Annotated in this window: 42 protein-coding genes and 1 tRNA gene (1 of these 43 running past the window's edge); 21 read left to right on the top strand and 22 right to left on the bottom strand. The window is 73.8% G+C overall.

Translation table 11 applies throughout. The annotated features are described in order from the left end of the window. Positions 1-2,178: the 5' portion of a DEAD/DEAH box helicase gene (locus FRAQA3DRAFT_RS15170; RefSeq protein WP_009739915.1), read on the bottom strand. The gene continues 903 nt to the left of window position 1, outside the view; 2,178 of the gene's 3,081 nt are visible here — the first part of the coding sequence; the start codon lies at positions 2,176-2,178; its stop codon lies off the left edge, out of view. Next, positions 2,178-3,779 carry a serine/threonine protein kinase gene (locus FRAQA3DRAFT_RS15165; protein ID WP_009739914.1) on the bottom strand — a complete coding sequence of 534 codons (1,602 nt, stop codon included), beginning with the start codon at positions 3,777-3,779 and terminating at the stop codon, positions 2,178-2,180. The genes FRAQA3DRAFT_RS15170 and FRAQA3DRAFT_RS15165 overlap by 1 nt, the downstream gene beginning before the upstream one ends. Before the next feature lie 304 nt (positions 3,780-4,083). Between FRAQA3DRAFT_RS15165 and FRAQA3DRAFT_RS15160 the strand changes: the two genes are divergently transcribed. Then, positions 4,084-4,818 (top strand): class I SAM-dependent methyltransferase, encoded by a 735-nt coding sequence (locus FRAQA3DRAFT_RS15160; RefSeq protein ID WP_009739913.1) that lies wholly within the window; start codon positions 4,084-4,086, stop codon positions 4,816-4,818. Positions 4,819-4,941: 123 nt separating this feature from the next. On the opposite strand, the gene recQ is transcribed toward FRAQA3DRAFT_RS15160, so the two are convergent. Then, positions 4,942-6,879: a DNA helicase RecQ gene (recQ, locus tag FRAQA3DRAFT_RS15155; RefSeq protein ID WP_009739912.1), complete on the bottom strand. Its 1,938-nt coding sequence runs from the start codon at positions 6,877-6,879 to the stop codon at positions 4,942-4,944. 237 nt (positions 6,880-7,116) lie between these two features. On the opposite strand from recQ, the gene FRAQA3DRAFT_RS36070 reads away from it, so the two are divergent. Beyond that, positions 7,117-8,415 carry a serine/threonine-protein kinase gene (locus tag FRAQA3DRAFT_RS36070; protein ID WP_009739911.1) on the top strand — a complete coding sequence of 433 codons (1,299 nt, stop codon included), beginning with the start codon at positions 7,117-7,119 and terminating at the stop codon, positions 8,413-8,415. Next, on the top strand, positions 8,379-8,939 hold the full coding sequence (locus FRAQA3DRAFT_RS15145; RefSeq protein WP_009739910.1) for a hypothetical protein: 561 nt from the start codon (positions 8,379-8,381) through the stop codon (positions 8,937-8,939). Before FRAQA3DRAFT_RS36070 ends, FRAQA3DRAFT_RS15145 begins: the two co-directional genes overlap by 37 nt. A gap of 573 nt (positions 8,940-9,512) precedes the next feature. Here the strand turns inward: FRAQA3DRAFT_RS15145 and hypE are convergent. From hypE to FRAQA3DRAFT_RS15100, 9 genes are all read right to left on the bottom strand, one after another. Next, positions 9,513-10,646, bottom strand: a complete 1,134-nt coding sequence (hypE, locus tag FRAQA3DRAFT_RS15140) for a hydrogenase expression/formation protein HypE (protein WP_009739909.1) — start codon at positions 10,644-10,646, stop codon at positions 9,513-9,515. Then, complete coding sequence (gene hypD / locus FRAQA3DRAFT_RS15135) at positions 10,643-11,785, bottom strand: hydrogenase formation protein HypD (RefSeq protein ID WP_009739908.1); 1,143 nt, start codon at positions 11,783-11,785, stop codon at positions 10,643-10,645. The genes hypE and hypD overlap by 4 nt, the downstream gene beginning before the upstream one ends. Beyond that, entirely contained in the window at positions 11,782-12,048 is a 267-nt protein-coding gene (locus tag FRAQA3DRAFT_RS15130) for a HypC/HybG/HupF family hydrogenase formation chaperone (protein WP_009739907.1), read from the bottom strand. Before FRAQA3DRAFT_RS15130 ends, hypD begins: the two co-directional genes overlap by 4 nt. A 4-nt stretch (positions 12,049-12,052) precedes the next feature. Beyond that, positions 12,053-14,650 carry a carbamoyltransferase HypF gene (hypF, locus tag FRAQA3DRAFT_RS15125; RefSeq protein ID WP_009739906.1) on the bottom strand — a complete coding sequence of 866 codons (2,598 nt, stop codon included), beginning with the start codon at positions 14,648-14,650 and terminating at the stop codon, positions 12,053-12,055. Then, positions 14,647-15,738, bottom strand: a complete 1,092-nt coding sequence (locus FRAQA3DRAFT_RS15120) for an NHL repeat-containing protein (RefSeq protein WP_035922957.1) — start codon at positions 15,736-15,738, stop codon at positions 14,647-14,649. Before FRAQA3DRAFT_RS15120 ends, hypF begins: the two co-directional genes overlap by 4 nt. A 155-nt stretch (positions 15,739-15,893) precedes the next feature. Continuing rightward, positions 15,894-17,240, bottom strand: coding sequence for a hypothetical protein (locus tag FRAQA3DRAFT_RS15115; RefSeq protein ID WP_083873612.1), 1,347 nt, complete (start codon positions 17,238-17,240; stop codon positions 15,894-15,896). Further along, the gene (locus tag FRAQA3DRAFT_RS15110) at positions 17,233-17,805 is read right to left on the bottom strand and encodes a hydrogenase maturation protease (RefSeq protein WP_009739904.1); all 573 of its coding nucleotides are present in this window, start codon (positions 17,803-17,805) and stop codon (positions 17,233-17,235) included. The genes FRAQA3DRAFT_RS15115 and FRAQA3DRAFT_RS15110 overlap by 8 nt, the downstream gene beginning before the upstream one ends. Then, positions 17,802-19,409: a nickel-dependent hydrogenase large subunit gene (locus FRAQA3DRAFT_RS15105; protein WP_009739903.1), complete on the bottom strand. Its 1,608-nt coding sequence runs from the start codon at positions 19,407-19,409 to the stop codon at positions 17,802-17,804. Before FRAQA3DRAFT_RS15105 ends, FRAQA3DRAFT_RS15110 begins: the two co-directional genes overlap by 4 nt. A gap of 69 nt (positions 19,410-19,478) precedes the next feature. Beyond that, positions 19,479-20,450: a hydrogenase gene (locus FRAQA3DRAFT_RS15100; protein ID WP_009739902.1), complete on the bottom strand. Its 972-nt coding sequence runs from the start codon at positions 20,448-20,450 to the stop codon at positions 19,479-19,481. Positions 20,451-20,755: 305 nt separating this feature from the next. On the opposite strand from FRAQA3DRAFT_RS15100, the gene FRAQA3DRAFT_RS15095 reads away from it, so the two are divergent. The 4 genes from FRAQA3DRAFT_RS15095 (at position 20,756) to FRAQA3DRAFT_RS15075 (ending at position 25,648) form a co-directional block, all read left to right on the top strand. Continuing rightward, the gene (locus FRAQA3DRAFT_RS15095; protein WP_009739901.1) at positions 20,756-21,118 is read left to right on the top strand and encodes a hydrogenase maturation nickel metallochaperone HypA; all 363 of its coding nucleotides are present in this window, start codon (positions 20,756-20,758) and stop codon (positions 21,116-21,118) included. A gap of 6 nt (positions 21,119-21,124) precedes the next feature. Further along, positions 21,125-22,051: a hydrogenase nickel incorporation protein HypB gene (hypB, locus tag FRAQA3DRAFT_RS15090; protein ID WP_009739900.1), complete on the top strand. Its 927-nt coding sequence runs from the start codon at positions 21,125-21,127 to the stop codon at positions 22,049-22,051. A gap of 532 nt (positions 22,052-22,583) precedes the next feature. Further along, positions 22,584-23,627, top strand: coding sequence for a hypothetical protein (locus tag FRAQA3DRAFT_RS15085; protein ID WP_009739898.1), 1,044 nt, complete (start codon positions 22,584-22,586; stop codon positions 23,625-23,627). Positions 23,628-25,165: 1,538 nt separating this feature from the next. Beyond that, the gene (locus tag FRAQA3DRAFT_RS15075) at positions 25,166-25,648 is read left to right on the top strand and encodes a DUF2550 family protein (RefSeq protein WP_232292063.1); all 483 of its coding nucleotides are present in this window, start codon (positions 25,166-25,168) and stop codon (positions 25,646-25,648) included. A gap of 110 nt (positions 25,649-25,758) precedes the next feature. On the opposite strand, the gene FRAQA3DRAFT_RS15070 is transcribed toward FRAQA3DRAFT_RS15075, so the two are convergent. The 3 genes from FRAQA3DRAFT_RS15070 to FRAQA3DRAFT_RS15060 all read right to left on the bottom strand — a co-directional run bounded on the left by FRAQA3DRAFT_RS15070 (position 25,759) and on the right by FRAQA3DRAFT_RS15060 (position 27,628). After that, complete coding sequence (locus FRAQA3DRAFT_RS15070; protein WP_009739894.1) at positions 25,759-26,211, bottom strand: hypothetical protein; 453 nt, start codon at positions 26,209-26,211, stop codon at positions 25,759-25,761. Positions 26,212-26,419: 208 nt separating this feature from the next. Next, positions 26,420-26,492, bottom strand: a tRNA-Arg gene (locus FRAQA3DRAFT_RS15065). A 224-nt stretch (positions 26,493-26,716) separates the two neighbouring features. Further along, positions 26,717-27,628: an aldo/keto reductase gene (locus FRAQA3DRAFT_RS15060; RefSeq protein ID WP_009739893.1), complete on the bottom strand. Its 912-nt coding sequence runs from the start codon at positions 27,626-27,628 to the stop codon at positions 26,717-26,719. Positions 27,629-28,006: 378 nt separating this feature from the next. Here FRAQA3DRAFT_RS15060 and FRAQA3DRAFT_RS15055 point away from each other — a divergent pair, with 378 nt between their 5' ends. Continuing rightward, positions 28,007-28,741: a single-stranded DNA-binding protein gene (locus FRAQA3DRAFT_RS15055; protein ID WP_009739892.1), complete on the top strand. Its 735-nt coding sequence runs from the start codon at positions 28,007-28,009 to the stop codon at positions 28,739-28,741. A gap of 155 nt (positions 28,742-28,896) precedes the next feature. Further along, positions 28,897-31,041: a glycosyltransferase family 39 protein gene (locus FRAQA3DRAFT_RS15050; RefSeq protein WP_232292062.1), complete on the top strand. Its 2,145-nt coding sequence runs from the start codon at positions 28,897-28,899 to the stop codon at positions 31,039-31,041. On the opposite strand, the gene FRAQA3DRAFT_RS15045 is transcribed toward FRAQA3DRAFT_RS15050, so the two are convergent. Continuing rightward, positions 31,042-32,376: a DUF1254 domain-containing protein gene (locus tag FRAQA3DRAFT_RS15045; RefSeq protein ID WP_009739890.1), complete on the bottom strand. Its 1,335-nt coding sequence runs from the start codon at positions 32,374-32,376 to the stop codon at positions 31,042-31,044. Between the two features lie 186 nt (positions 32,377-32,562). Here FRAQA3DRAFT_RS15045 and ettA point away from each other — a divergent pair, with 186 nt between their 5' ends. Continuing rightward, positions 32,563-34,245 carry an energy-dependent translational throttle protein EttA gene (ettA, locus tag FRAQA3DRAFT_RS15040; RefSeq protein ID WP_009739889.1) on the top strand — a complete coding sequence of 561 codons (1,683 nt, stop codon included), beginning with the start codon at positions 32,563-32,565 and terminating at the stop codon, positions 34,243-34,245. Between the two features lie 96 nt (positions 34,246-34,341). Here the strand turns inward: ettA and FRAQA3DRAFT_RS15035 are convergent, their stop codons facing one another. Next, the gene (locus tag FRAQA3DRAFT_RS15035; protein WP_009739888.1) at positions 34,342-34,776 is read right to left on the bottom strand and encodes a globin; all 435 of its coding nucleotides are present in this window, start codon (positions 34,774-34,776) and stop codon (positions 34,342-34,344) included. 19 nt (positions 34,777-34,795) lie between these two features. Then, complete coding sequence (locus FRAQA3DRAFT_RS15030) at positions 34,796-36,679, bottom strand: alpha-amylase family glycosyl hydrolase (RefSeq protein ID WP_009739887.1); 1,884 nt, start codon at positions 36,677-36,679, stop codon at positions 34,796-34,798. A gap of 512 nt (positions 36,680-37,191) precedes the next feature. Between FRAQA3DRAFT_RS15030 and FRAQA3DRAFT_RS15025 the strand changes: the two genes are divergently transcribed. After that, positions 37,192-39,384 carry a SpoIIE family protein phosphatase gene (locus FRAQA3DRAFT_RS15025; protein WP_009739886.1) on the top strand — a complete coding sequence of 731 codons (2,193 nt, stop codon included), beginning with the start codon at positions 37,192-37,194 and terminating at the stop codon, positions 39,382-39,384. Here FRAQA3DRAFT_RS15025 and FRAQA3DRAFT_RS15020 read toward each other — a convergent pair. Both FRAQA3DRAFT_RS15020 and FRAQA3DRAFT_RS15015 read right to left on the bottom strand, forming a co-directional pair. Then, complete coding sequence (locus FRAQA3DRAFT_RS15020; protein WP_009739885.1) at positions 39,381-41,075, bottom strand: SDR family oxidoreductase; 1,695 nt, start codon at positions 41,073-41,075, stop codon at positions 39,381-39,383. The genes FRAQA3DRAFT_RS15025 and FRAQA3DRAFT_RS15020 overlap by 4 nt on opposite strands. 73 nt (positions 41,076-41,148) lie before the next feature. Next, positions 41,149-41,664 (bottom strand): HNH endonuclease, encoded by a 516-nt coding sequence (locus FRAQA3DRAFT_RS15015; RefSeq protein ID WP_009739884.1) that lies wholly within the window; start codon positions 41,662-41,664, stop codon positions 41,149-41,151. A gap of 455 nt (positions 41,665-42,119) precedes the next feature. Between FRAQA3DRAFT_RS15015 and FRAQA3DRAFT_RS15010 the strand changes: the two genes are divergently transcribed. From FRAQA3DRAFT_RS15010 to FRAQA3DRAFT_RS14985, 6 genes are all read left to right on the top strand, one after another. Beyond that, positions 42,120-43,433, top strand: a complete 1,314-nt coding sequence (locus FRAQA3DRAFT_RS15010) for a mechanosensitive ion channel family protein (protein WP_009739883.1) — start codon at positions 42,120-42,122, stop codon at positions 43,431-43,433. 178 nt (positions 43,434-43,611) lie between these two features. After that, positions 43,612-44,343 carry a response regulator transcription factor gene (locus FRAQA3DRAFT_RS15005; protein WP_009739882.1) on the top strand — a complete coding sequence of 244 codons (732 nt, stop codon included), beginning with the start codon at positions 43,612-43,614 and terminating at the stop codon, positions 44,341-44,343. A gap of 74 nt (positions 44,344-44,417) precedes the next feature. Next, entirely contained in the window at positions 44,418-46,166 is a 1,749-nt protein-coding gene (locus tag FRAQA3DRAFT_RS15000) for a HAMP domain-containing sensor histidine kinase (RefSeq protein WP_009739881.1), read from the top strand. Then, on the top strand, positions 46,163-48,664 hold the full coding sequence (gene malQ / locus FRAQA3DRAFT_RS14995) for a 4-alpha-glucanotransferase (protein ID WP_009739880.1): 2,502 nt from the start codon (positions 46,163-46,165) through the stop codon (positions 48,662-48,664). Before FRAQA3DRAFT_RS15000 ends, malQ begins: the two co-directional genes overlap by 4 nt. A gap of 10 nt (positions 48,665-48,674) precedes the next feature. Further along, positions 48,675-49,115, top strand: a complete 441-nt coding sequence (locus FRAQA3DRAFT_RS14990) for a hypothetical protein (protein ID WP_232292061.1) — start codon at positions 48,675-48,677, stop codon at positions 49,113-49,115. Further along, positions 49,102-49,533, top strand: a complete 432-nt coding sequence (locus FRAQA3DRAFT_RS14985; protein ID WP_009739878.1) for a DUF5130 family protein — start codon at positions 49,102-49,104, stop codon at positions 49,531-49,533. Before FRAQA3DRAFT_RS14990 ends, FRAQA3DRAFT_RS14985 begins: the two co-directional genes overlap by 14 nt. Positions 49,534-49,678: 145 nt before the next feature. Here the strand turns inward: FRAQA3DRAFT_RS14985 and FRAQA3DRAFT_RS14980 are convergent, their stop codons facing one another. Then, positions 49,679-50,032, bottom strand: a complete 354-nt coding sequence (locus FRAQA3DRAFT_RS14980; RefSeq protein WP_009739877.1) for a helix-turn-helix transcriptional regulator — start codon at positions 50,030-50,032, stop codon at positions 49,679-49,681. 205 nt (positions 50,033-50,237) lie between these two features. Here FRAQA3DRAFT_RS14980 and FRAQA3DRAFT_RS14975 point away from each other — a divergent pair, with 205 nt between their 5' ends. Then, positions 50,238-51,722, top strand: coding sequence for an MFS transporter (locus FRAQA3DRAFT_RS14975; RefSeq protein ID WP_009739876.1), 1,485 nt, complete (start codon positions 50,238-50,240; stop codon positions 51,720-51,722). A 69-nt stretch (positions 51,723-51,791) separates the two neighbouring features. Here FRAQA3DRAFT_RS14975 and pepN read toward each other — a convergent pair whose 3' ends face one another. Continuing rightward, positions 51,792-54,344, bottom strand: coding sequence for an aminopeptidase N (gene pepN, locus FRAQA3DRAFT_RS14970; protein WP_009739875.1), 2,553 nt, complete (start codon positions 54,342-54,344; stop codon positions 51,792-51,794). 633 nt (positions 54,345-54,977) lie between these two features. Here pepN and FRAQA3DRAFT_RS14965 point away from each other — a divergent pair. Genes FRAQA3DRAFT_RS14965 through FRAQA3DRAFT_RS14955 form a run of 3 tightly spaced genes read left to right on the top strand, consistent with a single transcriptional unit; the run spans position 54,978 to position 57,631 of the window. Further along, positions 54,978-56,414, top strand: a complete 1,437-nt coding sequence (locus tag FRAQA3DRAFT_RS14965; RefSeq protein WP_009739874.1) for an AI-2E family transporter — start codon at positions 54,978-54,980, stop codon at positions 56,412-56,414. 46 nt (positions 56,415-56,460) lie between these two features. Next, entirely contained in the window at positions 56,461-57,123 is a 663-nt protein-coding gene (locus FRAQA3DRAFT_RS14960) for a DsbA family protein (protein ID WP_009739873.1), read from the top strand. Positions 57,124-57,142: 19 nt separating this feature from the next. Continuing rightward, the gene (locus tag FRAQA3DRAFT_RS14955; RefSeq protein WP_009739872.1) at positions 57,143-57,631 is read left to right on the top strand and encodes a ribose-5-phosphate isomerase; all 489 of its coding nucleotides are present in this window, start codon (positions 57,143-57,145) and stop codon (positions 57,629-57,631) included. The last annotated feature ends 40 nt before the right edge of the window (positions 57,632-57,671 follow it).

Here is a 57,671-nt window from a genome sequence, read left to right as displayed (position 1 = left end):
GATGGCGAGGTCGAACTCGACGCCGCTCAGCAGCGGCTTCGTCCCCACGCTGATGCAGGTCGCGGCGACCACGTCGGCGTAGGTGACGAGCTCACGGCATAGTTCTCCGTCCGCGGTCGGCACCCGGTCCCGCCAGAGGGCCAGCAGCTGCGCGCGTGTCCGGGCGAGCGCGATCGCCTCGGCCAGGAGCCGCTCGCGCCGCTCCCACTGGGCGAGCGCCGCACCCCACTCGTCCTCCTCTGAGTCGTCACCGGTGACATCACCGGTGATGTCACCGGTCGGGCCGCCCGGCGCACCGGCATCCCGGCCGGCGTCGGCCGCCGCTTCCAGCGGCGGCAGGCAGCCGGCCAGTTGGAGATCCGCCTGCAGGTCGGCGGCGATCCCGGCCGCGGCGGACAGCGCACCGGCGCGGGCGGTCCAGGCGGTCTCCCGTTCGCGCAGCAGCCGGGCCCCCTCGGGATGCTGCGCGACGAGCCGGGCGGCGCGCTCCCACAGCTCGGCGAGCGTCCCCTGGGCCGCGGCGAGGCGCTGCTCCGCCTCGGTGAGCTGGTCCCGCGCCTCGTGCAGGTCCCCCAGACGGCGGGCCACCGAGCGCCGCCGGGCCCATGCCCACCAGCGCGGCACCCGCCGAGCGGCGAGGCGGTCGTGGCGGTCCAGCGCCAGATCGTGCGCCCGGCGGCAGTCGGCCACGGCGCCGGCGAGGCGTTCGGCCTCCTCGCGGGCGGCCGCGATCAGCGGCTCCAGCGGCGCGCGCAGGGACCGGCCGAGGGCGTCCAGCACGGCGTCCTGCACCCGGACGGAGCGGTCGGCGTCCCCCGCCGCCGCGAGCTGCCCCTGCAGGAGCGCCAGCCACGCCTCGCCGGTGCCCGACGGATCCGCGAACGGGTCGAGCGCCGCCGCGACCGGCTCGGTGTCCCGGATGATGGCGCCCACCAGATGTTCGACCTGGGCTTCGGGGGTCAGTTCGCGGGCGGCCGCGGTCATCGACTCGGCGTTGCCGATCCGCACGCAGCGCAGCTGGTCGGCCAGGCCCCGCAGGACGTTGTCGACGGCCTGGTTGCTGTGCGAGGTGACCAGCGTCCGGCTCGGGGCGCCGCCCGCGCCCGCCCGGCCCGCCTCGGCGGTGGCGATCTCGGTGATCGTCCACGTCTTGCCGGTTCCGGGCGGGCCGAGGACGAGCAGCAGATCGGGGTCGCCGAGGGCCCGCTGGTAGGCGTCGAGCTGGCCGGCGTCGAGGGGGCGCTCGGGTCGAGCGGACCGGTCGGGCTGCCCGGCCCGCTCGACCCGGTACTGCGCCAGCGCGCCGAGCAGCCGCGGGTTGGCCGCCTGTCCCTCGCGCAGCGCGGCGACGGCGTCGAGCTGGGCCCGGCGGATCACCTCGCTGGGCAGCAGGCGCAACGCGCCCTGGGCGGGGATGCGGGCGAAGTCGGGCATGCCGTCGAAGCGGATGACGACCTCGGCGCGGGCGCTGCGCAGGATCCGGCCACGCAACGTCCGGTCGTCGGCCACCTCGACCAGCGCCCCCTCGGGGAGCTGCGTGGGCCCGGCGAGGCGGAAGGTGTAGATCCCGCGGGCGGAGAACCGCTGCTCGCGGGTGGCCTCGCGGGCCCGGTACAGCACCGTCTCGGCGCGCAGCCGTTCCTCCTCCAGGACCCGGGTCTGCTCGACGATGCGGGTGACCGTGGCGAGGTAGTCGCGCTGGGCGGGCGGCAGCTCGCCGGCCGGGCCGTCCGCGGCGGCGTCCAACCGCGCCCAGGCCTCGCGCAGCACGTCGAGGTGGTTGCGCTGACCGGGTGGGACGTACCGCGCCTCCGGGTGGAGAACCCAGCCGGGGCAGCGGATCCGCAGCACGCCGCGGGCCACGTTCGCGTGGTCGGCGAAGCCCCACCGGCCGAGGAAGGTGAGCTGGTACCCGTCGTCGCGTCTCGTCGGCCGCAGCAGGGCGACGTGCGTGTCGGTGTAGAGCCGCAGCGTCGTCCCCGCCGGCGAGACGTTGAGCCGGGCGGGCACGCCGACCTCGGACAGCAGCCGTAGCTGGTCGACGAAGAGTTCCGGATCCAGCTCGTCCGTGCCCTGCGTGCGCCTGCTCGCGAGCTGCTGCTGCAGGCGCGGTGCCGGGACGACGGCGATGACGCTCGGCAGCCAGACCCCGTCGGAGGCCGTCGGTGCCGCCGCCATCAGTAGCCGGTGCGGGCAAGATGGTCGGCGCCGACCCGGAAGGCGTCGGCGAGGACGCGGATCCGGGCGGGCCGCCGCGCCGGGTCCGAGTCGAGCGCCCGCACCAGCACCTCGTCCAGGGTGTCCGGCACCGGGAACGGCAGCGGGAGCCCCCGCAGCGGCGCCGGCCCACCGCGGGCCGGCGTGACGCCGGCCAGGCAGTGGTAGGCCATGGCCGCCAGCCGGAAGACGTCCGTGCGCACCCCGACCCGCGGTTCGTGCAACCCGAGGCGCTCCTGTTCGGGGGCTCGGTACTCGGCCGGCCCTTCTCCGGCGTGGCGGGCCACCGTGGCGAGCCCCAGGTCGCGCAACGCCGGCGGCGCCGCGTGCGCGACGGGCCCCGGCAGGATCACGCCGTCGGGGGTCAGGGCCCGGTGGCTGTGCCCCGCCTCGTGCAGGGCCGAGAGGACCTCACCCGTGCCCGCGGCGGTGCGCAGCAGGGCGACGGCGGTCGACAGGTTCGGCGCCCACGTGCGGGCCGGCGCCGCCCGCCCCTCGCCCGGCGGCGCTCCCCAGGGCCTCGGGCCTGCCGCCGAGCGAAGGGACGGGTAGCCCGATCCGTTCGGCCGCACCGGGTGGGAGCGGGTTCGTGCCGACCCCCGCTCGGCGCGGCGCGGGGGACCGAAGACCTCCCGCCAGGTGGGGCCCGCCAGCCGGCCGGAGAGCAGGCCGGCCTCCACTGGCGTCACCTGGCCCTCGATCAGTTCGGGGAGGCCGGGCCGCCCGCCGATCTCGGCGAGCAGGCGGATCTGGCTGTCCACGGTCGCGAGCTGCGCGTCCGCCGCGAACCCGGGCCGGCGCACGAGGACGTGGCGAAACCACACCGGGCGCGGCGGCGGACCGGTGAGCGAGGCGGTCCCCTCCCGCAGCACCCAGGATCCGTCGCCGCCACGCCGCTCCCGCGGGTCCCCCTCCAGCAGGCAGGCGTGGGCCGCCACGTGCACCGTCTCGCCGCCCGACCAGGACACGTCGGCGGGTACGGCGCGGCGCGCGGGCGGGGGAGCAACGACCGGCGTCGGCCCGTCCGCCGTGCCCGACCAGGCGTAGCCGGCCGCGCTGGGCCAGGCGTAGTACGCCGCGCGCACGTGCGCGGCCACTGGCCGGCCGAGCCGGGTACGCAGGCCGTTCTCGTCCCACAGCTCGATGCGGATCGAGGTCGCCGCCTGCTGCTCGCGCCGCCAGCGGTCCCACCACATCGCCGTCGGATGGTCCATCGAACCGGGGACGCAGAGAATCCACCGGTCGATCCGGTAGCCGTACTCGCGCGCATTCCTCACCGCGGACCGGAACGAGTCCCTGATCTGCGCACGATGGCTCTCCCGTATCTGTGGCAGGAAGTATTTGGCCTGCCAGACGATGATCCGGTCATCGAGGCTGCCGAGGAAGACATCGATCCCGGCGTCACCCGGGTTGGCGCTTATCTGCCGGGCGCCCGGATGCAGCGCATCGACGAGCTGTGCGATCATCTGTTCGAAATCATCACGTGCGCCGGCCTCGCTGTGTGTGCGCAGGCCGTGCACGCGAAAGTCGACGGGGAACGGGCCAAGGCGCGGATCCGACATGCGAGATCGCTCTTCCCGGGGCAGAGGAGGGAGACATCGGCCGACCGATCCTAGCTGAATCGTCCTGCTCTGGCTTGCTTCGGGGCGTTCCGCCCGGCCTCGCCGTCACGGCCCGCCGGGCGGGCCGCGGGCGCCGACTCGGACACTCCGGACGGCGCATACTCCGCCGCACCGCCATTTCCCGGGCACCGATCCGCTCGCGGCCGCCAGGCCTTTCGCGCGGTCTTTCGAATCGGAGCCGGGTATTCGGGATATCTTCGCGCCCTACCCGGTTTTCCGTTCATCTAGTGCCGAGAGGCAGGCCATGCAACGGTTCTCCCGCCGCGGGCGGCCCGCCCGGCCCGTGCCCGCCGCGGTCGGTGCGGCCTCGCCCGAGGTCCGCGCCGGCGCCGCGACCTACGGGTGGGTGGCCCTCGCCCTGTACGACATCTCGGTGACCTGGTTGAACAACCGGTACGTGTGGCGTTGCCCGGCCGCCGTGATCAACCGGCAGTACAACGCGCACGCGACCGTCCGGCACCTGGAGGTCGGCGTCGGCACCGGCTATCACCTGGCGCGGGCCCGCTGGTCGGGGCGGGCGGCCGTCACCCTCGCCGACCTCAACGAGAACACCCTGCGCTGGACGGCGCGCCGGATCCGCCACCACGAGGTGCGCACCGCCGTCGTGAACGCGCTGGAGCCCTTTCCCGACCTGCCCGGGGCGCCGTTCACCTCGGCCGGGGTGGGTTACCTGCTGCACTGCATCCCCGGTCGGCTCGACGAGAAGGCGTCGGCCGTCCTCGGCAATGTCGCCGCGGTGCTCGAACCGGGCGCGGTGGTGTTCGGCAGCACGATCCTCGCGCCGGGGCCGAGTACACCGCCGCGCGCCCGCCGCATGATTCGGCTGCTCAACCGCCGCGGCATCCTGCACAACACCGAGGACACCGCCGCCGACCTCGGCCGGGCGCTTGCCGCCGTCTTCGCCGAGCACACGTTGGAGCAGGTCGGCGAGGTGGCGCTGTTCACCGGCCGTACGGCGGCGGCCCCCGACGGAAGTTGACCCGCATCTCGGCGAGGAACGGGGGTCCGGCACGCTGACCAGGGACGCAGGCTAGGCGCACCGCACCGCACCGCACCGCACCGCACCGCGCCGGCCGGGCGCACCGCGCCGGTTTGGTCCGGTTCAGTCTGGTTCGGGAGTCCCGGTGGACCCGGCGAGGACGTCGAGGAGCTGCTCGCCGTACTTGGCGAGCTTGTTCTCGCCGACGCCGCTGATCGTGGCGAGGTCGGCGAGACTCGTCGGCATCCGCGTGGCGATCTCGCGCAGCGTCGCGTCGTGGAAGATCACATAGGCGGGGACGCCCTGCTCCTTCGCGGTGGCGCCGCGCCAGGCCCGTAGCTTCTCGAACACCGGCACCGCCTGCGCCGGCAGGTCCACCGGCGCGGCGCGCCGGGCCCGGCCCGCGCCGCCCGTGGCGTCGCCGCCGGATCTGGCACTCGACCGCGCGACCCGCTCGGGCTCACGACGCAGCGCGACCGTGCGCGTCCCGCGCAGCACGTCGGCGCTGGCCTCGGTGAGCGCCAGCGTGCCGTGTTCGCCCTGGACGGCGAGCAGTCCCTGGGCCAGTAGCTGGCGCACGACCCCGCGCCATTCGAGCTCGCGCAGATCCTCGCCGACGCCGAAGACGGACAAGGTCTCGTGGCGGTGCTGGGTGACCTTGGGCGTCGACCGGCCCAGCAGGATGTCGATGACGTGGCCCGCGCCGAAGCGCTGATGGCGCTCCCGGTCGAGGCGCAGCACGGCGGAGAGCAGTTTCTGGGCGGCGACCGTGCCGTCCCAGGACTGCGGTGGCTCGAGGCACGTGTCGCAGTTGCCGCAGGCCGCGGCGCCGTGTTGGCCGAAGTAGGCGAGCAGGCCGACGCGGCGGCACTCGACCGTCTCGCACAGGGCGAGCATGGCGTCGAGATGGGTGCCCAGCCGGCGGCGGTGCGCGGCGTCGCCGGGGGAGGCGTCGATGAGCCGGCGCTGCTGGACGACGTCCTGCAGGCCGTAGGCCAGCCAGGCGGTGGAGCGCAGGCCGTCCCGACCGGCGCGCCCGGTCTCCTGGTAGTAGCCCTCGACGGACTTCGGCAGGTCGAGGTGGGCGACGAAGCGGACGTCCGGCTTGTCGATGCCCATCCCGAAGGCGATCGTCGCGACCATGACGATGCCGTCCTCGCGCAGGAAACGGGCCTGGTTCTCGGCCCGGACGCGGTTGTCGAGCCCCGCGTGGTACGGCAGCGCGGGAATCCCCTGGCCGGCCAGGAACTCGGCGATCTTCTCGACCGAGGCCCGCGACAGGCAGTAGACGATGCCCGCGTCACCGGGGTGCTCGGTGCGCAGCAGGTGCAGCAGCTGCGCCTTCGGCTCCTTCTTCGGCGCGATGCGGTACTGGATGTTCGGCCGGTCGAAGTTCGCGACGTGGTGGTAGGCGTCCGCCAGGCCCAGCCGGGCGGCGATCTCCTTGTGTGTCTCCGGCGTCGCGGTGGCGGTGAGCGCGACGCGCGGCACGCTCGGCCAGCGTTCGTGCAGCATCGACAGCATCAGGTAGTCGGGCCGGAAATCGTGCCCCCACTGCGCGACGCAGTGCGCCTCGTCGATCGCGAACAGCGAGATCGAGCCCCGGTCGAGCAGGCGCAGCGTCGCCTCGACGCGAAGCCGCTCCGGCGCGAGGTAGAGCAGGTCGAGCTCACCGGCGAGGAAGGCGGACTCGACCGCCCGCCGCTCGTCGAGGTCCTGGGTGGAGTTGAGGAAGCCGGCTCGCACGCCGAGCGCCCGCAGCGCGTCGACCTGGTCCTGCATCAGGGCGATGAGCGGGGACACCACGACCCCGGTGCCGGGGCGGACGAGGGCGGGGATCTGGTAACACAGCGACTTGCCGCCGCCGGTGGGCATGAGGACCAGCGCGTCGCCGCCGTCGACGACATGCTCGATGATCTCCCGCTGGCCGGACCGGAACGACTCGTAGCCGAAGACCCGCCGCAGGACCCGCGCGGCGGCACTCCCGGGGGCTCCGGCAGCACCGGCGGGGGCGCCCGACGGGTCGACGGGATGCCTCTCGGAGCCGGGCGGCAAGGTCATCTGGCCACCTTACGGCCATCCGCCCGGGTCGGTGGCCCCGCGGTCCGCGGCTGTGGACAACCGCTGTGGTCCACAGCCCGGGGCGTTCGTCGAGGTCGGAAAGCCGACGACCATGGGCGGGGCGGTGCGGGCTCGCTACGATCCAGGTGATTTGTCACCGCGACGCCCAGTCCGGCGGGAGTTTCCATCCCATGGCCTTGGTGCGGGCGCGGTCCGGGCCGAGGAGAAGATCGCGTCATGTCAACCGACCCGGAACAGGTCGCGGTCGCGGCTCTGCGCCTGAGCGACCCCATCCAGGTCGGGCCGCACCGCCTGCTCGGCCGCCTCGGCGGCGGCGGGATGGGGGTGGTCTACCTCGGCGACGGCCCGCTCGGCCGGGTCGCCGTCAAGATCATCCGTTCGGAGCTGGCCGACGAGCCGAGCTTCCGGGTCCGCTTCCAACGCGAGCTGCAGGCTTGCTTCCGGGTCAGTGGCCGGCACACCGCCAAGCTCCTCGACTTCGACATCACCGCCGAACCGCCGTGGCTCGCCACGGAATTCCTCGCCGCCCCCACCCTGGGCCAGCACCTCACCCGCCACGGCGCACTCAGCGAGGCCGACCAGGTGCGGCTCGCTGCCGGGCTCGCCGACGCGCTCGTCTCGATCCACGCGGCCGGCCTCATCCACCGCGACCTCAAGCCGTCCAACGTCATGTGGACGGCGACCGGCCCGATCGTCATCGACTTCGGGGTCGCCGTGGTGCGGGACGCCGGCCAGCTCACCGCGACCGGAACACTGATCGGTACGCCGGCCTGGCTGGCCCCGGAGCAGATCACCGTAGGGGAGGCCGCGGCGGCCTCCGACGTGTTCGCCTGGGGTGCGCTGGTCGGCTACGGCGCCACCGGGCAGCCGCCGTACGGGGAGGGCCCGTCCGACGCGGTGACCTACCGGATCGTCCACGAGGAACCCCGGGTGGACTATGCGCGGATCGCCCCGCCGCTGCGCGAGCTCGTCCGCCGGTCGCTGTCCCGCGAGCCCGGCGCGCGACCCACGGCCGCGGACCTGCGCGCCGCCCTTGCGGACGCGGCAGGCCTGGGTGCCGTGGCGGGCCTCGGTGCGTCGGAGGATCTCGGTGCGTCGGAGGGTCTCGGTGCGTCGGCGGGTCTCGGTGCGTCGGCGGGTCTCGGCGCCGCGGCGGGTAGGGACACGAAGGACGCCGGCCGGCTCGATGGCTCGGGCCGCCTGGACGGGATCGCCCCGCTGCCGGACGTGACGCTGACCGTCCAGACGCCGACGCCGTCCGGCGGCCCGCCCGCGTCGATCCCGTCGCCCCCGCCGAGCCCTGCCGGCGGCCCGCCTTCCGCCGAAGGGCACAACGCCGCAGCCGCGGCGGCGTCCGCCGGGACCCCTCCGTGGAACCTGTCGGGCGTGGCGGGGGCCGCCCGCCCGCGGAGGACTCCGCCGGCGGGCGGGGCCGCCGGCGTCGCGTTCGGCTGCTCGGGCTGGGCGCCGCGGTCGTCGTGCTCGCGGCCGCGGCCGTCACCGCCGTGCTGCTGACTCGCGGCGGCGGCGACGACGCACCGACCACCTTCACCTACACCGCCACCGGCCCGTGGCGGCTGCTCGTCGCCGACCGCCAGACGGGTGATGACGTGGGCTGCACGGTGTCGCCGCACGGTGCCGGCAATCCGGCCGGGCTGACGATGTCGGAGACCGTCTGGGGGGACAAGACGTTCCAGATCCATCAGCCCGGCGACTACGAGCTCGACGTCACCCCGCCCTCGCCCGGCTGCCGGCTCAGCGCGCTGCCCGGCGGCGGCGACGCGACCCTGCCGTTCACCGTCCAGTACAGCGGCGACAGCAGCGCCTTCAAGGCCCCCGGCGCCGTCGAGGTCGAGGTCAAGGACTTCAACGGCAGCGAGACGTGCGAATTCGTGCTGCGCGATCTCGCCAGTGGGGAGAACGTCGACATTGCGACCGCCACGAAGGACGCGCCGACCGTCAGACTCGACCCCGGCGGGCGCAGCCAGGTCTACCTGGCCGCCAGCGACTGCGTGGTGCGGATCGGGGCCGCCGGCTGAGCCCGGGGCGGGCCTCGCCGGTCCGCCGGGCGAGCACCCGCGCCGACTGGCTCGCCGCGCAGCCATGGACCCGCGCATGCTGCGACGAGACCCGGTTCCAGGCCAAGGAGGAGATCGCCCGGACCCGTCCTCCCGGCAGACAACCGGCGGGTGCTCCGGCCCGGCCGCCCGCACATGGGCCTGCCCGCCAGTCTCGTCTCCGGCCAGATTGCGGCCAGATCGTGCCGAGGCTTGGCCACGGTTCCAGGGCCGAAAACCGTGATTACGCCTCGACATGATTCTGTGCGCGACTGGTAACAGAAAGATATGAAGGATATGGTGGCCGGTGGGCGCACCGAACCCCGAGGCGACCCCCGCCACCCGATCAGATCCCCTTGGCCACCGACCATTGAGGACTCACGCGGAACGTGGGCGCCTCGTCCTGGCTCAGCCAGGAGCGCGTGCCGAAGCGCGTCACCGACCGGGCCGCGACGCCGCGGCGGGCGCATCCACGGCAATGAGCCGCGGCAGGCCCGCGAGGCCCCAGGGACACGCCGGCGCCGAGCGCGCGGACGGCCGAGCTCGGCCGACGCCTCAGCAGATGCGGGGGAGCTGCTCGCCGAGCGGCCGGTCGACGATGCGGGTCCCGCCGAACGCGGTGCGGGCGACGACGACACCCGGATGCTCCGCGGTGACGGAGCCGATCACGACCGCGTCGCGGCCCGCCGGGTGCGCCCGCATCGCGGCGAGCACCGCGTCCGCGTCGGCCTCGGCGACGAACGCGACGAGCCGGCCCTCGTTCGCCACATGTAGCGGGTCGAGGCCGAGGAAGCCGCAGGCCGCCTCGACCACGGGCGGCACCGGCACCGCGGACTCGGTGAACTCGACCCCGGCCCCGGCCGCGGCGGCGATCTCGCACAGCGCGGTCGCCAGCCCCCCGCGGGTCGGGTCGCGCAGCGCGTGCACCCCGGGGACGGTCGCGGCCAGCATGGCGGCCACCAGCCCGTGCAGCGCCGCGGTGTCGGAATGGACGTCCCCGCCGAACTCCAGCCCCTCGCGCACGCTGAGCACCGCGATCCCGTGCTCGCCGATCGGTCCGGAGACGATGATCCGGTCGCCGGGCGCCGCCCGGTCGGGCCGGACGTCCACCCCGGGCGGGACGAGCCCGATGCCGCTGGTGTTGACGTACAGGCCGTCGGCGAGGCCGTGCTCGACGACCTTGGTGTCGCCGGTGGCCAGCCGCACCCCCGCCGCGGCGGCGGCGCGGCCCATCGCCTGCGCCACCCGGCCGAGGACGGCGAGCTCCAGCCCCTCCTCCAGGATGAACCCGGCCGACAGCGCCAGCGGGACCGCGCCGCGGCAGGCCAGGTCGTTGACGGTGCCGTGGACGGCGAGTTCGCCGATCGAACCGCCCGGGAAGAACAGCGGCCGCACGACGTAGGAGTCCGTCGTGAACGCCAGCCTGATCCCGCCGACGTCGAGGACCGCCGCGTCCGCCAGCGCCGCGTCCGCCACGGCCGAGGTCGCGCCCGTCAACGTCGCGCCCGTCAACGCCGAGGCCGGATCGCGCTGCGTCGCCGACCCGCCGGCCGCGAACGCGGGTAGGAACAGGTGTTCGATTAGCTCGCTGGTCAGCACGCCGCCGCCGCCGTGGCCCAGCACCACCCGCTGATGGTCGCGCAGCGGGGCCGGGCAGGCCCAGCCGGCGATGTCCGCCAGGTCGGTCACGCCTCCACCCCCGCGGCCGGTCCGGCCGAGTCCGGGGCGGCACTTCCGGCCGTCGCGAGGCGCCGGTACTGGAAGTAGGCGGCGCACGCCCCCTCCGCTGAGACCATCGTCGCCCCCAACGGGCGGCGCGGCGTGCAGGTCGTGCCGAACGCCGCGCAGTCCGGCGGCCGGATCAGCCCCTGCAGCACCGCGCCGCTGCGGCACGCCGCCGATTCGGCGACGGTGAGCCCGCCGACGTCGAAGCGGATCTCCGCGTCGAAGTCGCGCCACGCGTCCGCGAGCCGCCAGCCCGAGTCCGGGATCGTCCCGATGCCCCGCCAGGCCCGATCGCAGACGGTGAACACCTCCGCCAGGATCGCGCGGGCCGCCGGGTTGCCCGCCGGCTGCACCGCCCGCCGGTAGGCGTTGGCGAGCTCGGCCCGGCCGGCCTCGAGCTGCGCGACGGCGTGGCGTACCCCGTCGAGCAGGTCCAGCGGCTCGAACCCGGTGACGACGATCGGCATCCGGTGGGCGGCGACCAGCGGCTCGTACTGCTCGGTGCCCATCACCGTGCACACGTGGCCGGCGGCGAGGAACGCCTCGACCCGGTTGCCCGGGGCGGTGGCGACCGCACTCATCGCCGGGGGGACCAGCACGTGGCTGACGAGCATCGAGAAGTTCGCGAGCCGGCGGCGCCGCGCCGTCACCGCCGCCAGCGCGTTGGCCGGCGCGGTCGTCTCGAACCCGACCGCGAAGAACACGACCTGCCGGTCGGGATGCGCCTCGGCGAGGCCGACGGCGTCCAGCGGCGAGTAGACCACCCGGACGTCACCGCCACGGGCCTTCACCGTGAACAGGTCCGTGTCGCTGCCCGGCACCCGCAGCATGTCGCCGAACGAGCAGAAGATCACCTCCGGGCGGGCGGCGATCGCCAGCGCCCGGTCGATCGTCTCCAGCGGCGTCACGCAGACCGGGCAGCCGGGCCCGTGGATGAACTCGACCTGGTCGGCGAGCAGCTGGTCGAGCCCGTGTCGGATGATCGCGTGCGTCTGCCCGCCGCAGACCTCCATCAGCGTCCAGCGCCGGCTCGCGGTGGCGGCGATCGCGTCCAGCAGCCACCGGGCCAGCTCCGGGTCGCGGAACTCCGTCAGGTACTTCACCGGTCCACCTCGGCTTTGGCCGTGCCGAGCTCCTCGTCGAGCAGCCCGAGTTCGCGGAACATCGCCAGCGTCTGCCGCGCCGCGTCCTCGTCCACGCTCGTCAACGCGAAACCGGCATGAATGATCGTGTACTGCCCGACGGTCACGTCGGGCAGGTAGGCCAGGCACACGGTCCTGGTGACGCCGCCGAAGTCGACGAGCGCCATCCGGGTGCCGCGGTCATCCCAGATCTCGGTGATCCGGCCGGGTATCCCCAGGCACATCGCGTCACATTCCCTTCCCGCCGGCGACCGGCGCCGGATCCTGGCCGCCGGCCAACGCCGCGACGGCCGCCTGGCCGAGCGCCAGCCCGCCGTCGCCCGCCGGCACCACCTGATGTACGAGGACGTCGAAACCGTCGGCGGCCAGCCGCGCCCGGCAGACCCGCAGCAGCACGACGTTGGCGAAGACCCCGCCGGTCAGCCCCACCAGGCCGACGCCGTACCGCCGTCGCGCGACCTCGGCGACGCGGGCCACCGCGTCCGCGACGGCGAGGTGGAACGCGCCGGCCAGCGCGGGCACGGCCACGCCCGCCCGCAGGCCGTCGACGAGGCCCGCGAGCACCGGCGCAGGCTCCAGGACGCCGTCCGCCAGCCCGAAGGCAAGCGGCCGCCCGCCCGCGACGACCGCGACCCGCCCGGCGGCATCGGGTCTGCCGTCACCGCCCCGCCGGCCGGCGGCGAGACCGTTGGCAGCGAGGCCGTCGGCGGCGAGACCGTCGGCAGCGAGGGCCTCCAGCTCGACGGCGGCCTGCGCCTCGTAGGTGGTCCGCTGGCGCACCCCGAGCAGCGCCGCCACCGCGTCGAACAGCCGGCCCATGCTGCTGCTGGGCACGCAGGCCACGCCCCGGTCCAGGGCGGTGCGCACCGTGCTCAGTTCCGCGGCGGAGCAGGCCCGCACCGGGGCCAGCTCGGCGGACCAGGCCAGGCCCGCCGCGGCCAGATGGGCCAGCGCCACCCGGCACGGGTTGCGCACCGCGGCGTCGCCGCCCGGCAGGTCGACGGGGCGCAGGTGGGCGATGCGCTCGGCGCGGGTGACGTCGGCCCCGACGAGGAGCACCTCGCCGCCCCAGATCGTGCCGTCGTTGCCGTAGCCGGTGCCGTCGAAGGCGACGCCGACGATGGGCTCGCCGAGTCGGCCGTGCTCGGCGAGCAGCGCCGCCACATGCGCGTGGTGATGCTGCACCAGCCGCAGGGGGCGGTCCGCGCCGGCGGTCCGCTGCGCCCAGGCCCGGGTGGCGTAGCCGGGGTGCGGGTCGGCGGCGAAGGCCGCGGGCTCGACGTCGTACAGGCGCGCGATCCGCGCGCCGGACCGCTCGAACGCCGCCATGGCCGCGAGGCTGCCAAGGTCGCCGAGATGCTGGGACAGGATGGCGCGGCGCCCGGTCGTCAGGCAGAGCGTGTTCTTCAGCTCGCCGCCGGCGGCGAGTACCGGCCCGACCGGGCGGGGAAGATCCACCGGCAGCGGGACATAGCCGCGGGAGCGGCGCAACGGCACGACCTGCTCCCCGTCGCAGCGCACCACGGAGTCGTCGCACGGAGCCAGGATCGGCCGGTCGTGGGTGAGGAAGGCGTCGGCGAGCCCGGCGAGGCGGGTGCGCGCCTCGCCGTCGTCGAAGCAGATCGGCTCACCCGAACGGTTGGCGCTGGTCATCACCAGCAGCCGCGGCGGCGGGCCGCCGCCCGGGGCCGGCGCGAACAGCAGATGGTGGACCGGCGTGTACGGCAGCAGCAGTCCGACGAGCGGGCTGCCCGGCGCGACCAGGGCCGACAGTGGCGCCCCCCGCGCGCGGCCGGTGAGCACGATCGGCGCGGCCGGCGCGCCCAGCAGCGCCGCCACCGTCGGCGAGACGTCCCCGACCAGGGCGGCGGTCGCCAGGTCGCGGGCCATCACCGCGAACGGCTGGTCGGGTCGGCCCTTGCGCCCGCGCAGCCGGGCCAGGCCCGAGTCGTCCTCGGCGCAGCAGGCCAGGTGGTAGCCGCCGACGCCCTTGACCGCCACGACGGCGCCGGCCGCCAGTGCCCGCTGGGCCGCCGCGAGCGCCGCGTCGGTGCCGGTCACCTCCGGCCCACCGGCCTGGCTGAACCAAAGCCGCGGTCCGCAGTCCGGGCAGGCGATGGGCTCGGCGTGGAAGCGGCGGTCGGCGGGGTCGGCGTACTGCGCCGCGCAGCGCGCGCACATCGGGAAACGGGCCATCGTGGTCGCCGCCCGGTCGTACGGCAGCGCCTCGATGATCGTGAACCGGGGGCCGCAGTTCGTGCACGTGATGAACGGGTGGCGGTAGCGCCGGTCCGCCGGGTCGAACAGCTCGCGCAGGCAGTCCGCGCACACGGCCGTGTCCGGCGGTACCAGGGTGCGCGCGCCGGCCGCGGCCGTGCTCGTCACGATCCGGAACCCGGCCCCGCCCACATGGCCGCCTGGCTGGACGGTGCCGCCTGGCTGGACGGTGCCGCCTGGCTGGACGGTGCCGCCTGAGTGGACGGTGCCGCCTGAGTGGGTGGTGTCGCCCGGGTGGAGGGGACCGCCCGGGTGGAGGGGGCCGGGGACGTCGGTCACCGTGATCCGGTCCACGCGGGCGAGGGGCGGCGCGGACGGCACCAGCCGGCGCAGGAACTCGGCCACGTCGGCGGCGTCGCCGTCGACCTCGGCAAAGACCGAGGCCGAGTCGTTGCCGACAAAGCCGGTAAGCCCGAGGCCGCTCGCCAGCCGGTAGACGTGGGGCCGGAATCCGACCCCCTGCACGACGCCCTCGACGACGATCCGCCGCCGCACCCGCCCACCCGGCGTGCGCGTCGCGGCCCGCTCGCTGGCGCGCGGCGCGGTCACCTCCGCCGCTCCCAGATCATGATCCGGTTGTTGCCGGAGTCCGCGACGGCGAGCCGGCCGGCGTGCAGGGACAGGCCGTACGGCCAGCAGAACGTGTCAGCGGTGACGCCCGACCAGCGATTCTCCCCGGTGTCGGTGAACGTCGGCTGGCCGAGGACGGCGGTGGCCGCCGCGCCCGTGTCCCGCGGCAGGCCGTCCCAGAGCAGGATCCGGTTGTCGGCGGTGTCCGCTACGGCCAGCAGGTCGCCGTCGCAGTCGGCCGCGTAGGGGAATCGCAGCGTGTCGGCCCGGCCGGGGGCGTAGGGGGATTCGCCACAGCCGGTCAGGTCGGCCTGGCCGAGGGCCAGGTCGGCGCCGGTGTCGGCGTCGGGGTGGGGTGCCCAGCCGAGCAGCCGGTGGTTGCCGGCGTCGGCGACGAGCAGCCGCTCGGCGTTCCCGGTGACGTCGTGCGGCCAGCGGAAGGTGGCGGGCCCGGCCGGGCCCCCGCGGTTGTCCTCCCGGCTGGTCGGATCGGGCTGGCCCAGGATCAGGTCGGGGGCCTGATCGGGGGAGGCCGGCAGGCCGCCCGACCAGCCCAGCACCCGCCGGTTGCCGGTGTCGGCGACGTAGAAGTGCTCGCCGATCACGGCCACGCCGAACGGCCAGTAGAAGGTGGTCGACGCGCACGGCCCGCCCCGGTTCTCCCGCACGCTCGCCGCATCCGGCTGGCCGAGGACCAGGTCGGGAGGGGTGTCGGTGGCCGTCGGGACGGTGTCCCAGACGAGGATCCGGTGGTGCCAGGCGTCGGCGACGACGAGCCGGCCGTCGGTGACGACGATCCCGGTCGGCAGGTGCATCCCCCGCTCGGGCCCGCGCCCACCCGCCGCCGGGCCCTCGCTGCTCGCGTCGGCCTGGCCGAGCACGACGTCGGCGGGGGCACCGTCGCGGTCCGGGCGACCGTGCCAGATCAGCACCCGGTGGTTGCCCGAATCGGCCACCACGAGCAGGTCGTCGCCGAGCCACACCCCGCGCGGCGCGTACAGCCAGGACGGCGACGGCTGCGCCGCGGGCAGTGCCAGCCCCCCCGGCGCCGGCGCCCCCAGCCACACCGACGGCTCCCACCCCGCCGCGCCGCCGCCGGCCGCCGTCGTGTCGCCGGCCGCCGTCGTGTCGCTGGCTGCTGACGTGTCGCTGGCTGCTGACGTGGCGTCCGTGGTGGTGGGCGTCCCAGTGCCGGGGGCGGTGGTCGTCGACCCGGGGGGCCTCACGCGGGCCCGGGTGCGCCGCGCCGACGGGCGACCTCGTCGAGCACGCCGCGCACCGCCAGCGCCGCGTCCTCCGCCCCGGACTCCTCGAAGATCGTCCGCGCCTCGCGCAGCACCGCGGTCGCCTGGTCGTAGGCGCCGAGATGGGCCAGTGCGTTGCCCTGGTTGGCCAGCGCGCGGGCGTGGCCGAGCGGATCGGTGTCCCGGTCGCGGGCGACGATGACCTGCTGGTAGCGGGCCGCGGCCTCGATCAGGTTGTCCTTCTGGTGCGCCGACGGCGCGTAGACCAGGGCGTTGGCCAGGTTGAGCTGGGTGCTGGCCCACTGCTCGGGGTGGGTCTCGGGGGTGTACACGGCGAGCGCCGTGCGCAGGCCCTGGATCGCGACGCCGATCCGAAGCTGGTCGGAGGCCTGGCTCATCGGCATGGCCAGGTAGGCGGTGGCCAGGTTGACCTGTATCGCGGCGAACAACTCCGGCGCGCTGTCCACGCTGATCAGCCGGAGCGCGGCCAGGTAGTGCTCCACCGCGGTACGCAGGGCCGCCGCGTCGTCGCGGGCCCGCTCCTGGTGGGCCGCGCCGAGGGCCAGGCGCAGCTCGGCGCGGGCGACCACGAGGTCGGTGGCGTCGAGGGCGGCGAGCGCCGTGCTCAGGTCGGCGAGGACGTCGTCGGTCGGCCCCTCGACGCTGCGGCGCAGGTCCGCCGCGGTGGACAACAGCTGCGCGGCCAGGCCCGGGGACGCCTCCCACGCCGCGGCGACAGCCCGGCCCAGTGCCCCCGCCGCCTCTCCGGTCCGTCCGGCGGCCATGGCGTGGGCGGCGTGCGTCGAGTGCACCAGCGCCGCGATCTCGCCGGTCTCCCCGGCCAACGGCGGGGGCTCGACCAGATCGCCGAGGGCGAAGCGGACCACGTCGACGAGAATCCCGAGCTCGGCGCCCAGGGCCTGGCGAAGCTGCGCAAGGTCCTCGACCGGCGGGCCTCCCGGGCGCAGGACGAACCGGTTGTACCGGTCGATCGGGTCGTCGCCGTCGAGCTGGTCGGCGGCGCCGACGATGTCCCCGCGATACGCGAGCTCCAACGCGAGCAGCCGCGCCGGCCAGGTGTCCGGGCGGCGTCCGGCGGCGAGCGTGCGGCGCAACTCGGCCGTGTCGTCGCCGCCCGGCACCAGCAGGAAGCCGGCGGGCAGCGGAAACACCCCGACCGGCTGCGGCCGGGCGTAACGCACGGCGGTGTCGATCGCGGGGCTGTCGATCGCGGGGCTGTCGATCGCGGGGCTGTCGATCGCGGGGGTGTCGGCCGCGGCTGGGGCGGCCGTGGCTGGGTCGGTCGCGGTGTCGCGGTCAGGCATGTGCGTCGTCCTCGCTGTGCTTGTCGGACAGGTCTGCGAGGATCAGCCGCTGCATCCGTTCCATCGCGCGGCGCACGGCTGGGGTGAGGTCGGCACCGGGCTCCAGGCCGCCGGCTTCGACGAGGTAGACGGCGATGTCCGTCGGGTAGTCGTCGCCGAGCAGCCAGCGGCCGAAGGCGAGGGCCTGGTCCCAGCGCACGGCGTGCGGATGCGGCAGGTGCAGAGGGAGATCCGCGAGCTCCGCGCCCGGCACCCGGTAGACGGTGCCCGGCGCGGTGCCGGTGCGGGCGGCGTCGACGATGACGACCCGGCGTGCGCCGCGCATCGCGAACGCCGTGTCCAGCCCGGCCGTGCCGCCGTCGACCAGGCGCACCCCGGCCGGCACGCCCGCCTCGGCGAGGCGGCGGATCAGGATCGGTCCCACCCCGTCGTCGCCGCGCAGCAGGTTCCCGCAGCCGATCACCACCGTGTCGCAGCGCGGCGGCTCGAAGCCGGGCGGGTCGACCTGCACCCGCGGGCTGGTGGGCACCGGCTGTGCGGCGGGCACCGGCTGTGCGGCGTTCACAGGTCTCCGTTGATGATGAACCTGCTCAGCTCCTTGCCGGTCCGTCCGTCGTAGGCATGGACGGTGCAGACCAGGCAGGAGTCGAAGCTGCGGGCCACGTGGCCGAGCTCGATCGGGTCGGCCGGATCGGCGACCGGCGTGCCGACCAGCGCGGCCTCGATCGGACCGGGCGTGCCGTCGCCGTCGCGGGGCCCGATGTTCCAGGCCGTCGGCGTGACCACCTGGTAGTTCGCGATCTTGCCGTTCTCCAGGACGATCCAGTCGGACAGCGAGCCGCGGGCCGCCTCCGTCGAGCCGAAGCCGCGCCCGTCGGCGCGCTCCACCGGCGTGACGTGGAACGGCTCATGCAGGTCGATCTGGTCCAGCCAGCCACGCACCCAGCGGTAGTACTTCGCGGCCTCGTGCATCCGGGCGAGCAGGCGCACCATCACCGACGGGCCGATCGCGTCGAGGATGTCGCCGAACAGGGGGTCGTCGTCCTGGTGGGCGGCCGCGCCCGGGGCGGCGGCGGCGACCCGGCGGGCCAGCGGCCCGGCCTCCAGCGGCACGTACCCGAGGTTCGGCACGTCGTAGCGGGGAGACTTGGCCCAGCTGTACTTGCCCTGCTCGCGCCCGCGGACCGGGTCGATCGGGTTGGTCTCCCCGTCGAACGGGTGGCGCGCCGAGGTTCCCGCGTAGAACGAGTGGGTGACGTCCTCGCGCACCCGGGCCTGGTCGAACGCGCTGTAGGCGCCGCCGGCATACACCCCGGAGCGGCCGATGAGCGCCGCGTTGCGGCCCTCGATCGTCGGCCGGGCGTACAGGTCGGGGGAGAAGTACGTGCCGGTCGCCAGGTAGTTGCCGATGCCCTGGCCGTAGCCGTCGAGGCCGATGTCGAGGCAGTAGCGCAGGAAGAAGCCGCAGTCGCTGTCGTGCTGGGCCTCGTTCTCGTACACCCAGGCGAGCACGTCCGCCCAGGTGCGGTTGGCCAGCCAGCGGTCCACCGAGCAGCCGAGCCACTGCTTCTCGAGCCACTCGGTCTTCCAGTGCTCCAGGATCGCGATGGAACGGGTCACGTCCGCGAGCGTCGGCGCGCACATCACCCCGCCCGGCACCATGAAACTGGAATGCGGCCACTGCCCGCCGAAGATGGCGTACACCTCGATCGGCTTGGCGGACAGCACCACCCCCGGGCCGTAGCTGGACCCGGTGAACGGGGCGAACCGGCGCACCGCCTCCGGGTAGAGCTGCGAGGAGGCGTACCTCGCGTTGGTCAGGTCGATGGCGAACAGCGCGTAGAAGCACCGCGGGATGCTCTGCAGCGTCTCGCACGCCTGCGCGATGTTGCGGATCAGCGTCGCGTTCGGCGGCAGCTCGGTCTGCCACGCCACGTCCAGCGCGTACGCCGACTTGTACAGGTGGCTGCCGCCGCAGATCCCGCAGATGCGCGGGGTCACGATGAGGCCGGCCTGCGGGTCCTTGCCCCGCAGGATGATCTCGAAGCCGCGGAACATCGCCGCCTCGGTCCAGGCCGAGGCCACCACCCCGTCGTCGATCGTGACCCGGACGTCGAGGTCACCCTCGACGCGCCCCATCGGGCTGACGTTGAGATCGACGGTCGTCATGGGAAATCTCTTCTTTCCTGTGCGTTCCTCGCGGGGTCCCGGGCGGGACGCGCGCGCCCTGCCGGCGGGTCAGACGACGAACATGTCCTTCTTCGACCACTTCGGGGCGGCCAGTCGGGCGGCCGCCGCCTGGGCCAGGTAGGTGAGGTGGCCGCTGCCCTCGGGGACCTCGCGCGGGATGACGCCGGCGACCTTCTGGGTCCCGAAGACCGTGCCGGGGGCGAGGTCGAAGAACGGGAACTCCGGCTCGGTGCAGCCGATGCACGGCATCCCGGCCCGGGTCTTCGACGACTGCCGGTTCCACAGGATCCGGTTGCAGGGCGAGTGCGTCATCGGCCCGCGGCAGCCGAACTCGTAGAACAGGCAGCCCTGCCGTGTCCCGTCGCCGAAGGTCAGCGTCGACTGCTTGTACTCGAAGTACTGGTTACGGGTGCAGCCGGTGTGGGTGAACGTGGTGAAGAACGTCTGCGGCCGGTGCAGCTCGTCGAGCGCGATGTCGGCGGCGCGGCCGGTGGCCAGCGCCACCAGGATCTGGGTGATCCAGTCCGGATGGGCGGGGCAGCCCGGCACGTTGATGACGGGCAGCCCGGCCCGCGAGCGGAAGTCCGGGCCGAGGAACCCGCCCGGGATGCGCTTGTGGAACTGCAGCCCGGTGGAGTCGGTCGGGTTCGGCGCCGTCGCCGGGACTCCACCCCAGCAGGCGCAGTCCCCGATCGCCACGACCACCTGGGCCTGGCCGGCGAGGTCGCGCACCCAGTCCTGCATCGGCCGGTCGGCGAACACGTCGAAGCGGCCACTGCCGTCCGGGCCGCGTATCACCGAGCCCTCGAAGACGAAGATGTCGACCGGCCGCTCACCCCGCGCGCAGTTCCAGAACAGCTCCCGCGCCTGCCCGCCGGTGGCCAGACCCAGCGACGGGTGCCAGAGCAGGTCCAGGCCGAAATCGGTGATCAGGTCGATGACGGTGGGTTCCTCGGCGTTCAGGAACGACATCGTGTTGCCGCTGCACGCCCCGCCCTGAAACCAGAGCACGGATGACATCGGTGGTCCCTTCGTCGGATGGCCGGCAACCGGTGGCGCGGCGCGGCGCGTCCGGTCGCCGCGCGCCACGCGTCGCATGGCTCGGCCGCACGAGGGCTGCCGCACAGCGACGCTATGTGCCCAGGAAGGTGACGCCGATGCGTCGTGTGCGGAGGCTGCCACCAATGCGTGGTGGCGTTTGCCGCTGCGTGCGCGGCGGGGCCACAGTGAGCCCGGCCGGCGGGTCGACTGCCGCGGCGGGCCGTCGTTCGGGGCGGGCCGTCGAGCCGCGCCAGGCCATCGATGGGCGACAGGGAGGGCGGGCGATGCACGAGCTGTCGATCTGCCGTTCGGTCGCGGACATCGTCACCCGGCACGCGGCCGGCCGGCGGGTGACCCGGGTGCATCTGCGGGTGGGCGCCCTGCGGCAGGTGGTGCCGGACACCCTGGTCTACTGCTGGGAGCTGGCGCATGCCGACCGGCCCGGGGGCGAGGTGCTGGCCGGGTCGGTGCTGGCGGTCGAGTCCGTCCCGGCCGGGGTGCGCTGCCGGGAGTGCGGCGCGCACAGCGAGCTCGCCGTGCCGGTCCTGCGTTGCGCCGCCTGTGGCGCCGCCGACGTCGTCCTGGTCAGCGGCGAGGAATTCCTCGTCACCTCCTTCGAGGTGGCGACCGATGCGGTGGAGGCGTGACGAAGCATGGGTCGATTCCATCCGCACCCACACAGCCATGCGCACCCGGACAGCCATTCGTATTCGGACAGCCATCCGCACCCGGACAGCCATCCGCACCCGGACAGCCATTCGTATTCGGACATGAATTCGCACCCGGACAGCCGTTCGTATTCGGACAGGCATTCGCACCCACCCGATAGTCCGTACAAGGACGGTCGGGCGCGCCCCGGTTCGGTGGGGGACCATTCCGGCTACAGCACCGGCGCGGAACGGGTCGAGGTGCTGGAACGGATTCTCGGGGAGAACGAGCGGGTCGCGCGGGCCAACCGGGCGGCGTTCGACGCGGCCGGCGTCACCGTGGTGAACCTGATGTCCGCGCCCGGCGCCGGGAAGACGACCCTGCTCGTCGAGACGCTGCGCCGCCTCGCGCCGCACCGGCGGATCGGCATCATCGAAGGGGACATCGAGACCAGCCTGGACGCCGACCGCCTCGACGGGTTCGGCGCGTCGATCGCCCTGGTCAACACCGGCAACGGCTTCGGCGGGGAGTGTCACCTGGATGCGCCGATGGTCGCCTCGGCGCTGCCCAGCCTGCCGCTCGCCGCGCTCGACCTCGTCATCATCGAGAACGTCGGCAACCTGGTGTGCCCCGCCGAGTTCGCCGTCGGCGAGGACCGGCGCGCCATGGTGTTCGCCGTGACCGAGGGCGAGGAGAAACCGCTCAAGTACCCGGTGATGTTCCGCTCCGCGGACCTCGTGCTTGTCAACAAGACGGATCTGCTACCCCATCTCGACTTTGACGCCGAGGCGTTCCGGCGCAACCTCGACGCCGTCCATCCGGGGGTGGACGTGCTGGCCGTCAGTGCCCGCACCGGCGAGGGCATCAACGCCTGGTGCGACTGGCTGGCAGACCCGCTGGAACCGCGGGATTCAGCGCCTATCTGGCGTTGAGATGTACCCTGATTAATCGAAATTCTGCCGTAGGCGCGAAATTCGGTGGTCCGTCTCCGGCGGGCCGGTGGTCCGGAGAAGATCGTGCAATGGGTTGAGGTGTGCTCGGCGCGTCGCGCTCGGTGACTGTGGCCGGTCCGGTAGAAAGCCTATGATCGGAATGGCGGATCGCGGAAAGGTCGAGACATGCGTCCATCTATCGGCAATCGCAAGCATCCACGGAACGCGAGAAAACGCCGGGCCCTGGCCGTCGTCGCTGTGGCCGCCGCCTTCGGCTTCCTCACCACCGGCGCCGGCTGCCCACCGCCCGGCGAGACCTGCCCCCCATACCCCCCGTCGGCCGTCTGCTGACCCCTGCCGGACGGGAATCGACCAAGGAATTCCCCGAAGCGAGAACCCTTTCTGCGGCCGGAGCATCGCCGATCCGGCCGCCGACGGTCGCCGTCCCGCCGTGTCCAGACACGGCGGACGGTCCGTTCTCGCCCGTCGGCGAGAACGCGTTCTATGCCGACGGCATCGGTAACATGGGCCGATGGGTCCGGCGGAGATGCTCGCGGGGCCGCGAGGGCGGCGGCTGTGCGGGCAGGTCGCCGGCGCGGTGCGCCCCGAGGCGCAGTCCGTCCTTTTGCGTGCCTTCCTGCGCCCGCCGGATGACGCCTTCGTCAATCTGCTCACGGCGCAGCTGCACCGGGTCGATCCAGCCGCGGTGGCGGCCCTGCCGGAACCGGTGCTGCTCGGCTGCCTGGCCGACACGGTCGCCTTCGCCGCGTACTGGCAGGAGCCCGACGAGCAGGATCGGCTGCTGGCCGATCCGCGGGTCGTCCCGGCGCTGCTCCCCGTCGCGCGGGCGCTGCTCGCGGCACCCGGCGCCGGCTGGTGGCACGACGGAGCGAACCTCGACCGGCAGCGGTACGTGCAGTGGCTCGACGCGAGCCCCGGCGAGCCACCGACCCTGACGGGCGCGGCGGACTGGGTCGTGACCTGGCGCGACCGCACGGTCGACCAGGAGGCCCGTGCGGCCTGCCTGCCGGCCGACCCGGCGGCGAGCTACTCGGGGAGCTGGTGGTCCGCGCCTGTCCTGGCCCGACTCGTGCGGACCTCGCGGCCCCGCCCGGGGCTGGGCGCGGTGCAGCTGCTGCTGACCGAGGACGCGCTCGGCTGGCGGCGCGCCCGGGTCCGGCCGCTCACCCCGCGTCCCGGCGCCCGTGTCTACGAGATCACCGGCCCCGAAGCCTGGGCGGCGCTGGTGCAGCGCTACTCGCTGCGGGTGACCCGGTCCCGGCTGCACGACTGGTGGCGCGTGACCGGCCGGGCGGAGGAGTGGTTCATCCCGGACTGGTCTGCCGTCGCCGCCGAGTACGACGGCGTCCACCTGACCGTGCTCGGCTACCTCACCACGGCCGGCCGCGCGGTGGACGTTCCCGGTGGCGCGACCGTGCTCGCCGGCTGGGACCCGGACGCCACCTACTGGCTGCGCGACGTCCTGGCCCCCGCCGGCGATCCCACCGACTGGGAGCTGTGCGAGTCGGCCGAGAGCGGCGACGAGGAGTGGCACCCGGTCGCCGTCCCCGCGTAGCGGACGGCGGGGCGGCAGCGCATCCGCCGAAGGGTGACAGGGCGAGGGTCTGGTCCGCCTCGGTTGGCCGGAGTTCGCAGTGCACCGCGCCGGCGAACGGCCCGCGGGACGACCAGATCGGCGGCGCCGTGAGGTCCGGTTCGAGGTCAGGCCCCGCGGCGGCGTCCGCACCCTCGCTCACGAATCGAATGATCTCCGGGCCGACCGTGAAGAACCCGGCCATGAACCCGCCCGGCTGCGCCTGCACCCCGGACAGCACCACCACCAGGTCCGCAGTCTCGATCAGCCGCTCGTGGACGTGTACTCCACCGGGAATCACCTGCGGGTCGGGAAACGCCAGGATCCGGTCGGCAGTCATGTCCACGGAATCCCGTTCAGCGACGACTCCTCCGGCTGGCCTTGCGGAGCGCAGCAGTGGCTTTCCGGCCTGACGGCGTTCGGGCGGAAATCAGGAATCAGGTAGTTCGGAGTCCGGCCTGGCGGTCGGGGCCTCGCCGCTGGCCACAGCCGCCGGCGCGCCGGCGAGCTCCGGCCTGCTGGACAGGTTCGGCCCGGCCCAGGTGCCCCGCAGCACGGCTACGGCATGGTCGTAGGCGTCGTGGGTGGGCAGCAGGCGACGGATGTTCAGGGGCAGTAGGTCCTCCCTATTCGTCCGGCCGCACCGGGGGCAGGTCTGCTGGTTCAGGGGGAGCAGCACCCCGCAGCCGCCTTCCTCCGCGCCGCAGCGGCGCCAGTCCCGGCCGACCTCGATGTGCCCGGTCGGCTGCCAACGGCGTGTCGCCGTGGCGGGCCCGATCGTGGTGGTCGCGCGGGTTTCCGCCAGGGCGGACGCCCCCGGGCGGATCCTTCGTGCGCTCCTCCTCGCGGTCCATCGCGATGACAAGGCGCAGCGCCTCCCTAATCGTCCGGGTACTACCTATTCTGCGGTGGTTCCCTGGCCTCTCCGAGGGAATCGCCTGTCGCCGCTGGAGGCAAGCGAAGGGCACTTTCGGGTGATGTGCGGGCTGCGCCCGCCTTCGCATTTCGGCTGGCTCGCCGGAAACCTGATGAGCCTGGTGATCTGGGCGATGTCCGCCCCGGCCTGGGCGGCGAGGCGCGCGCCGCCGCACAGGCCGCCGACGGACTCCGCTTTCGGCTACCCCGACGCCGCGGGGACAGACGATCGTCCTCCGGCGGTTCGAACGCTCTCCTCACCTGGCATCCTCGGCGATCAACCGTGGAATGTCGATCCCCACTCCGTGCCGTCCCTGAGGTCGCTGGTGCTCCCGCCGGGTCGCCTCGGACGGAACAGGATGCGGGACCCGCCGGAGTGCGCCGGGTCGAACCGCTGGCCCGCCGTGCGCCGCCTCGCTGCGGCGCGGCTGTACCGGCCTGGCCGTGGAAGCCGCCCCGGCCGGCTCGCGACTGCACGGAGCCGGCGAGGAAGGCGTGCCATTCCGGGACATCGCCGAGGCGATCGGCCGCCAGCTGAAGGTACCGGCCGTCAGCATCACCGTCGAGGACGCAGCGGAAGGTGGCCCGCGCGAGCGAATCGCGGGATGGCGAGGGCCATCATGGGGTTTGTGCCCCGCGCCCGGCGATCCCCTGGCAGTCGAACCGCCCTCGATGTCCTGCGCGGGTTGTTGAGACCGCCGGACCCGGACGCCGTCACCACGCTCGTCGCCGAGATGGAGACGGGTTGTCTCGCCGTCCAGCCCGTGGAGGTCTCATGTTTCCTTCGCGGCGCCGGGGATGCCCTGCCACGTCGTTGGCGGCAGGGCCTGTTGACTCTCGATGGTCGGACGTTGACCTGGCAAGCCCGCGTTGGACATCGGGGTGAAGCCAGGCGCTTGCCATCCCGGCTCGACGTGGAGCAGGTGCGTGAGGTGGAGGGCGCCGACCGGCTCAAAATCAAGCACGGATTGTTTAAGATCATCGTTTGCCAGGCGACATCGGGCCGTGTGGAGCTGGCCGTGCCGAGCCTCGACATACCACTCGTCCGACGCGCGATCCAACGTGACCAAAAAGCATCGGAACCGTGAATCGATTTCACGGTTCGTTTCTCGCGGCGGTCAACGTCCATCCCGCGTCTGGCGCGTCCGCGTAGGTCCGCGGCATCCGCGATAGTTCCCGGCCTTGGCTGCTGCTATGGCTACTGATCGGAAGGCCGCGCGGGCGGATCTTCGGCCAGCTCGGCTGCGTACTGCATGGCAGCATGGGTCAGCGATCGCAATCGGCTAAGTGAGCGCTTGCTCACATCCTGCCAGGCGTCGACGCTGTGCCACCCTTTTCCGTTCAGCGCTGCAATCGGCTCGATCATCTCGACGCCGGTAGGCGGCTGCGGCAAGCGGAGGAGCAGCCATGCTGTGCCCATCGCGAAGACCGCGGCAATGCCGTTCGCGACCACCACCGGAACTCCAAAGACCGGCCTGATGGCCTGGTGCGACGGAGAAATCATACTAAAGCGTTCGACGAGGTCGGGGTGTGTGTGAAGCTCCCAGCCGTCCAAGACATAGTCGCGTTCGGATGCGTGGCGCGGGCGCACCGCCTGGTTGCGCAGATAGGTAAGCAGGTCGCGGTTGGCGGGTAGGTCCGAGAGGGGCATCCAAGAAATATAATGTTTCGGGCGGCCACGGATAAGTCTCGCCGGGCTTGCGACGCGCCGGGTTGTGCCGTGGCGCGGTGTCAAGCGCGCGCCACGCGACGGCTGAGCCTGGCGCTGGAGCGCCAGGCTCACCGCTCGGGGGCTCGGCCGACCCGGCGGGCGTGGCGAGGGGAGGCCAAAGGTGCAGCGTGGAGGCATGATCCCCGAGTGCGCCCGGCAGGGATCGAACCTGCGACCTGGTGCTTAGAAGGCACTCGCTCTATCCACTGAGCTACGGGCGCGTTGGTACAGGGTGGGCCTACCGGGGAGCTCCACCCAGGGTAGCAAGCTCTGACCAGGCACTGGACACGCGGGGACACGTCGGCGGCCGGTGAGTCGGGGCGACGACGCGGGGTGCGGGAGCAGGCGGGCGTGCGTCCGCGCCCCGGTTCGCTGGTCCGATCGGGCCATGCCGGGGACGAGGGACCGGGGCGCGGGACGGCGGGTGCGGGGGCGGGGGCGAGGGTCAGGAGGCCAGACGGGACAGGTCGCTGAACTCCTGGTCGGTCAGTTCGACGCCGGCCGCCGCGATGTTCTCCTCCAGATGGGCCACCGACGACGTGCCGGGGATCGGCAGCACCACCGGGGAGCGGCGCAGCAGCCAGGCGAGGGCGAGCTGGGCGGGGCTGGCGCTGTGGTGCCTGGCGGCGGCGTCGAGGACGCTGCCGGGAAGGGCGAGCCGGCCGGTGTCCACCGGGTTCCACGGGATGAAGCCGACGCCCTCGCGGTCGGCGTAGTCGAGGACATCCTCGGCGGTCCGGTAGGCGAGGTTGTACCGGTTCTGCACGCTGACGACGGTGACCAGGGTACGGGCGTGGGCCAGTTCGGCGACGCTGACCTCGGACAGGCCGATGTGGCGGATCTTCCCCTCCTCCTGCAGCGCGCGCAGCTCGCCGAGGGAGTCCTCGACGGGGGTGTCGGGGTCGATGCGGTGGAGCTGGTAGAGGTCGATCCGCTCCAGCTTCAGGCGGCGCAGCGACATCTCCACCTGCTGGCGCAGGTAGGCGGGGCGGGCCACGGGAGCCCACCGGTTGGGGCCCTGCCGGGTCAGACCGCCCTTGGTCGCGAGGACCAGCCCCTCCGGGTAGGGGTGCAGCGCCTCGGCGATCAGCTCCTCGCTGACGTGTGGGCCGTAGGAGTCAGCGGTGTCGATGAAGTTCACCCCGAGCTCCACCGCGCGGCGCAGCACGGCGCGGGCCTCGTCTGGATCGGCGGGGGGACCCCAGATGCCGGGGCCGGTGATGCGCATGGCGCCGAACCCGAGCCGGGTGATCGGAAGGTCGCCGCCGAGCAGGAAGGTGCCGCTGCCGGCGGCCGTGGTGGCGCCGTCCGCGCTGGTGGTCGAGCTGGTGGTCGAGCTGGTCGTGGTCGTCGACATCGCTGTCCTCCGGGTACGACGGTGCTGGTGGGAACCATGTCGGCGGGACGTGATCGCCGGGCATCGGGTCGGGCGGGTGAACGCCGGGCAGGACGCCGCATCGTCCGATCGGGCCACGGCCGGGCGTCACGCCGACTCACGGATCGGCAACCGGGCGTCCGGGGATGGTGTTCCCGCTCTGGTCGTCCGTATTGCTCGTCTGGCACGGACGGGTCCGGTCGGGGTGGTCCGCTGCGGGGATGCGCGAGCTGTGGACGGACGTCGGTTATCCACAGCCGGAGGGTCGGGGCTTTCGAGGTCGGCCTTGGCGGCTCACAGTGGAAACACGCCGGCGCAGCGCCGCGCCGGCACCTTCCTCCCTGACCCGAGGAGTACGCCATGCTCGACACGACCATCACTGTCGTCGGCAACCTCGTCGACGACCCGGAGCACCGGACGACGACGAACGGCGCCTCGGTGTGCAGCTTCCGCCTGGCCTCCACGCCGCGCCGTTTCGACCGTTCCGAGAATCGGTGGGTCGACGGTGCCACTCTGTTTTTGCGGGTGTCCTGCTGGCGGCAGCTGGCCGACAACGTCGCCGCGAGCCTCGTGCGCGGGGACCGGGCGCTGGTCTACGGCCGGCTGCGCCAGCGGTCGTTCGAGACGAGCGAGGGGGAGCGGCGCGTCAGCTACGAGATCGACGCCGACGCCGTCGGCACGGAGCTGACCTGGCATGCGGCGCGCTCCGAGCGGCTCAACCGGCGGCCCGCGGCACCCGTCGCAACGCCGGTCTCGGCCACCGGTCTGCCCGGCGGCGGGCCGTTGGTCGACCTGCGCGAGCCGGCCCGGGTCGGCCTGCCGCAGCCCGAGCCCGTCGCCTCGGCGGCGGTCGCCGGCGCCGGGGAGGAGCTGGTCCACTCCCTGGCGAGGGACGCGCAGCCGATCGGAGTCGCCACGGTCGGGTCGTTGTCGTCGGCCGGCCTGGCGTCGGTGGGGTCGGCGCCCCTGGCTGCGATGGCGCCGCGGGCCGATGGCCTGGGCGGAGGGGGCGCGGGGGCCACCTCCTTCCCGTCCGGGTCGGGTGCGGACAGGTCGCCTTGGCGTTCGTTCTCCGCCGCCGCCGAGCAGCGCTGATCACCTCGTGTCCGGTGGTGACCGCAATGGGTAAAGGTGGGGCGGACCTGCCGCCGGCGCCGCCGCCGGCGCTGGGTAGCGTGCCGAGGGTGAGTAGCCGGCACGAGAGTAGGCAGAGCGCACCCGCGCCCGCCGGGCCGGACTCCGGTTCGGTGATGCCGGCTGTCCCGGTGCAGCCGACAGGCCGGGACATGGCGCCCGCGGGCAGCGGCGGGGGGCCGGGCCGGGAGGCCCTCGGTCGGCGGTTACGGGGGCGCCTCGCCGCCCTCCCGGGGGCCGCGCGGTACGTCGCGGTGCTCGCCGTCCTGAGCGCGGCCGCCGCCGTCGTGCTGCGGCACACCGTCTTCCCCCTGCTGTCGGTCAACAACGACGAGGGCATCTACCTGCTGCATGCTCGGACCCTGGCCGAGGGCAGGCTGTTCCCGCCCGCGCCGCATCCCGCGCAGTCCTACCTGCCGTGGCTCGGCACCGTCGTCGACGACCACTACGTCCTGAAGTACACGCCTTTCGTACCCGCGATCTTCGCGGCCAGCCTGTTCATCGCCGGCAGCATCGATCCGGCACTCGCCGCCATCGCGGCGGCGGCGGTCGTCGTCACCTACCTGCTCGGCGTCGAACTGTCGGGCAGCCGGCGGGTCGCGGCGCTGTCCGCGACCCTGCTCGCTCTGTCCCCGCTGGTCCTCCTGCAGAGCGCCATGGTGCTCAGCTACCTGCCGGCGCTGGTCCTGCTCCAGGCGACCGTGCTCGGGGTGCTGCGGGGCCGGCGGTCACGCCGCGCGCCGCCCGTGGTGGGTGCCGGGGTCGCGTTCGGCGTCGCCGCGGCGGTGCGGCCCTACGACGTCGTGCTGCTGCTGGCCCCCCTCGCGGTCTGGCTGCTGGTGACCTCCGCCGGGCGGCGCTGGTGGCTGCTGCGCTGGCTGCTGTGCGGCCTGGCCGCGCCGGCCGTGATCGTGCTGCTCACGAACGCGGCGGCGACCGGGAACCCGCTGCGCCTGCCGTTCGCGCTGCTCGAACCCGACGATCGGATCGGCTTCGGGCTGCGCAAGCTCTACCCGGCCGACGGGCGGCACGACTTCGGTCTCACCGACGGCCTGAGCTCCGTCGGGGACCATCTGTGGCTGCTCGGCGGCTGGGCCTTCGGTGGCGTCGTGCTCGCGGTGGCGGCGCTCGCCGCCGGGGCGCGGCGGCGGCCGTCCACGCCGGCCGCGATGCTGGGCCTCGGTGGCCTGCTGTTCCTGATCGGGTACGTCGGCTTCTGGGGGGCGTGGAACGCCGCCGAGCTGTGGGGCGGCATCCGCTACGTCGGCCCCTTCTACATGGTTCCCGTCCTCATCCCGCTCGTGCATCTCGGCGGGTGGGGATGCGTGTCAGCGGGGTCGGCCCTGCTGGCCCGCGGACGCCGGCTCGGGCTCGCCGTGCTCGTCCCGGTCGGCGTGGCCGTCGTCGCCCTCACGATCGGCGTCCTCACCGCGGCGGTGCGTGACAACCTCACGCTCACCGGCAACGACCGGGACCTGCGCGCCATGCTGCGCCGGCTGCCGGAGCGGCCGCTGGTGTTCGTCGCGGCCAACCCGGCGTTCCTCGGTCATCCCACCCCCGTGACGGCCAACGGCCCCGATCTCGACGGGCCGGTGCTGTACGCGGTCGCCCGCGGCGTCGACGACCTCACCGTGGCCGCGGACCACCCCGAGCGGCAGGCCTACCTGCTGCGCCTCGCCCCCGCGTACGACCGGTCACCCGGGTCGCCGTCCACGGCGCGGGTCGAGCGGCTCGCGGTCCGCGCCGGGAACCGGGTGGCCACGACGGTCGCCGTCCGGGCCGGAGCCACTCCGCCCCGGACGCGATCCGCCCGGCTCGTGCTCACCGCCGGTCGCCACCGGCTGTCCGTCCCGGTGGACCCGCGGGCGTCGACCTCACTGACGCTCACCGTCGACGCCGACGGTCTCGATGTGGACGACGTCGCCCTCGACGACCGCACGCGGTCGGCTCACCCGGGCGCGGCCCGGGAACTGCCCGCCCGTCCGACCGCGACGGTGGTGCGCGCCGGCCGCGGCACCTCCGTCACCGTGACGCTGTACGCGACGGACCGCGGGGGGCGGGAGCGCACCGTTGACCAGCAGATCCTCCCCGTGCGGCTCGCCGCGGCCCGCGCTCAGCCTGAGCGGGGCGAGCCCGCGGTCACGGTGCTCGGGTCGGTGGGGGAGATCGACGAGGTCGGCACGGGTGCCCGCCCGCCGCTGCGCGTCACCCTCGCCGCTGCGGAGAAGCCCCGGGGAGGTGAGGCCGCGCGGGCCCGGTGATCAGTCGACGCGGCGGATCGGTGGTGGCGCGTACGTACCGTCGAGCACGTCCTCGCCGGGGCCGTAGATCCGCAGCGCCGGACGGAAGTCGCCGGATGCCGCGGGCAGCCAGTTGGCCCGCTCGACCTCGTCGGACGGGGGATCGCTCTGGATGAGGACGCGGACCGAGCCGTCCGGGCCGCGGCGCAGGTCGCGGGTCCGGCTGCCCAGGGAGAACCGGTGCAGGGGATTGTCCACCAGGTAGTACTCGGGGGCGTCGTACATCGTCAGCGACCAGGACTCCGCCGGTGGCGGCGGCGCCAGGTCGAGGGTGTAGCGATGGGCGCCCGTCAGGCGGCGGCCCTCGACGTCCACCAGGCAGGTCGCCTCGATGCTCTCGTAGCCGTGGGTCGCGCCGATCGGCTGGCGCGCCGCCATCGCCCGGGCCAGCCGGGCCTGGTCGCGGTCGGTCATCCGCCAGGCCGGCTCGTCGCGGGTCCCCGGCCCCAGGCGGTCGAGGTTGAAGTCGAGGGCGTGCGGGGTGCTCGACCAGCCGTTGCTCAGCGCCCGACCGGCCTGGGCGACCCGCTCCAGCCCGTCGCGGCCGCCGCGCAGCCCGCCGCGCAGCGACCAGGTCAGCGCCGGATCGGGATCGACATACGGCGAGGGATCGTCGAAGATCCCGAGCGGGGCGAAGCGGCGGGCGTACTCGGCCTCGGCCGGCGGCGGGGGACAGGCCCGCAGCCAGATCCGCAGCTCCTCCCAGAACCGCAGGTCGTCGCAGACGCTCTTCGAATGCTCCGGCGGTCCCTCCGCCCGGCGAGCGCCCGGGTCCAGGGGACTCAGCCGGCGCTCGTCCTGGAGTCGGTGCACCGTGCGGGCATCGGCCGGATCGTCGAAGCCGAAGCGGCCGATCACGGTCAGCAGCCGGGTCGGCGCCTCGATGCGGATCAGGTCCGGCGGCGTCCCCTCCGTCCAGCCAGGCGGAACGAGCACGTACGACCCGCCGTGCCCGGCGCCGGTCCGCCGTCCCACATAGGCGAAGTTGTTGCGCCAGGCGTCGACGAACAGCAGCAGGCTGTACCGGTCACCGCTGTCCGGGACGGACAGGATCAGCGGACCCGGCGCGAGGTCGACCTGCGCCACCGAGTGCAGAACGTCCGCGTTGACACTGACGAACGCCGAGCGCGGGCCAGGCAGATCCCGAATGTGGGCGAAGGCGTTGAACCCGGCGGGCGCCAGCAGCCCGATCCCCTCGCCCGCGAACCGCCCGCTCAGCCGGACGTTGCTCACCAGCGGGTAGCCGAAGATGTACGCCTCGGCCGCCAGCCCGAACCGGTGATCATTCGCGCGCATGCCCTGCCGTCCCGCCGCCTCTCGCCGTTCGGTGTCGACCCTCGTACTGTCCGTGCCCGCAATTCGGTGGAGGTACCCCACCGAAGCCGCGAGGGCCGCAGCGGCCGGCGGAAAACGGGCGGCCGGCGGTGACCCCACCGATCACCGCCGTGAGGGTGGTCGCCGCGATGCCCTAGGGTTGACGGCATGGCGCAGTACGTCTTCCAGATGCGCAAAGCGCGCAAGGCCCACGGCGACAAGGTCATCCTCGATGACGTGACCCTGGCATTCCTGCCCGGAGCAAAGATCGGGGTGGTCGGTCCCAACGGGGCGGGGAAGTCGTCCCTGCTCAAGATCATGGCTGGGCTCGACCAGCCGAGCAACGGCGACGCGATCCTCAGTCCGGGCTACTCGGTGGGCATGCTCGCCCAGGAACCGGCGCTCGACGAGACCAAGGACGTCCGCGGCAACGTCGAGGACGGGGTGCGCGAGATCCGCCGGGTGCTCGCCCGCTACGAGGAGATCAACGAGCAGATGACCGCGCCCGACGCGGACTTCGACTCGCTGCTCGCCGAGCAGGCCGAACTCATCGACAAGATCGAGGCCGCCAACGCCTGGGAGCTCGACAGCCAGCTCGACCAGGCGATGGACGCGCTGCGGCTGCCCCCGGGCGACGCCGACGTGTCGCTGCTGTCCGGCGGCGAGCGGCGCCGGGTCGCCCTGTGCAAGCTGCTGCTCGAGGCGCCCGACCTGCTGCTGCTCGACGAGCCGACCAACCACCTCGATGCGGAGAGCGTCGCCTGGCTCGAGCAGCACCTGGCCCGCTACGCCGGCGCCGTGCTCGCCGTCACCCACGACCGGTACTTCCTCGACAACGTCGCCGGCTGGATCCTCGAGCTCGACCGCGGCCGCGCGTTGCCCTACGAGGGCAACTACACCACCTACCTGGAGAACAAGGCGTCCCGGCTCAAGGTCGAGGGCCAGAAGGACGCCAAGCGGCGCCGCGTGCTCGCCCAGGAGCTGGAGTGGGTCCGGTCCAACCCCAAGGCCCGCCAGACCAAGAGCAAGTCACGCCTCGCCCGCTACGAGGAGCTGGCCGCCGAGGCGGACCGGGCCCGCCCGCGCGACTTCGAGGACATCCAGATCCCGCCCGGCCCGCGGCTGGGCAACCAGGTCATCGAGGCCAAGGGCCTGACCAAGGGGTTCGACGACCGCCCGCTCATCGACGACCTGTCGTTCACCCTGCCTCGCGGCGGCATCGTCGGCGTGATCGGCCCCAACGGGGTCGGCAAGACCACCCTGTTCACGATGCTCACCGGGCAGGCGACTCCGGACGCGGGCGACCTCGTCATCGGTGACACCGTCGACATCGCCTACGTCGACCAGTCCCGGGCCGGCCTCGACCCGAAGAAGAACGTCTGGCAGGTCGTCTCCGACGGCCTCGACCACATCGTCGTCGGCAAGGTCGACTTCCCGAGCCGGGCCTACGTGTCGTCGTTCGGTTTCAAGGGCCCCGACCAGCAGAAGCCCGTCGGCGTGCTGTCCGGCGGCGAGCGCAACCGGCTCAACCTCGCCCTGACCCTCAAGCGCGGCGGCAACGTCCTGCTCCTCGACGAGCCCACCAACGACCTCGACGTGGAGACGCTGCGGTCGCTGGAGGACGCGCTGCTGGAGTTCGCCGGCTGCGCCGTGGTCGTCTCCCACGACCGCTGGTTCCTCGACCGCGTCGCCACCCACATCCTCGCCTGGGAGGGCACCGACGAGGACCCGGCCCGCTGGTTCTGGTTCGAGGGCAACTTCGCCGACTACGAGACCAACAAGATCGAGCGGCTCGGCCAGGAGGCCGCCCGCCCGCACCGCGTCACCCACCGCAAGCTCACCCGGGACTGACGCCCTGCCGCCGCCCGGGCAAGCAAACCCAGCACGGGCGGCGGCGCGGCGGCCACGGCCGCCGCACAGCGGAGCGCGGCGGCCGTGGCGGCGAGCTCAGTCGGCGCGGTTCTGCAGCGAGTTCGCCGCCATCTCCAGGTAATCCCAGAGCGTCTTGTGCTGGTCGGGCGGCAGGTCCAACGAGTCGACCGCCGCCCGCATCACGGCGAGCCAGGCGTCGCGCTGCACCGAGCCGATCGCGAACGGGATGTGCCGCATCCGCAACCGGGGGTGGCCCCGCTGCTCCTGGTAGTCGCTCGGGCCGCCCCAGTACTGGATGAGGAACATGCGCAGGCGATCCTCCGCCCCCGCCAGGTCCTCCTCCGGGTACAGCGGGCGTAGCACCGGATCGCTCGCCACCCCCTGGTAGAACCGCGCGACCAGCCTGCGGAACGTCGGCTCCCCGCCGACGGCATCGAAGAAGGTCGTCGTGGGCTGGGCCGGTGTGCGGGGCTGGCTCACGCTCCCATTGTGCGTCACATCCGCGTGCATCCGGCCCGCCGGTGCGCTCTCAGCCCTCACGGGGCGCGACCCACGCCGTGGTGTCCGGCGGCAGGGTCAGCGTCGCGCCGTCGTAACCCACAGGTCCGCTCGCGAGCACCAGCCGGCCGGTGAGGTCGATCGCCACCTCCCGTCCCATCGCCATCACGCACGTCATACGCGCCGACCCCACCGAGGTGGGCACCCCAGGGGTCGCCCGGTCGAGGGCCGCCCGGTCGAGGGCCGCCCGATCGAAGGCGAGACAGCCCGCGGGTGCGTCATCGCGCCAGCGCAGTTCGTCGCCGCGCAGGTGCGGCAGGGCCCGGCGCAGCGCGAGTGCCCCGCGGGTGAGCAGCCACGTCGACATCGGATCGCCGGCCTGCGCGAGCACCGCGAAGCCGGCCCAGCCGGCCGGCTGCGGCAGCCACGGGTCGACCCCGTCCGCGGTGAACCCGTACGGCGGCGCGTCGCCGGACCAGGGTAGCGGGACGCGGGCGCCGTCCCGGCCCGGCAAGATGCCCCCCGAGCGCAACCACCCCGGGTCCTGCCGCGCCGCCGGCGGCACGTCAACCTGCGGCAGCGCCAACTCGTCGCCCTGGTAGAGCACGGCGACGCCGGGCAGGGCGAGCAGGGTCAGCAGCGCCGCCCGGGCGCGGCGCGTGCCGACCTCCCCGTCCCCGTAGCGGGTCACCGGACGCACCACGTCGTGATTGGCCAGCACCCAGGTGGCCGGCGCGCCGACCGCCGCGAGCGCCGTGCGTTCGGCGTCGATCGCCGCCCGCCAGTCCGGCGCCGACCACGGGGTGGTCAGCAGGGAGAACGAGAACGTCAGGTGCAGCTCGTCGGGGCGGACGTACCGGGCCAGGCGCGCCGGGTCGCGCACCCAGGTCTCTCCGATCAGCACCCGGGGCCGGCCGTCCCGGGCGGTGTACTCGTCGGTGATCGCCCGCCACGCCCGGTAGATCTCGTGCACGCCGTCCTGGTCCCAGACCCGCGGTTCGGCCTCGTCGCGGAACCCGCTGTCGGGGGTGAGCACCCCGCCGGGTGGGTTGTCGCGCAGCTCGCCGTCCTTGACCAGCCCGTGGCTGACGTCGATGCGGAAGCCGTCGACGCCCCGGTCGAGCCAGAAGCGCAGGGTCGCCTCGTGATCGTCCCGCACCGCGGGATGGTCCCAGTTCCAGTCGGGTTGCCCGGCGTCGAACAGGTGCAGGTACCACTGGCCGTCGCCGACCCGGGTCCAGGCCGGGCCGCCGAAGACGGACACCCAGTTGTTCGGGGGCTCGGCGCCGTCCGGTCCCCGCCCGTCCCGGAAGATGTACAGCTCCCGCTCGGGTCCGCCCGCCGCGGCCGCCAGCGCGGCCTGGAAGGCCGGATGCGCCGAGCTGGAATGGTTCGGGACGAGGTCGACGAGGACGGCGAGACCGGCGTCGGCGGCGTCGGCGAGCAGCGCGTCGACGTCCGCGAGGCTGCCGAACAGCGGGTCCACCCCGCGGTGGTCGGCGACGTCGTAGCCGTGGTCGGCCATCGGCGACGGGTAGAACGGCGTGATCCACAGCGCGTCTACGCCCAGCTCGGCGAGGGCCGGCAGGTGCTGGCGCAGCCCGGTGAGGTCACCGATGCCGTCGCCGTCGGAGTCGGCGAAGCTGCGCAGGTAGACCTCGTACAGCACGGCCCGCCGCCACCACTCGGCGTCCCGGGCGCCAGCATGGGCGCCGGCGCCGGCCGGGCCGGGTTCGCCCGCCGGGGCTCCGTCGGCGGCCGGCCGCCGACGGACCTGGTCGGCGCCGTCCGGCTCCCGCGTGGTCGCAGGCTCGCCGGTCTCGGCCGGCCCCGTAGACGACCGGGGGGTTTCCCCCCTGTTACGAGAACGCGATCCAATCGTGGAATAGTCAGTACCGGAATGATGTATCCCCATGTGATCCTTTCTGACGCCCTTGGTCCCCGTGGGACCGGTACCCACCCGCGCGCCGCCGCGGACGCCGGGATACCGACGGATCTGCCGGCCGCCTCGGCCACCGGTGGCGCATCGGCCACCTCGGCCCCGCCCGGTCCGCCCCGACCTGTCACACCGCCCCGACCGTCCGGTCACGGGCGGGCGGGCGGGTGCGGTGGTGCAACGCATGCTCCTCCGGCGGCGGATCGATGGCGGCAAACCCGGCTTGCGTGTGCGAAGGGATGGCGATGGGGTACCGATCCCGGCTCGGGTCGACATTCTCGCGATGCGCGATATCCGGCTACCGAACTAGACTTCCGCGGGTGAACCAGGTGACTGGCCGTTACGGCGCAGTCCCGGGAGTCGGATTCGGTCGGGGGCGGGAGGATCCAGCCTCGACGTCCGGACCTGTCACCGGGAACTCGTCCGGCATGTCCGCTATCACCGCCGCGGCGGATGTCGGGTGCGCCCGGAGTTCGCAGGTGGCCGCCCGGATGTCGCGGCAGGTGCGCCGCTCGGCGTCCGCGGGGCTGCGGACCGCCCGGGAGGTCGTCCGCGCGCTGCGAGGTGACCTGGGCGGCGACGGCCGGGGGGCGCCGGACGGCTCGCCGTCGTCGTTCCTGGCCGATGCCGGTCTCGTCCTCGGCGGCACCCTTGATCCGGAGCGCGTCCCCGACCTGCTCGCCGGGCTCGCCGTGCCCCGCTTCGGCACCGGGGCGATGGTCTGGGTGCGCGACGGCGACGACGTGCGGCTGGGTGCCACCGTCTTCGTCGACCCGAAGGTCGACAAGATCATGCGTGCGATCGTCGGCACCCGCCCACCCACGCTCGCCGACGACTTCCCGCCCGGCATCGTGCTGCGCAACGGCCAGACGTACTGCCTGCCCGACTTCGACAAGCTGCGCGCCTCGCTGTCGTTCCCGCACGAGCTCGCCTACCAGCAGTTCCGCCGGATCCAGGGCGGCCCGACCGTGAACGTGCCGCTGTCGGTGCACGGGCGGATCCTCGGCGCCATCACCGTCGGCCGCCGTGAGGGCTTCTACAGCAACTCCGAGGTCGCCCTGCTGGAGGACCTCGCCCGCCGCGGCGCTCTCGCGCTGGAGAACGCCCTGCGCTTCAAGGAGGCCCAGGAGTCCGCGTTGACCCTGCAGCGCTCGCTGCTGCCGGCCAACCCGCCCGCCCTCGAGGGCGTCGAGATCGCCATGGAGTACCGACCGGGGACGGCGGGCACCGAGGTCGGCGGCGACTTCTACGACGTGATCCCGCTGTCCGGGGGCAGGGTGGGCGTCGCCATCGGCGACGTGATGGGCCGCGGGCTGCAGGCCGCCGCGGTGATGGGCCAGCTCCGCGCGGCGCTACGGGCCTACGCGCTGGAGGACTGGTGCCCCGCGGAGGTCCTCACCCGGCTGGACCGGGTCGTCGGCCTGCTGCCCGGCCTGCAGCTCGCGACCTGCATGTACGCGGTCTACGACCGGCACACCGGTCGAGCGACCATCGCCAACGCCGGACACCCCGCCCCGCTGGTGATCCTGCCCGACGAGGACCCCGACTACCTGGTGCTCGACCCCGGCCTGCCGCTCGGTGTCGGCGAGGGCACCGGCTTCAGCGAGACGACGGTGACGCTGCCGGCGGGCTCGGCGCTGGTGATGTTCACCGACGGCCTGGTGGAATCACGGCGCCGGCCGCTCGTCGAGGGTCTGGAGAACCTGCGCCGCGGGCTGATCGAGCAGCGCGCCCGGGTGGCCGCCGCGCGGGGTGGCCTGGCCGCGGCGAACGGCACCCCCGACGACGCTCCCGGCGTGACCGCAGCGGACGGCAATTCGGCCGGTGGGTCGGGCGGAGCGCCGGCCGACCCCTGGATCGAGAGACGGGCGCCCGGACCCTCCCTCGGACCGCCGCGGGGCATGGCCGACCGCCGCAGCGGCCGGGACCGCCGCACCGGCCCGGACCGCCGCGCCGGGGGGGATCGCCGCGCCGGGGTCGACCGGCGCCGCCGGGCCCGCGGCGACAGCTTCGCCGCGCGGAGCTGGTTCGGCCCCGACACCGTCGCCGGCACCGGGGAGGGCCCCGCCGAGGAGACGGCCCGCTCGCTGCTCGAACGCTGCCTGATCGCCGCCGACCTGCCGGCCCGCACCGACGACGACACCGCCATGCTGGTCCTCACGACCCAGGCGGTGAACCCGCCGCTGCTCGAACTGGCGCTGCCCGCGGTGTCCGCCTCCGCCGGGCAGGCCCGGATGGCGATGCGCGACGTCATGCTCGACTACGGCATCACCGCGGTCGACGACGCGACCCTGCTGGTCAGCGAGGTGGTGACCAACGCGGTCCTGCACGCGCGCAGCGACCTGGTGCTGCGGGCGTCACTGGAGCCCGGCCGGCTGCGGATCAGCGTCGAGGACCGCGAGGGCGGGCATCTGCCGCGTCCCGGCGCGGCGGCGGCGAACAAGCCCGACCCCGAGTCGGGCTGGGGCCTGCTGCTGGTGGAGGCGCTGTCGCTGGCCTGGGGCGTCGAGACGACCCCGGGCGGCAAGCGGGTCTGGTTCGACGTCGAGATCCCGGACGTGCCGGGACGCGGCGCCGGGGCCCGGCCGCCGGCCGGATCCGAACCGCCGCCGAGGGTGGACCCGCCGACGGGACGCGGGCCGTTTCCCCCCGACCCGCCGGTCCAGGGCCGTGGCTGGTCCTAGCGGGACCTCGCCTGATCGGACCGCACGGGCGGCCCGTCCCGCGAGGTCCTGCCCCGCTCCCGCCCGGACCGCCAGCGGCGGGCGGTCGCTGCTGGGGCCACCCGGGTGGCCTCGGCGGTGCGCACGATGTTGCGCAGCATGCCGCCGAACACGGCCGCGTGGAAGGGACTGACCGCCCACCAGTAGAGCTGGCCGGGCAGCCCGCGAGGCAGGAAGATCGCCCGCTGCCGGTAGACCGTGCCGCCGTCGTCGCCGACGGCGGCCCGCAGCTCCAGCCAACCGTCACCGGGCATCTTCATCTCCGCGCGCAACCGCAGCAGCCGGCCGGGCTCGATCTCCTCGACGCGCCAGAAGTCCAGCGCCTCGCCGACGTGCACCCGCTGCGGGTCCCGCCGGCCGCGGCGCAGGCCGACGCCGCCCAGCACGGTGTCCAGCCAGCCGCGGGCCGACCAGGCCAGCGGCCACGAGTACCAGCCGTTCTCCCCGCCGATGCCCTCGATGACCCGCCAGAGCCGGTTCGGTGGGGCGGCCACCGGCATGCTGCGCTCGTCGACGTAGAGCGCGCCGCCGGTCCACTGCGGGTCCGTGGAGGTCGGCTCGCTCGGCGGTCGGGGAGCGCAGGGAACGCCGCCGCGCCGCGGCGCCGAGCCGGCCGTCTGCACGGTCCCGGCCGTGGACGGGGTCTCGGCCGGCTCCGGCGATGCGGCCGGCCGCGTGGTTCGGGCGGGCGAGTGGGTCGGCCAGACGGCGGTCGACCAGCGGGTCTCGACGCCGCGTTCGCGGACGCGGGCGAGGGCGTAGGACACCGCGGTGTCGAACGGCATCAGCCCGTCCGGCGGGTCCGGGATCCACCGGCGGACCGCCCGCTCGTCGCGGACGACGACCTCGGTGCGCAGGGACCGGACCAGCGGCTTCGCGATGCTCTTGGGCACCGGGGTGACCACGCCGACCCACAGCGAGGACAACCCGGGGGACAGTACCGGCACCGGGATGATGGCCCGCCGGCGCAGCCCCTCCACCGCCGCGAAGCGCTGCATCATCTCCGCGTAGGTCAGGATGTCCGGGCCGCCCACGTCGAAGGACTCGTTGACCTCGGCGGGCACGCCGAGCGCGCCGATCAGGTAGTACAGCACGTCCCGGACCGCGATCGGCTGGATTCGGGTGCGCACCCAGCGCGGTGTCAGCATCACCGGCAGCCGTTCGGTGAGGTAGCGCAGCATCTCGAACGACGCGCTGCCGCTGCCGATGATGATCGCCGCCCGCAGCACGACGGTGGGGACCCCGGAGTCCAGCAGGATCCTCGCGACCTCCTGGCGGGAGCTCAGGTGAGCCGACAGATCGCCGTCGCCCGCCGGGCTCAGTCCGCCGAGGTAGACGATGCGCCGCACCCCGGCCGAGCGGGCGGCGGCGGCGAAGGCGCTCGCCGCCTCACGGTCCACCGCGGAGAAGTCCCCACCCGAGTCGATGGAGTGGATGAGGTAGTAGGCGACGTCGACGCCGGCCATCGCCGCCGGCAGGGAGGCCGGGTCGCGGGCGTCGGCCTGGATGACCTGCGCCCGCGCCGCCCACGGGACGTCCCGAAGCCGTGCCGGGTCACGGGTCATCGCCCGGACGTCGTGCCCCTGGTCGAGCAGGCGGGGGGCCAACCGGCCACCGATGTAGCCGGTCGCCCCGGTAACGAGGATGCGCACAAGGGCTACCTGCCCAGCGCCGATGCGGCGTACCCGGGCCCGGGCGGGCCGGGGTGCCTCAGGCCGGGGTGCCTCAGGCCGAGGCGGCCTCGGTCACATCCGTGCTCAGGTAGGCCGACCAGCGCGGGTCCATCCGCCGGGACCCCAGAATGCGCCAGGCGGCTCCGCTCGGCGCTCGGGGAGCCGTGCGGAGCCGCCAGCCAAGATCAGCCACGGCGCGGTCGGCTTTGACGTGGTTGCAGCGACCGCAGGCCGCCACGACGTTCTCCCACACGTGAGCGCCCCCGCGGGAGCGCGGAATGACATGGTCCAGCGACGTCGCCGGCGCATTGCAGTACACACATCGGTGATGATCGCGCGCCAGCACGCCCTTGCGGGTCAGCGGCACCTGCGAGCGGTATGGCACCCGGACGAAACGCGCTAACCGCACCACGATCGGGACATCGACGGACGTCGTCGAGGACCGAAGAACCTGGCCCGCCGATTCGACCATCACGGCCTTGTCGGTCAGGACCAGGACGAGCGCGCGCCTTTGCGACACCACGCACAGAGGCTCGTACGTGGCATTGAGAACCAGCGCCTCTGCCACGCGCCGACCTCCTGCCCACCGAGGGCCCTTTGCGGGCCGTTCTGCCCAGCGTCTCCGGTGACAATGGACAGTCAACCGTCTTCGGCGGCAGAACGCGAGCCTGTTTGCATGGTCATCGGCTTTCGTGCCGTGGCGCTGCACATATCTGGTGGTCTTTGTCACTCTCCGCCCATCAATCGGTGAGCTTCTCGCTACTCACTGTCGATCCGATGTGAGCGGGGTCATCATGGCCGCGCGTGGTCGCCTGTCGGCCCGATCCTGGGGTGGGCACCGATGGGCCATTCCCATGGACGAGACTGATCTCCGATCGTCGCCCCCCAGGGTCGTGGGCGCGTCAGGCCGCAGAGTCGGCCGGCTCGGGGTGTCGCGACCACCATGACCGACGCGACCACCATGACCGACGCGACCACCATGACCGACGCGACCACCATGACCGAACGGAACCGACAGGAAGGATGACCGACGTCGTGACGCCCGCCCCGTCCCTGCTGGCTCAGCCGCTCATCCCCGGCCTGGGGATGCTGCTGTCCGCCTCGCCGTCACCCACCGCGCAGTCGAGCCCGCTGTCCGTGGCGGCGACGACCACTCCGCTGCCCTCTCCGAGTCCATCGGGGAGCACCGATCCACTGGTCTCCTTCGAAGGGGTCGCGAACGCCCTGCGCGACGCCTGCGGGACCAGTCCCGGGCTGCTGTGCCGCACCGTCTACAACGCTACGCACAGTAACTATCTTGCCTCCGGTGCGGAGGTGTTCCTGGGAACGCCGATCAGGATCACCCTCATCCTGCTGATCGCGCTCGTGGTGCGGGCGCTGCTGCACAGGTTCATCCGGCGGACCACGGAACGAGCCGGTTCCGGTGGCGGCGGGTTCTTCCGCGGTTCCCGTGCCGGGACGCTGCTGGGCGCGTTCGGAGATCCGACGGTGCTGATGGAAAGGCGCCGCCAGCGGGCCGCGACCGTCGGTTCGCTGCTGCGCAGCGTGACCTCCATCTTCGTCTTCGGACTGGCATTCCTGAGCATCCTGGGCGAGCTGGGTATCAATCTCGCTCCCATCGTCGCCAGTGCCGGAGTGCTGGGAATCGCGGTCGGTTTCGGCGCGCAGAACCTCGTCCGCGACTTCCTGTCCGGCATGTTCATGCTGCTCGAAGACCAGTACGGCGTGGGTGACGTCATCGACGTCGGCGCCGTCTCGGGCACGGTCGAGGCGGTGAGCCTGCGGATGACGAGGCTGCGCGATGTCGAGGGAACCGTCTGGTATGTCCGCAATGGCGAGATCACCCGGATCGGCAACAAGAGCCAGCAATGGGCACGGACCGTGCTTGACGTCCCGCTCGACTACGACACCGAGGTCGCCGAGGCCAAGCGGGTGCTCGCCCGCACCGCCGACGACCTGTGGGCGGACGCGAAATGGAGCAGCCTCATCATCGCCGAGCCCGAGGTGTGGGGCATGGAGACCATGACCGCCGACGGCTACACCCTGCGCATCGCGATCAAGACCCAGCCGCTGAAACAGTGGGAGGTGGCCCGCGAGCTGCGGGAACGGGTGCGCACCGCGCTCAGCAACGCCGGCATCGCCCTCGGCACCGTCCAGCGCAGCGAGGTGACCATGGTCGATGACGACGATGACGATGAGCGCAACACCGACGAGGCGGAGGACGACGGCTCGGGCAGCGGCGTGCCGGCGCTGCCGGGCGGTGGTCAGGGCGGCTCGATCACCGAAGACCTGCCACGGCCCAGGCTTGACCCGCCGAGCTCGTCGCGCTCCGGCTGAGCCCGTCACGTGCCCTCGTCGTCCGCCGCCGGCCCGCCGCACCTCACGCGGATTCCCGTCACCGCAGGGGGTCCGGGGCCGGCGGCCTGGCTGAAGCCGGCCTGAAGATCGCGGTAGGTGTTCCTGAGACGGCCCGGCGGCCACTCACCCGCGCACCCGGCACAGGCAGACTGGAACCGTGCGGGTACTGGTGGTGGACGACGACGCGGCTGTCCGACAGTCCCTGGAGCGCTCGCTCCGGTTCGAGGGCTACGAGGTGACGACGGCGGTCGACGGCGCGGACGCCCTCGACGCCGTGGGCCGCGACCGCCCGGACATCGTGGTCCTCGACGTGATGATGCCCCGCATCGACGGGCTGGAGACCTGCCGCCAACTGCGGGCCCGCGGCGACGACGTCCCGGTGCTCATGCTGACCGCCCGCGACGGCCTGGCCGATCGGGTCAGCGGACTCGACGTCGGCGCCGACGACTACCTGGTCAAGCCGTTCGCCCTGGAGGAGCTGTTCGCCCGGCTGCGGGCGCTGACCCGCCGGGCGGCGCTCGCCGCCCGGGTCGCCGGGGCTGGCGGCGCCGGTGGGCCGGGCGCGATGCCCGACTCGGTGCTGCGCTACGGCGGCGTGAGCCTGGACCAGGCCAGCCGCCAGGTGACCCGGGGCGAGCGCGAACTGACCCTGACCAAGACCGAGTTCGAACTGCTGGAGCTGTTCCTCAGCCATCCGCGGCAGGTGCTGTCCCGTTCGATGATCATGGAGCGGGTCTGGGGCTACGACTTCGGCCCCACCTCGAACTCGCTGGAGGTCTTCGTGAGCTACCTGCGACGCAAACTGGAAGCGGGCGGCGAACCCCGGCTGCTGCACACGGTGCGCGGCGTCGGCTACGTGCTGCGTGAGCCGGCGGGGGACCGCGGGTGACGCGAGCCGGTGGGGGAGCGCCGGGCAGAGGTGCGGCGCCGTCGGGGGCCGCACCGCCGTCCTGGGGGAGGCCGATGCTGGTCTACCCGGCGCCCGCCGGCTCCGGTCCGGGCGGTCCGGGCGGTACCAGTGGTGCCGGCGGGGCCGGCGGCGGTGGTGTCGCCGGTGGCGGTGAGTCCGGCCCGCCGGGCGGCGCCGCCCGGCGCGACGGGTTCGCCCGCCGGGTCGGGCCGAGGCAGCGGTCCCGGCTCAGGTTCTCCTCGCCGCTGGGCCGCCTCACCCTGCGGGCGCGGCTCGCGCTGCTCGTCGGCATGGCGGTGGCCGCCGCCGTCGCGGTGGTCGCCGGAGTGTCCCTCGGTGCCACCAGCATCGTGCTCAACCAGGCCATCGACGACCAGCTCATCGAGCAGGCGGAGGCGTCCGCGGACACCATCCAGACCAACTCGCTGGGCCTGGGACTCGGCCTACAGGCGTTCAGCTTCGGCCTGGAGGGGCAGTTCCTCGACGCCGCGGGCAGCCCGCTGCAGAACGCCGTCTCGTCCTGGAACAGCGTGCGGATCCCGGTCGACGCCGCCGACGCCGAGGTCGCCCGCCGCGAACGAGCCCAGAACCTGCGCACGGTCACCGTCGACGGCCAGTCCTACCGGCTGGTCACCGTCCCGCTGCAGCGCCCGGCGTCCGGCGGTGCGCTCCAGCTCGCCCGGCCGACCACGGACGTCGATCGCACCCTGCGCGACCTCGGACTGGTGCTGCTCGTCGTCGGGGTCGTCGGGGTCGTCGGCTCGGCGCTGGCCGGCCGGATCGTGGCCCGGGCCGCACTGAAACCCGTCGACGCCGCCGCCGCAGCGGCCGAGGAGGTGGCCCGCACCCAGGACCTCTCGGCGCTGATCCCGGTCACCGGGTCCGACGAGATCACCCGGCTCGCGGAGAGCCTCAACAGCATGCTGCGCGCGCTGGAGGCCTCCCGGGCCCGCCAGCGCCAGCTCGTCGACGACGCCAGTCATGAGCTGCGCACCCCGCTGACCAGCCTGCGGACCAACATCGAGCTGTTGCTGCGCGCCGAGGCGAACCCGCACCGCGCGCTGCCCGCGGCTGACCGCGAGGCCCTGCTGCGCGACGTGGATGCCCAGATGCGCGAGCTGTCCGGGCTGGTCAGCGAGCTCGTCGAGCTCGCCCGGGACGAGGTGCCCACCGAGGAGGTGGAGCGGCTCGACCTGGCGGAGATCGTCGCCGCCGCCGCGGAACGTGCGCGGCGGCGCGCCACCGGCAAGGGCATCCGGATCGAGGTCGACGCCGTGGGGTCCCCGATCGACGGCCGGGCGAACATGCTCGAACGCGCGGTCACCAACCTGCTCGACAACGCGGTGAAGTTCTCCCCGCCGGCGTCGGTCGTGCGGGTGCGCACTCGCGATGGCGAGGTGACCGTCGCGGACGACGGGCCGGGCATCGCCCCGGAGGACCGGGCCCAGATCTTCGACCGGTTCTACCGGGCCACCTCGGCGCGCGGGCTGCCGGGATCCGGGCTCGGCCTCGCAATCGTCGCCGACGCCGTGCAGACCCACGGCGGCACCGTGACCGCGGAGGGCTCGCCAAGCGGCGGGGCCCTGCTGCGAATGCGGCTGCCGCTGGCGACCCCCGACCCCTCGGACCCCCGGGACGCGCTGACCCTGGCGGGCGGTGCCGGCGGCGCCCAGGGCACGGACGCCGACCTGGCCTGGCGGCCGCCGCCGGCCGACGGAGCTCATACCACAGGCTCGCCGGCCCCCGCGCCGGCGGACGGTGTGTCGCCGGCCAGGTCCCGCGGCGAGAATTCTAGGGCGTGAGCCCAGACGATCCCGCCCGGTCCCTGCCGCCCGAGCACTCCGTCCGCGCGGTGGCCCCCCGCGATCCGGCCGCGCCCCCCGGCGGCGTGCCGTCCGAACCGGCCTCCCCCGAGGCTGGGGGCGCGGAGGTGACCGGCGCGGAGGTGACCGGCGCCGAGGTGACCGGCGCCGAGGCGACGGTGGCGGAGCTCGCGGACCCGGCAGGCGCGTGGACGGCGCCGGCCGACCGGGAGCTCGCTGAGCTTGCCGAGGTGTCCGGAGTCGCGACCGCGTACCGCGATGCCGAGGGGGGACTCGTGCGGGTCGCGCCGGAGACCGTGCGGGCGGTCCTGCGCCTGCTGGGGATCGACCCGAGCGACCCCGCGGCGGCCCTCACCGCAGCCCGCGAGGCGCCCTGGCGGCGTCGGCTGCCGGCCTGCGCCGTGGTTTCGGCCGCGGCGCCGCGGCCGATCGTCGTGCACCTGCCGGCGGGCGCCGCGGCCGAGGCCGAACTGGAGCTCGACACCGGCCGGCGGATCCCGCTCGACCCCCCGGGCGACCCCGCAGAACGCCGGACCCTCGACGGCGAGCCGTGGGAGGCCCGGCCGATCGTCCTGCCCGCCGGGCTGCCGCTGGGCGACCACGTGCTGCACGTCGCGGTCGGGTCGCGGCGGCTGCGCTGCGCGCTCGTCGCCGTGCCGGAGGCGGTGCCCGGCCCCGCGGCGCTCGCCGAGCCGGCGCGGGCCTGGGGCTGGATGATCCAGCTGTACGCGCTGCGGTCGGCGTCGTCCTGGGGCATGGGCGACTATGCCGACCTCGCGGACCTCGCCGACTGGTCCGGCCGGGCGGGGGCCGACGTGCTGCTCGTCAACCCGCTGCATGCCGCCGCCCCGACCCTGCCGGTCGCCGCGTCCCCGTATTCGCCGGTCAGCCGTCGCTTCGCCGCGCCGCTCTATCTGCGACCCGAAGCGACACCCGAGTACGCGCGGGCCGACGAGCGGACCCGGGCCGCCGTCGACGAGCTCGCCCGCGAGGCCCGCCGGGACGGTCGGCCGGACGGCCTGCTCGACCGCGACGCCGTGTGGCGGGCGAAGTTCGCCGCGCTGGAGCTGCTGTTCCGGGCGGCGGGCGGCGGCAGCGGGTCCGACGGCGGCAGCGGGCCGGACAGCGGCAGCGGGCCGGACGGCGACGCGGACGCCGCCTCCCCGATCCCGGGGCTCGCCGACTTCGCGACCTGGTGCGCGCTGGCCGAGCGGCACGGGCCGGACTGGCGGGTCTGGCCCCCGGAGCTCGCGCACCCCGGCAGTGCCGCCGTCGCGGCCGCCCGCGTCGAACTGGCCGACCGCATCGCCTTCCACAGCTGGCTGCAGCGGCGCTGCGACGCCCAGCTCGCCGCGGCGCAGGCCGCCGCCCGCGACGCCGGGATGGCCGCGGGGATCGTGCACGACCTCGCGGTGGGGGTCGATCCGGGTGGGGCGGACGCGTGGGCGTTGCAGGACGTCCTCGCCGTCGACGCCACGGTGGGGGCCCCACCCGACACGTTCAACCAGCAGGGCCAGGACTGGGGACTGCCGCCGTGGCGGCCGCAGGCGCTGGCCGACGCCGGGTACGCGCCGTTGCGGCAGATGGTGGCCGCCGTGCTGCGCCGCGGCGGCGGGCTGCGGGTCGACCACATCCTCGGCCTGTTCCGGCTGTGGTGGATCCCGCGGGGCGCCGGGGCCGCGAACGGGACCTACGTCCGCTACGACGCCGAGGCGATGCTCGGGCTGATCGCCCTGGAAGCCGCGCGGACCGGCGCCGTCGTCGTCGGCGAGGACCTGGGCACCGTCGAGCCGTCCGTGGCGACGACGCTGGCGCGCACGGGGGTGCTCGGGTCCACGGTGCTGTGGTTCGAACAGGATGACTCCGGCCGCCCCCTACCGCCGGCGCGGTACCGGGCGGCGACGATGGCCAGCGTCACCACGCACGACCTGCCCACCGCGGCGGGCTATCTCGAAGGCGAGCACGTGCGCCTGCGGGCCGGGCTGGGCCTGCTCGGGCGGTCCGAGCAGGCGGAGACCGCCGGCTGGCATGCCGAGCGTGACGCGCTGCTCGACCTGCTGCGAGCCGAGGGCCTGGTGACCGGGCCGGCCGACGTGGCCGGGCCGGCCGACGTGGCCGAGGATGGCGCGCAGTTCACGCCAGAGGTCCGCACCGAGCTCGCCTTCGCGCTGCACCGGCTGCTGGTGCGCTCACCGTGCCGCATCGTGCTGGCCGCCCCCGGCGACGCTCTCGGCGATTTGCACCAGCCCAACCTGCCCGGCACGGTCGACGCCTATCCCAACTGGCGCCTGCCGGTGCGCGACGCCGACGGCGGGGAGGTCACGGTGGAACGCCTGCGCACCGACCCAGCGGTGGCGCGCCTCGGCGCGCTGCTCGCCGAGGTGCGCGACGCCTCCGGTACCGGTGGGGCTTTTCTCACCCCCGGGCGGGGACCGTCGGCACCCCTGAAAGAGGACCCTCGACCCACTTCCCGGTAACCTTCGCTGCGTGACTTCACGTCAACCGCGCTGGTCCCGCTGGCTGCCCTTCGCCGGTATGCTCCACTCGTCGCGAGGGTCGGGCGTCCGTCCGGCGTCGCGGCGCGGCACCGCCCTGCGCCGGGTGCTGACCGTCGGCGGCCTCACGCTCTTCGCGTTGCCGGTGTTCGCGGCGACCGCCTCCGCCGGGGAGATCGGGACCGTCTACGACCCCGATCCGCTCACCGCCCTGCAGACCTGGGGGATCTACGGCGGCACCATCGTCGGCGGGTTCCTGATCGCGATCCTGCTGGCCGCCTGGTCCAGCCGCAAGAGCGGGCCGACGCGCTACCGGCCGGGCCAGCCCTGGGAACACGACGAGGTCTGGATCGGCACCAAGCCGGAGCAGATCGAGGGCGAGCGGGCCCAGAAGGCCGTCCCCGGGGCGGGTGGCGCTAGTGGCAACTGGTGAGGCGTTCACCTCGGAGCAGCTCGAGCGGCTGAACCGGGCGTTGGAACTCGCCCAGAAGCACAGCGGTGTCCGCTTCGGCGTCCGGCTCGGGTCGGTGCGCGGCGACGTGCGCCTCGCCGCGGAGCGGATCCTGTCGACCCTGGTCGAGGACCCGGCCCGGGATCCCGCCGTGCTCATCCTCGTCTCGCCGGGGCAGTGCTTCGTGCGGGTCTCCACCACTCCCGCGGCCCGCAAGCGGATCAGCGACTCCGCATCCGGCCTCGCCGCGCTCACGATGACCTCCAGCTTCTCCCTTGGCGACCTGGTCGGCGGCCTCACGACCGGCATCCGCCAGCTCGGCGAGGCCGCCGGCCCGGCCGCCCCCGGCGCCGCCGCCCCGGCCCACCCCACCTCTGCCGGCAGCCCCGCATCCCACTGACGCGGGGAGTCCCGCCGGGCGCGGCGGTTGCGTCACGCCGGGCTCGGCGACGGGTCCGGCGATCCCGCCTGCCCCGCACGACGGCGATCCCGCCTGCCCGCCGCGGGCCGTGACGAGGCGCTGCCTCGACGGCGGCCCCGGGCCGCTACTGGTTGCCGCGCCCGGACCGGGAGACGGTGAGCTCGGTGGGGGGGTCGGCGCGCAGCACCGCCTCGAGCAGCCCAGGGAACCTGATGGCGAGATCCTCACGCCGCAGTGAGAGCAGGTTCTCCCGGCCGGCGGGGCGCTGCCAGATCACGCCGCTGTCGCGTAGCACCCGCCAGTGATGGGTCAGGGTGGACTTGGAGATCTCGATCCCGAGGCTCGCCCCGACCGTGCCGCAGGAACGCTCGCCCTCCTCGTCGAGGATGCGCACGATCGCCAGCCGGATCGAGTTACCCAGCGCCGTCAGGACGTTCTCCAGGCGGATCTGCTCGCGGATCGGGTGCTGGCCCAGCATGGCGACCAGGGTAGTCGAACGCTACGACCGTACGCGAACGGCTGAAACCTGTGGAGCACTCCGGGTCGCGTCGCCCCGCAGGTACCGAACACCCCGTCGACACCCCGTCGACAGCCTTCCCGGGGCCTCGCAAGCCGTACGACTGTACGCTAATATTCGTACAGTCGAACGATCACGGATCTTGTCGAACAGGGGTGCCCGCGCTATGTCCACGCCCTCGACCGTGTCGGCCGGCCCGCCCGCGATCGGTCACCGTCATCTCGGCCTGAGCCTCGCGCTGTTGGCCCTCGCGCAACTGATCTTCTCGCTGGACCTCAACATCGTCTTCGTGGCGTTGCCCGACATCAAGGCGTCCCTGCACTTCGCCGGCCAGACGGAGCAGTGGGTGGTCAGCGCCTATGCCGTGTTCGCCGGCGGGTTCCTGCTGCTGGGTGGCCGGGCGGCCGACCTGCTGGGCCGGCGCCGCATGTTCGTGCTGGCCCTGAGCATCTATGCGGTCTCCTCCTTCGTCGGCGGTCTGGCGGGCACGCCGGCGATCCTCGTCGTCGCCCGCGCGATCCAGGGCGTCGGGGCGGCGCTGCTGCTTCCGTCGACCCTTTCCCTCATCAACACGCTGTTCGAGGAGGGCCCGCGGCGAAACCGGGCGCTCGCGGTCTGGGGCGGCGCCGGAGCCAGTGGCCTGACGGTCGGCGCGCTGCTCGGTGGCGTCCTCACCCAGGCGTTCGGCTGGTCCGCCGTCTTCTTCGTCAACGTGCCGCTCGCCGCCGTCGTCGCCCTGGCGGCCCTGGCCGTCATCCCGGCCGATCCACCGCGGCTTGCCGCCCGGCGATTCGACCTGCCCGGCGCACTGACGGTGACGGCGGGCGTGACCATGCTGGTCTTCGTGCTCGTCCAGGGGCCCGAGTCGGGCTGGACGTCGGGCGGCGTCATCGCCGGCATCGTCGCCGCCGTGATCCTGCTGCCCGCGTTCGTCGCCATGGAGGCCCGCACCGCGGATCCGTTGCTTGCGCTGCGGCTGCTGCGCAACCGCCCGCTGACGGTCGCCATCACGGTGACCTTCATCTACATGGGCACCTTCGGCACGCTGCCCTACTTCCTCACACGGCTGCTGCAGGAGGTACACGGCTACAGCGCGCTGCGCACGGGCCTGGCCTTCGCAATCCCGTCGGTCGCGATCGCCACCGGAACGCAGCTGGGCGAGCGGATGACGACGGCCATCGGAACCCGCCTCACCCTGCTGTCCGGGTTCGCCCTCGGCGCGGTGGGCACGGCCGTGCTCGCGATCGGCTTCGACAGCGAGCGGTCGTTCGCCACCCTGCTGCCCGGGCTGATCCTCTCGGGGGTCGCGCAGGGCACCGTCTGGACGGCCATGTGGATCGCGGCCGCCTCGGGGGTGGCCGCGCAGGAACAGGGGGTCGCCTCCGGCATGGCCTCCACGACCCTCAACATCGGCAACGCCGTCGGCCTCGCCGTCCTCGTCGCCATCGCCACGGCGGACATCACCGACCAGCAGGGCGACCGCCTACGTGCCGATCTCGCCGACGGCACATTCACCGCGGTCCTGCTCACGGCCGCTGGGCTGGTGATCGGTCTGCTCCTGGTCGCGCTCGCCCTGCCGAGGACGCGAGCGGCCGCAGCCGTGCCGGCGCTCGACCTCGACGACCCGGTCCCGGCTCCGGAGGCGAGGTGACCCCGGCGGCGCACGTCCGGCGGGGGGCCGCGCGTGATCCACGCCCGGCCCCCCGCCGAACCGGGTCGCCTACGCCGCCGCGGCGGCGGTGTCCTTCGCGCGGGCGGCGAGGGCCCGGACGAGGCCGTCGCGGCCCTCCAGCAGGGCGCGGCGCAGCGGCGGGACCGGGTTGCGATCAGCGAGGTACGCGTCGACCTTGGCCACCGTCTCCGGCTCGATGACGGAGGACGGGAAGAGCATCTGGGTGATGGTCGAGGCCGTGTCGAAGCTGCGGGTCTCCCAGATGCTGCCGATCTCGTCGAAGTAACGGTCGACGTAGGGCCGGGTCAGTTCGAGCTGGTCGGAGATCCAGAAGCCGCTCATCGTCGCGACGGCCAGGTGGTTGGACAGCTCGTCCGAATCCATCACCGCGGACCACGCGGCGGCCTTGGCCTCGGCGCTCGGGCGGGCGGCCCGCGCGGTGGCCGCGCGCTTCTCACCGGTGGCGGTGCGGTCCCGGGCGAGCTCGGCGTCGATCTCCGCGTCGCCGTAGGCGCCGCGCGCCACGAGCTGGGTCAGCAGCGTCCAGCGCAGCTCGGTGTCCAGGACGAGACCCTCGATGACGTCGGTGCCCTCGAACAGCGCCCGCACCCGGGCCACCTGGTCGGCGTCCTCCGCCCGCGCGAAGGTGGTCGTGTAGACGAGCTGCACGTCGCTGCCGGGCGCCGCGGACCGGGCCAGCTCCTCGGCGCGCTCGGTCAGCGCCCGCAGCGCGGGGGAGCGGTTCGCCGGTTCGCCGTAGGCGTCGATCGTGAGGTCGGCCTTGGCCAGCAGCGACTGCACCACGCCGATGTCGTCCTCGGCGGTCACCCCGGACAGCACGAGCCGGACGTACTCCCGCGCGGCGAGCTCCGCGTCGCGGGTCATGTCCCACGCCGCCGCCCAGCACAACGTGCGGGGCAGCGACTGGGAGATCGCGCCGATCGACTCGACGAGGGTGGCCAGCGACCGCTCGTCGAGGCGGACCTTGGCGTAGGTGAGGTCGTCGTCGTTGAGCAGGATCAGGTCCGGCTGACGGGCGCCGACGAGCTTCGGCACCTCGGTGAGCTCGCCGGTCACGTCCAGCTCGACCCGCTCGCGGCGGACCAGCGCGCCGGCGGCGTCGCGGTCGTACAGGCCGATCGCGAGCCGGTGCGGGCGCAGCGCCTTCGACGCGGTCGGCGGGGCGCTCGGGGGCTCCTGCACCACGTCAAACGAGGTGAACAGGCCCGAGGAGTCGGTGGAGAAGCGCGGGCGCAGGGTGTTGACGCCCGTCGTCTCCAGCCAGTCGGCGGACCAGGTCGTCAGGTCCCGGCCGCTGGCGTTCTCCAGCTCGTCGAGCAGGTCGCGCAGGGAGGTGTTCGCGTACTCGTAGCGGCGGAAGTACGTCCGCAGGCCGGACAGGAACTCCTCCTGCCCGACCCAGGCGACGAGCTGCTTGAGCACGGAGGCGCCCTTGGCGTACGTGATGCCGTCGAAGTTCGTGCGCACCGCGTCCATGTCGGGGGCGTCGGCGACGATCGGGTGGGTGGAGGACAGCTGGTCCTGACGGTAGGCCCAGCCCTTCTCCGCGTTGGCGAAGGTCGTCCAGCCGTTGGTGAACCGCGTGGAGCTCACCTGCGCCAGCACTGACATGTAGGTGGCGAACGACTCGTTGAGCCACAGGTCGTCCCACCAGCGCATGGTGACCAGGTCGCCGAACCACATGTGCGCCATCTCGTGCAGGATCGTCTCGGCGCGCCGCTCGCGACGGGCCTCGGTGACCTTGGCCCGGAAGACGTACTCCTCCAGGAACGTCACGCAGCCGGCGTTCTCCATCGCGCCGGCGTTGAACTCCGGCACGAACAGCTGGTCGTACTTGCCGAACGGGTACCGGTAGTCGAACACGCGGTGGTAGAAGTCGAACCCGGCCTTGGTGATCTCGAAGATCTCCGCCGGGTCGAGGAACTCGGCCAGCGAGCGCCGGCAGTACAGCCCCAGGTCGATTCCGTCGTGGCGGTCGCGGACCTCGTGGTAGGGACCGGCGACGAGCGCGGTGATGTAGGTGGAGATCACCGGCGTGGTGAGGAACCGGATGATGCGCACGCCGATCGAGGCCTCCGCGACGGCCGCGACCGCGCTGTTGGAGATGGCCGACCACTGCGCCGGCACCGTCACCGTCAGCGTGAACGTCGCCTTGAGATCGGGCTGGTCGAAGCAGGCGTACATCCGGTGCGCGTCGTACGTCTCGAACTGGGTGTACAGGTAGACGGCCTCGTCGACGGGGTCGACGAAGCGGTGCAGCCCCTCGCCGGTGCGCGAGTACACGCCGTCGCCCACCACGGTGAGCCGGTTGGACTCGGCGAGGTCGTCGAGCCGGATGCGCTCGCCGTCGAAAACGGCGGCGGGGTCCAGCGACCTGCCGTTGAGCACGACCTCGTCGACCTTGGCGGCGGCGAGCTCAATGAACGTCGACGCCCCCGGCTCGCGGGAGGTGAACGTGACCGCGGTCGACGTGCGGAAGGTCCCGGGGCCGGTCGTCAGGTCGAGTTCGACGTCGTAGGACGCCACGTTGAGCAGGCGGGCGCGCTCGCGCGCCTCGTCGCGGGTGAGGTTGTTGGGCACCCGGTTCCTCTCGGCAGGCACGGACTTCTCGGCTGGCACTGCATTCGGCTGGCACTGCATTCGGCGCGAAACGTACCCGGGAGCGGGCGCGTTCGGCGTGTTGTCGGGCACGCGACCGAGCTGGCCGGGGCCGGCCCGCCCAGTCTCCCACGCGATGGGCGGGTCCGGATGCCGCCGGTGGAGGTGGTACGCCCGGGCCACTGAAGGCTGCGTTCACCGAAGCAAGCTCCGGATTGTGGCGATTCGCGCGGGGTAGGTCCTCCGCCCGCGGGGTCGGTGCGGCACGATGGCGACATGTCCCGCACGCGCGGGCGGCGCGGGCGGGGACGTCCGGTCGGTCCGGCGCGGGCGCGGCAGCGTGGGTAGCTCGGCCTTCGGGCCGCGGTGTCCGTGGTCGCGGGTGTCCGTGGTGGCGAAGGTGTCCGTGGTGGAAGTGTCGGCGTCGGACGTGCCGGCGTCGGGAGTGTCGGCGTCGGGACGCTGTGGGCGTCGGAGCCGGAGGGGGCGCGGGTGAGGCGGGTCGCCGGGCTGGGCCGCGTACCCGTGCGTCGGCGTTCGGCCGGGGCCGGGCCGGGCGCAGGGGGGGCGTCGGCCGGTCGGCCGGTCCCAGGCGCCGCCGGTGCGCAACCGGGCTTGGGCGGGAACGCAGGCTCCGGGCCCGGCGGTGGTTCGGGCGCGAGCGGTGGTTCGGGTGCCGGTGGCGGGGCGGCGGCGCACCACGACGGTGAGCCGGGCCGTCCCGCGGCGCATCCCGCCCATCCCACGACCCACCCCACGACCCACCCCACGACCCACCCCACGAACCCCGGGACGCATCCGGCGACCGAGGCCGCGGCCGACCCCGGGTCCGGGGCCACCGCGGCCGGGGTGGGCAGCGGCCTGCGGCAGGGGATCGTCCCGCGCCGGCTGCGGATGCTGCGGGCCGCGCGCGCGGCCGGGCTGGACCCCCCGGGCGAGAGCGAACCGTCGCCCGCCCGCGACGGCGCCGGTCCCGCGCAGTCGCCCGCCATCCGCGCCGAGGAGCACATCCCGGTGTCGCTGCGGGTCTCGGCCGGCTGGTCCTGGCGCCTGATCGTCACCGGCGCGGCGGTCTACATCCTGCTGATGGCGGTCGGCCGGGTCCGGGTCGTGGTCATCCCGATCATCGCCGGGCTGCTCATCGCCGCGCTCATCCACCCGCTGGCGCATCGCTTCCAGCGGCTCGGCCTCCCGCGGCTCGGCGCCGCGTTCGCCGCATTGTTCGTGTTCTTCGCCGTGCTCGCGGGGGCCGCCGTCGCCGTCGGGTTCAACGCCGCCAACGAGATCCCGACGGTCAGCGACCAGGTCAGCGAGGGCGTTGAGCAGATCCGCGGCTACCTGACCGACGGGCCGTTCCACCTGTCGCAGAGCCAGATCGACGATCTCGTCGACGACATCCGCCGCAACCTGGCGAACAACCGCGGCCGGCTGGTCTCCGGGGTGATCTCCGGCGCGTCGGTGGCCGCCGAGGTGATCACCGGCCTGCTCGTCGCCCTGTTCTCGACGTTCTTCTTCCTCTACGACGGCGAGCGGATCTGGAACTGGATCGTCACCCGCTTCCCCGACGGGGCGGAGGACCGCGTGCGCGGCGCCGGCCGGGAGGCCTGGTACACGATCACCGGCTACATCCGGGGAACCGTGTTCGTCGCCGCCGTCGACGCCTTCGGCATCGCTATGGGGCTGGTCGGCGTCGGCGTGCCGCTCGTCGCGCCGCTGGCGCTGCTGACCTTCTTCGGCGGGTTCGTGCCGATCATCGGGGCGACGGTGGCCGGCGTGGCGGCCGTCCTGGTGACGCTCGTCTCCCAGGGGGTGACCGACGCGCTGATCATCCTGGGGGTCGTGCTGGCCGTGCAGCAGATCGAGGGACACCTGCTCCAGCCGCTGGTCATGCGCCGGGCCGTGCGGCTGCACCCGCTCGCGATCGTGATCGCGCTGTCCGCCGGGGGCGTGCTGGCCGGCATTCCCGGGGCGATCGCCGCCGTGCCGTTCGTCGCCGTGGTGAACCGGGTGGCCGGATACCTGGCCGAGACCGGGAAGCGTCCGCCGCCCTGACCGGTTCTAGCCCGTCAAGCGGAGCCGTCGATCGAGGAGGCCGTCCATGAGCACCGAGACCCTGACCACCCCCGCGCCGGCGTCGGAGGCGGTCGAGGACGACCCCGGCACGGTCTTCGCCGACCTCTGGTTCGACCCGCTGTGCCCGTGGGCGTGGCTGACGTCGCGCTGGCTGCTGGAGGTGGAGAAGGTCCGCCCGGTCCGGGTCCGCTGGCACGTGATGAGCCTCGCCGTGCTCAACGAGGGGCGTGACCTGCCCGAGCAGTACGCGGCGCTGCTGGCGCAGGCGTGGGGACCGGTGCGGATCTGCATCGCCGCCGCCGAGCGGCACGGCGAGGGCGTCCTCGCCGCGCTGTACACCGCGCTGGGCCGTCGGCGGCACGTGGAGAAGGCCGAGTTCGACGAGGCGACCTTCGTCGCCGCCCTGACCGAGGCGGGCGCCGACCCCGCGCTCGCGGCCGCGGCGACCTCGACCGAGTGGGACGCCAGGCTGCGGGCCAGCCACGCCGACGGCATCGGCCGTGTCGGCATGGACGTCGGCACTCCGGTCATCGCGGTGGGCGACAACGCGTTCTTCGGCCCGGTCATCACCCCGGCACCCAAGGGCGCCGACGCCGGCCGGCTGTGGGACGGAGTGCTGCTGGTCGCCGGCACGCCCGGCTTCTACGAGCTCAAGCGCTCCCGGGATGTGGAACCGATCTTCACGTGATCAGGCATGATGACGCATCATGCGCGTCCATCTAGGTTCTGACCATGCCGGCTTCCACCTGAAGACGGCGCTCGCCGAGCGCCTGGTGGAGCTGGGCCATGCGCCCGTCGACCATGGTCCCGTCGAGTACGACCCCGACGATGACTACCCCCCGTTCGTCCTGGCGGCGGCGCAGGCCACCGCGGCCGAGCCGGACAGCCTCGGCATCGTCATCGGCGGTTCCGGCAACGGTGAGGCGATCGCGGCGAACAAGGTCGTGGGTGTGCGCGCGGCGCTGGTCTGGAGCGAGCAGACCGCCACGCTGGCCCGCCAGCACAACGACGCCAACGTGCTGAGCCTCGGCGCCAGGATGCACACCGTCCCCGAGGCGCTGGCGTTCGCGGAGGTCTTTCTCGCGACGCCGTTCAGCGGCGAGCAGCGGCACGTGCGCCGGCTGCGGATGCTCTCCGCCTACGAGCGGACCGGCGAGATCCCCTCGGCGTCCGGCACCGCGTCCCCGGCGACCTGACCGGCTGCTGCCCGGCCCGGCGGGGCGGGGTCCGAGGGGC

Source organism: Frankia sp. QA3, assembly GCF_000262465.1.
Lineage (GTDB): Bacteria > Actinomycetota > Actinomycetes > Frankiales > Frankiaceae > Frankia.
Note: the sequence above shows the minus strand (reverse complement) of the source record. Positions and strands in the feature narration are given on the sequence as shown.

What these genes read in the sequence shown, in the direction of transcription:
- FRAQA3DRAFT_RS15165 (WP_009739914.1), bottom strand. Translation starts at nt 3,779, where the DNA reads ATGTCGGATCCGCGCCTTGGCCCGTTCCCCGTCGACTTTCGCGTGCAC.
- FRAQA3DRAFT_RS15160 (WP_009739913.1), top strand. Translation starts at nt 4,084, where the DNA reads ATGCAACGGTTCTCCCGCCGCGGGCGGCCCGCCCGGCCCGTGCCCGCC.
- recQ (WP_009739912.1), bottom strand. Translation starts at nt 6,879, where the DNA reads ATGACCTTGCCGCCCGGCTCCGAGAGGCATCCCGTCGACCCGTCGGGC.
- FRAQA3DRAFT_RS36070 (WP_009739911.1), top strand. Translation starts at nt 7,117, where the DNA reads ATGTCAACCGACCCGGAACAGGTCGCGGTCGCGGCTCTGCGCCTGAGC.
- FRAQA3DRAFT_RS15130 (WP_009739907.1), bottom strand. Translation starts at nt 12,048, where the DNA reads ATGTGCCTGGGGATACCCGGCCGGATCACCGAGATCTGGGATGACCGC.
- FRAQA3DRAFT_RS15115 (WP_083873612.1), bottom strand. Translation starts at nt 17,240, where the DNA reads ATGCCTGACCGCGACACCGCGACCGACCCAGCCACGGCCGCCCCAGCC.
- FRAQA3DRAFT_RS15105 (WP_009739903.1), bottom strand. Translation starts at nt 19,409, where the DNA reads ATGACGACCGTCGATCTCAACGTCAGCCCGATGGGGCGCGTCGAGGGT.
- FRAQA3DRAFT_RS15100 (WP_009739902.1), bottom strand. Translation starts at nt 20,450, where the DNA reads ATGTCATCCGTGCTCTGGTTTCAGGGCGGGGCGTGCAGCGGCAACACG.
- FRAQA3DRAFT_RS15095 (WP_009739901.1), top strand. Translation starts at nt 20,756, where the DNA reads ATGCACGAGCTGTCGATCTGCCGTTCGGTCGCGGACATCGTCACCCGG.
- hypB (WP_009739900.1), top strand. Translation starts at nt 21,125, where the DNA reads ATGGGTCGATTCCATCCGCACCCACACAGCCATGCGCACCCGGACAGC.
- FRAQA3DRAFT_RS15085 (WP_009739898.1), top strand. Translation starts at nt 22,584, where the DNA reads ATGGGTCCGGCGGAGATGCTCGCGGGGCCGCGAGGGCGGCGGCTGTGC.
- FRAQA3DRAFT_RS15075 (WP_232292063.1), top strand. Translation starts at nt 25,166, where the DNA reads ATGGCGAGGGCCATCATGGGGTTTGTGCCCCGCGCCCGGCGATCCCCT.
- FRAQA3DRAFT_RS15070 (WP_009739894.1), bottom strand. Translation starts at nt 26,211, where the DNA reads ATGCCCCTCTCGGACCTACCCGCCAACCGCGACCTGCTTACCTATCTG.
- FRAQA3DRAFT_RS15060 (WP_009739893.1), bottom strand. Translation starts at nt 27,628, where the DNA reads ATGTCGACGACCACGACCAGCTCGACCACCAGCTCGACCACCAGCGCG.
- FRAQA3DRAFT_RS15055 (WP_009739892.1), top strand. Translation starts at nt 28,007, where the DNA reads ATGCTCGACACGACCATCACTGTCGTCGGCAACCTCGTCGACGACCCG.
- FRAQA3DRAFT_RS15050 (WP_232292062.1), top strand. Translation starts at nt 28,897, where the DNA reads ATGCCGGCTGTCCCGGTGCAGCCGACAGGCCGGGACATGGCGCCCGCG.
- FRAQA3DRAFT_RS15045 (WP_009739890.1), bottom strand. Translation starts at nt 32,376, where the DNA reads ATGCGCGCGAATGATCACCGGTTCGGGCTGGCGGCCGAGGCGTACATC.
- ettA (WP_009739889.1), top strand. Translation starts at nt 32,563, where the DNA reads ATGGCGCAGTACGTCTTCCAGATGCGCAAAGCGCGCAAGGCCCACGGC.
- FRAQA3DRAFT_RS15035 (WP_009739888.1), bottom strand. Translation starts at nt 34,776, where the DNA reads ATGCACGCGGATGTGACGCACAATGGGAGCGTGAGCCAGCCCCGCACA.
- FRAQA3DRAFT_RS15030 (WP_009739887.1), bottom strand. Translation starts at nt 36,679, where the DNA reads ATGGGGATACATCATTCCGGTACTGACTATTCCACGATTGGATCGCGT.
- FRAQA3DRAFT_RS15025 (WP_009739886.1), top strand. Translation starts at nt 37,192, where the DNA reads ATGTCGCGGCAGGTGCGCCGCTCGGCGTCCGCGGGGCTGCGGACCGCC.
- FRAQA3DRAFT_RS15010 (WP_009739883.1), top strand. Translation starts at nt 42,120, where the DNA reads ATGACCGACGTCGTGACGCCCGCCCCGTCCCTGCTGGCTCAGCCGCTC.
- FRAQA3DRAFT_RS15000 (WP_009739881.1), top strand. Translation starts at nt 44,418, where the DNA reads ATGCTGGTCTACCCGGCGCCCGCCGGCTCCGGTCCGGGCGGTCCGGGC.
- FRAQA3DRAFT_RS14980 (WP_009739877.1), bottom strand. Translation starts at nt 50,032, where the DNA reads ATGCTGGGCCAGCACCCGATCCGCGAGCAGATCCGCCTGGAGAACGTC.
- FRAQA3DRAFT_RS14975 (WP_009739876.1), top strand. Translation starts at nt 50,238, where the DNA reads ATGTCCACGCCCTCGACCGTGTCGGCCGGCCCGCCCGCGATCGGTCAC.
- FRAQA3DRAFT_RS14960 (WP_009739873.1), top strand. Translation starts at nt 56,461, where the DNA reads ATGAGCACCGAGACCCTGACCACCCCCGCGCCGGCGTCGGAGGCGGTC.
- FRAQA3DRAFT_RS14955 (WP_009739872.1), top strand. Translation starts at nt 57,143, where the DNA reads ATGCGCGTCCATCTAGGTTCTGACCATGCCGGCTTCCACCTGAAGACG.